Origin of the sequence: Ruegeria sp. HU-ET01832 (assembly GCF_040371315.1) — a bacterium.
Lineage (GTDB): Bacteria > Pseudomonadota > Alphaproteobacteria > Rhodobacterales > Rhodobacteraceae > Ruegeria > Ruegeria lacuscaerulensis_A.
In genome coordinates this window covers 171,096-227,438 of the sequence record NZ_BAABWL010000005.1, presented here as the reverse complement: position 1 = coordinate 227,438, position 56,343 = coordinate 171,096, and the positions used below count along the sequence as shown (strand labels likewise).

General features: G+C 57.4%; 56 protein-coding genes and 1 tRNA gene (2 of these 57 running past the window's edge). 32 read left to right on the top strand and 25 right to left on the bottom strand.

Translation table 11 applies throughout. The features are described from left to right. The 6 genes from ABWV79_RS16175 to glmM form a co-directional block, all read left to right on the top strand. Positions 1-889, top strand: the final stretch of a protein-coding gene (locus ABWV79_RS16175) for a putative PEP-binding protein (RefSeq protein ID WP_353393202.1). 1,652 nt of this gene lie to the left of the window's left edge; only the last 889 of its 2,541 coding nucleotides appear in the window; its start codon lies off the left edge, out of view; the stop codon is at positions 887-889. A gap of 187 nt (positions 890-1,076) precedes the next feature. Continuing rightward, entirely contained in the window at positions 1,077-1,718 is a 642-nt protein-coding gene (locus tag ABWV79_RS16170; protein WP_170352802.1) for a cell wall hydrolase, read from the top strand. A gap of 73 nt (positions 1,719-1,791) precedes the next feature. Next, entirely contained in the window at positions 1,792-3,162 is a 1,371-nt protein-coding gene (locus ABWV79_RS16165; RefSeq protein WP_353393200.1) for a multicopper oxidase family protein, read from the top strand. Positions 3,163-3,263: 101 nt separating this feature from the next. Continuing rightward, the gene (locus ABWV79_RS16160; RefSeq protein ID WP_353393198.1) at positions 3,264-4,184 is read left to right on the top strand and encodes a dihydroneopterin aldolase; all 921 of its coding nucleotides are present in this window, start codon (positions 3,264-3,266) and stop codon (positions 4,182-4,184) included. After that, on the top strand, positions 4,181-5,179 hold the full coding sequence (gene folP, locus ABWV79_RS16155) for a dihydropteroate synthase (protein ID WP_353393196.1): 999 nt from the start codon (positions 4,181-4,183) through the stop codon (positions 5,177-5,179). Before ABWV79_RS16160 ends, folP begins: the two co-directional genes overlap by 4 nt. A gap of 35 nt (positions 5,180-5,214) precedes the next feature. After that, positions 5,215-6,558, top strand: a complete 1,344-nt coding sequence (gene glmM, locus ABWV79_RS16150) for a phosphoglucosamine mutase (RefSeq protein WP_353393194.1) — start codon at positions 5,215-5,217, stop codon at positions 6,556-6,558. Here glmM and ABWV79_RS16145 read toward each other — a convergent pair. Next, positions 6,555-7,457 (bottom strand): DMT family transporter, encoded by a 903-nt coding sequence (locus ABWV79_RS16145; RefSeq protein WP_353393192.1) that lies wholly within the window; start codon positions 7,455-7,457, stop codon positions 6,555-6,557. The genes glmM and ABWV79_RS16145 overlap by 4 nt on opposite strands. Before the next feature lie 66 nt (positions 7,458-7,523). Further along, positions 7,524-8,546, bottom strand: coding sequence for a ketol-acid reductoisomerase (gene ilvC / locus ABWV79_RS16140; protein ID WP_170352808.1), 1,023 nt, complete (start codon positions 8,544-8,546; stop codon positions 7,524-7,526). Positions 8,547-8,679: 133 nt separating this feature from the next. Between ilvC and ABWV79_RS16135 the strand changes: the two genes are divergently transcribed. Together ABWV79_RS16135 and ABWV79_RS16130 are read left to right on the top strand one after the other, a co-directional pair. Next, the gene (locus ABWV79_RS16135) at positions 8,680-9,135 is read left to right on the top strand and encodes an Lrp/AsnC family transcriptional regulator (RefSeq protein ID WP_170352809.1); all 456 of its coding nucleotides are present in this window, start codon (positions 8,680-8,682) and stop codon (positions 9,133-9,135) included. After that, the gene (locus ABWV79_RS16130; RefSeq protein ID WP_170352810.1) at positions 9,132-9,590 is read left to right on the top strand and encodes an Lrp/AsnC family transcriptional regulator; all 459 of its coding nucleotides are present in this window, start codon (positions 9,132-9,134) and stop codon (positions 9,588-9,590) included. Before ABWV79_RS16135 ends, ABWV79_RS16130 begins: the two co-directional genes overlap by 4 nt. On the opposite strand, the gene hutC is transcribed toward ABWV79_RS16130, so the two are convergent. Next, positions 9,591-10,292: a histidine utilization transcriptional repressor HutC gene (hutC, locus tag ABWV79_RS16125; RefSeq protein WP_170352811.1), complete on the bottom strand. Its 702-nt coding sequence runs from the start codon at positions 10,290-10,292 to the stop codon at positions 9,591-9,593. A gap of 230 nt (positions 10,293-10,522) precedes the next feature. Between hutC and ABWV79_RS16120 the strand changes: the two genes are divergently transcribed. Continuing rightward, positions 10,523-11,650 carry an aminotransferase class V-fold PLP-dependent enzyme gene (locus tag ABWV79_RS16120; protein ID WP_353393189.1) on the top strand — a complete coding sequence of 376 codons (1,128 nt, stop codon included), beginning with the start codon at positions 10,523-10,525 and terminating at the stop codon, positions 11,648-11,650. Between the two features lie 7 nt (positions 11,651-11,657). Here the strand turns inward: ABWV79_RS16120 and ABWV79_RS16115 are convergent, their stop codons facing one another. From ABWV79_RS16115 to ABWV79_RS16105, 3 genes are all read right to left on the bottom strand, one after another. Next, positions 11,658-12,854, bottom strand: coding sequence for a UbiH/UbiF family hydroxylase (locus ABWV79_RS16115; protein ID WP_353393187.1), 1,197 nt, complete (start codon positions 12,852-12,854; stop codon positions 11,658-11,660). Between the two features lie 73 nt (positions 12,855-12,927). Next, on the bottom strand, positions 12,928-13,176 hold the full coding sequence (locus tag ABWV79_RS16110; RefSeq protein ID WP_170352814.1) for a hypothetical protein: 249 nt from the start codon (positions 13,174-13,176) through the stop codon (positions 12,928-12,930). Positions 13,177-13,263: 87 nt separating this feature from the next. Continuing rightward, a complete protein-coding gene (locus ABWV79_RS16105; RefSeq protein WP_353393446.1) occupies positions 13,264-13,908 on the bottom strand; it encodes a pyrimidine 5'-nucleotidase in 645 nt (214 codons plus the stop codon). 101 nt (positions 13,909-14,009) lie between these two features. Here ABWV79_RS16105 and ABWV79_RS16100 point away from each other — a divergent pair, with 101 nt between their 5' ends. Further along, positions 14,010-14,657 (top strand): GntR family transcriptional regulator, encoded by a 648-nt coding sequence (locus ABWV79_RS16100; protein ID WP_170352816.1) that lies wholly within the window; start codon positions 14,010-14,012, stop codon positions 14,655-14,657. Positions 14,658-14,660: 3 nt separating this feature from the next. Here ABWV79_RS16100 and ABWV79_RS16095 read toward each other — a convergent pair whose 3' ends face one another. Both ABWV79_RS16095 and carA read right to left on the bottom strand, forming a co-directional pair. Continuing rightward, positions 14,661-16,535, bottom strand: coding sequence for a glycosyltransferase (locus ABWV79_RS16095; protein ID WP_353393184.1), 1,875 nt, complete (start codon positions 16,533-16,535; stop codon positions 14,661-14,663). An 80-nt stretch (positions 16,536-16,615) separates the two neighbouring features. Then, positions 16,616-17,782 (bottom strand): glutamine-hydrolyzing carbamoyl-phosphate synthase small subunit, encoded by a 1,167-nt coding sequence (gene carA / locus ABWV79_RS16090; RefSeq protein WP_353393182.1) that lies wholly within the window; start codon positions 17,780-17,782, stop codon positions 16,616-16,618. Positions 17,783-17,965: 183 nt separating this feature from the next. On the opposite strand from carA, the gene ABWV79_RS16085 reads away from it, so the two are divergent. Continuing rightward, positions 17,966-18,451 (top strand): GatB/YqeY domain-containing protein, encoded by a 486-nt coding sequence (locus ABWV79_RS16085; protein ID WP_170352819.1) that lies wholly within the window; start codon positions 17,966-17,968, stop codon positions 18,449-18,451. 23 nt (positions 18,452-18,474) lie between these two features. On the opposite strand, the gene ABWV79_RS16080 is transcribed toward ABWV79_RS16085, so the two are convergent. The 3 genes from ABWV79_RS16080 to ctaD all read right to left on the bottom strand — a co-directional run bounded on the left by ABWV79_RS16080 (position 18,475) and on the right by ctaD (position 21,410). Next, on the bottom strand, positions 18,475-18,966 hold the full coding sequence (locus tag ABWV79_RS16080) for a DUF2244 domain-containing protein (protein WP_353393444.1): 492 nt from the start codon (positions 18,964-18,966) through the stop codon (positions 18,475-18,477). A gap of 44 nt (positions 18,967-19,010) precedes the next feature. Then, positions 19,011-19,610, bottom strand: coding sequence for a 2-hydroxychromene-2-carboxylate isomerase (locus ABWV79_RS16075; RefSeq protein ID WP_170352821.1), 600 nt, complete (start codon positions 19,608-19,610; stop codon positions 19,011-19,013). Between the two features lie 141 nt (positions 19,611-19,751). Continuing rightward, a complete protein-coding gene (gene ctaD, locus ABWV79_RS16070; RefSeq protein ID WP_170352822.1) occupies positions 19,752-21,410 on the bottom strand; it encodes a cytochrome c oxidase subunit I in 1,659 nt (552 codons plus the stop codon). Between the two features lie 288 nt (positions 21,411-21,698). On the opposite strand from ctaD, the gene ABWV79_RS16065 reads away from it, so the two are divergent. Then, positions 21,699-22,121: an HIT family protein gene (locus ABWV79_RS16065; protein WP_170352823.1), complete on the top strand. Its 423-nt coding sequence runs from the start codon at positions 21,699-21,701 to the stop codon at positions 22,119-22,121. 338 nt (positions 22,122-22,459) lie between these two features. Here ABWV79_RS16065 and lipB read toward each other — a convergent pair whose 3' ends face one another. Continuing rightward, positions 22,460-23,122, bottom strand: a complete 663-nt coding sequence (gene lipB / locus ABWV79_RS16060; protein WP_353393179.1) for a lipoyl(octanoyl) transferase LipB — start codon at positions 23,120-23,122, stop codon at positions 22,460-22,462. 39 nt (positions 23,123-23,161) lie between these two features. Further along, complete coding sequence (locus ABWV79_RS16055; RefSeq protein WP_353393177.1) at positions 23,162-23,821, bottom strand: DsbA family oxidoreductase; 660 nt, start codon at positions 23,819-23,821, stop codon at positions 23,162-23,164. A gap of 146 nt (positions 23,822-23,967) precedes the next feature. On the opposite strand from ABWV79_RS16055, the gene ABWV79_RS16050 reads away from it, so the two are divergent. The 6 genes from ABWV79_RS16050 (at position 23,968) to ABWV79_RS16025 (ending at position 30,257) form a co-directional block, all read left to right on the top strand. Continuing rightward, positions 23,968-24,054, top strand: a tRNA-Leu gene (locus tag ABWV79_RS16050). Positions 24,055-24,205: 151 nt separating this feature from the next. Next, on the top strand, positions 24,206-25,189 hold the full coding sequence (locus ABWV79_RS16045; RefSeq protein WP_353393175.1) for a glycosyltransferase family 2 protein: 984 nt from the start codon (positions 24,206-24,208) through the stop codon (positions 25,187-25,189). Between the two features lie 5 nt (positions 25,190-25,194). After that, positions 25,195-26,136: a hypothetical protein gene (locus tag ABWV79_RS16040; protein ID WP_353393173.1), complete on the top strand. Its 942-nt coding sequence runs from the start codon at positions 25,195-25,197 to the stop codon at positions 26,134-26,136. After that, positions 26,133-28,139, top strand: a complete 2,007-nt coding sequence (locus ABWV79_RS16035) for a tetratricopeptide repeat protein (protein WP_353393171.1) — start codon at positions 26,133-26,135, stop codon at positions 28,137-28,139. The genes ABWV79_RS16040 and ABWV79_RS16035 overlap by 4 nt, the downstream gene beginning before the upstream one ends. A 104-nt stretch (positions 28,140-28,243) precedes the next feature. Beyond that, entirely contained in the window at positions 28,244-29,242 is a 999-nt protein-coding gene (locus tag ABWV79_RS16030; RefSeq protein ID WP_353393169.1) for a glycosyltransferase family 2 protein, read from the top strand. Between the two features lie 31 nt (positions 29,243-29,273). Beyond that, positions 29,274-30,257, top strand: a complete 984-nt coding sequence (locus ABWV79_RS16025) for a hypothetical protein (protein WP_353393167.1) — start codon at positions 29,274-29,276, stop codon at positions 30,255-30,257. A gap of 7 nt (positions 30,258-30,264) precedes the next feature. On the opposite strand, the gene ABWV79_RS16020 is transcribed toward ABWV79_RS16025, so the two are convergent. Then, the gene (locus tag ABWV79_RS16020) at positions 30,265-30,567 is read right to left on the bottom strand and encodes a DUF6476 family protein (protein ID WP_353393165.1); all 303 of its coding nucleotides are present in this window, start codon (positions 30,565-30,567) and stop codon (positions 30,265-30,267) included. Here ABWV79_RS16020 and ABWV79_RS16015 point away from each other — a divergent pair. Beyond that, entirely contained in the window at positions 30,566-31,600 is a 1,035-nt protein-coding gene (locus ABWV79_RS16015) for an RluA family pseudouridine synthase (RefSeq protein WP_353393163.1), read from the top strand. The genes ABWV79_RS16020 and ABWV79_RS16015 overlap by 2 nt on opposite strands. A 146-nt stretch (positions 31,601-31,746) precedes the next feature. Beyond that, on the top strand, positions 31,747-32,643 hold the full coding sequence (rpoH, locus tag ABWV79_RS16010; RefSeq protein WP_170750687.1) for an RNA polymerase sigma factor RpoH: 897 nt from the start codon (positions 31,747-31,749) through the stop codon (positions 32,641-32,643). A 44-nt stretch (positions 32,644-32,687) separates the two neighbouring features. Here the strand turns inward: rpoH and ABWV79_RS16005 are convergent, their stop codons facing one another. Then, positions 32,688-33,869, bottom strand: a complete 1,182-nt coding sequence (locus tag ABWV79_RS16005) for a dipeptidase (RefSeq protein ID WP_353393161.1) — start codon at positions 33,867-33,869, stop codon at positions 32,688-32,690. Positions 33,870-34,009: 140 nt separating this feature from the next. Between ABWV79_RS16005 and ABWV79_RS16000 the strand changes: the two genes are divergently transcribed. The 3 genes from ABWV79_RS16000 to ABWV79_RS15990 are packed head-to-tail and all read left to right on the top strand — an operon-like array spanning position 34,010 to position 36,203. After that, positions 34,010-34,984 (top strand): Gfo/Idh/MocA family protein, encoded by a 975-nt coding sequence (locus ABWV79_RS16000; protein ID WP_353393160.1) that lies wholly within the window; start codon positions 34,010-34,012, stop codon positions 34,982-34,984. A 58-nt stretch (positions 34,985-35,042) separates the two neighbouring features. Then, a complete protein-coding gene (locus ABWV79_RS15995) occupies positions 35,043-35,312 on the top strand; it encodes a DksA/TraR family C4-type zinc finger protein (RefSeq protein ID WP_170352835.1) in 270 nt (89 codons plus the stop codon). Between the two features lie 3 nt (positions 35,313-35,315). Then, positions 35,316-36,203, top strand: coding sequence for a DMT family transporter (locus ABWV79_RS15990; RefSeq protein ID WP_170756392.1), 888 nt, complete (start codon positions 35,316-35,318; stop codon positions 36,201-36,203). On the opposite strand, the gene ABWV79_RS15985 is transcribed toward ABWV79_RS15990, so the two are convergent. The 3 genes from ABWV79_RS15985 to ABWV79_RS15975 all read right to left on the bottom strand — a co-directional run bounded on the left by ABWV79_RS15985 (position 36,204) and on the right by ABWV79_RS15975 (position 39,347). Next, on the bottom strand, positions 36,204-38,024 hold the full coding sequence (locus ABWV79_RS15985; protein WP_353393157.1) for a M3 family oligoendopeptidase: 1,821 nt from the start codon (positions 38,022-38,024) through the stop codon (positions 36,204-36,206). It lies immediately after the preceding gene. Positions 38,025-38,091: 67 nt separating this feature from the next. Next, entirely contained in the window at positions 38,092-39,057 is a 966-nt protein-coding gene (locus tag ABWV79_RS15980) for an alpha/beta fold hydrolase (protein WP_353393155.1), read from the bottom strand. Further along, positions 39,057-39,347 carry an SCP2 sterol-binding domain-containing protein gene (locus tag ABWV79_RS15975; RefSeq protein ID WP_353393153.1) on the bottom strand — a complete coding sequence of 97 codons (291 nt, stop codon included), beginning with the start codon at positions 39,345-39,347 and terminating at the stop codon, positions 39,057-39,059. The genes ABWV79_RS15980 and ABWV79_RS15975 overlap by 1 nt, the downstream gene beginning before the upstream one ends. A gap of 31 nt (positions 39,348-39,378) precedes the next feature. Between ABWV79_RS15975 and ABWV79_RS15970 the strand changes: the two genes are divergently transcribed. From ABWV79_RS15970 to ABWV79_RS15945, 6 genes are all read left to right on the top strand, one after another. Further along, on the top strand, positions 39,379-39,987 hold the full coding sequence (locus ABWV79_RS15970) for a tetratricopeptide repeat protein (RefSeq protein WP_353393151.1): 609 nt from the start codon (positions 39,379-39,381) through the stop codon (positions 39,985-39,987). 16 nt (positions 39,988-40,003) lie between these two features. Continuing rightward, positions 40,004-42,814, top strand: a complete 2,811-nt coding sequence (locus tag ABWV79_RS15965) for a helicase-related protein (protein WP_353393149.1) — start codon at positions 40,004-40,006, stop codon at positions 42,812-42,814. A gap of 6 nt (positions 42,815-42,820) precedes the next feature. After that, positions 42,821-43,186: an RNA-binding S4 domain-containing protein gene (locus ABWV79_RS15960; protein WP_353393147.1), complete on the top strand. Its 366-nt coding sequence runs from the start codon at positions 42,821-42,823 to the stop codon at positions 43,184-43,186. Positions 43,187-43,252: 66 nt separating this feature from the next. Next, entirely contained in the window at positions 43,253-43,591 is a 339-nt protein-coding gene (gene fdxA / locus ABWV79_RS15955) for a ferredoxin FdxA (protein WP_170352843.1), read from the top strand. Between the two features lie 283 nt (positions 43,592-43,874). Continuing rightward, positions 43,875-44,384 carry a CarD family transcriptional regulator gene (locus ABWV79_RS15950; RefSeq protein WP_353393145.1) on the top strand — a complete coding sequence of 170 codons (510 nt, stop codon included), beginning with the start codon at positions 43,875-43,877 and terminating at the stop codon, positions 44,382-44,384. 114 nt (positions 44,385-44,498) lie between these two features. Then, positions 44,499-45,269 (top strand): ion channel, encoded by a 771-nt coding sequence (locus tag ABWV79_RS15945; RefSeq protein ID WP_170352845.1) that lies wholly within the window; start codon positions 44,499-44,501, stop codon positions 45,267-45,269. Here ABWV79_RS15945 and cobS read toward each other — a convergent pair. Beyond that, positions 45,266-46,030, bottom strand: a complete 765-nt coding sequence (cobS, locus tag ABWV79_RS15940) for an adenosylcobinamide-GDP ribazoletransferase (protein ID WP_353393143.1) — start codon at positions 46,028-46,030, stop codon at positions 45,266-45,268. The two genes, ABWV79_RS15945 and cobS, sit on opposite strands and share 4 nt — an antisense overlap. 79 nt (positions 46,031-46,109) lie before the next feature. Here cobS and cobT point away from each other — a divergent pair, with 79 nt between their 5' ends. After that, the gene (gene cobT, locus ABWV79_RS15935; RefSeq protein ID WP_353393141.1) at positions 46,110-47,123 is read left to right on the top strand and encodes a nicotinate-nucleotide--dimethylbenzimidazole phosphoribosyltransferase; all 1,014 of its coding nucleotides are present in this window, start codon (positions 46,110-46,112) and stop codon (positions 47,121-47,123) included. Positions 47,124-47,145: 22 nt separating this feature from the next. On the opposite strand, the gene ABWV79_RS15930 is transcribed toward cobT, so the two are convergent. Next, positions 47,146-49,026: a monovalent cation:proton antiporter-2 (CPA2) family protein gene (locus tag ABWV79_RS15930; protein ID WP_170352848.1), complete on the bottom strand. Its 1,881-nt coding sequence runs from the start codon at positions 49,024-49,026 to the stop codon at positions 47,146-47,148. Between the two features lie 15 nt (positions 49,027-49,041). Next, positions 49,042-49,497 carry an Lrp/AsnC family transcriptional regulator gene (locus ABWV79_RS15925; RefSeq protein WP_170352849.1) on the bottom strand — a complete coding sequence of 152 codons (456 nt, stop codon included), beginning with the start codon at positions 49,495-49,497 and terminating at the stop codon, positions 49,042-49,044. 146 nt (positions 49,498-49,643) lie between these two features. Between ABWV79_RS15925 and hppD the strand changes: the two genes are divergently transcribed. After that, a complete protein-coding gene (gene hppD, locus ABWV79_RS15920) occupies positions 49,644-50,741 on the top strand; it encodes a 4-hydroxyphenylpyruvate dioxygenase (protein WP_353393139.1) in 1,098 nt (365 codons plus the stop codon). 48 nt (positions 50,742-50,789) lie between these two features. On the opposite strand, the gene ABWV79_RS15915 is transcribed toward hppD, so the two are convergent. Continuing rightward, complete coding sequence (locus ABWV79_RS15915; RefSeq protein WP_353393137.1) at positions 50,790-52,688, bottom strand: hypothetical protein; 1,899 nt, start codon at positions 52,686-52,688, stop codon at positions 50,790-50,792. A 165-nt stretch (positions 52,689-52,853) separates the two neighbouring features. Here ABWV79_RS15915 and ABWV79_RS15910 point away from each other — a divergent pair, with 165 nt between their 5' ends. Continuing rightward, a complete protein-coding gene (locus ABWV79_RS15910) occupies positions 52,854-53,549 on the top strand; it encodes an SIMPL domain-containing protein (protein ID WP_353393135.1) in 696 nt (231 codons plus the stop codon). Positions 53,550-53,552: 3 nt separating this feature from the next. On the opposite strand, the gene ABWV79_RS15905 is transcribed toward ABWV79_RS15910, so the two are convergent. From ABWV79_RS15905 to ABWV79_RS15895, 3 genes are all read right to left on the bottom strand, one after another. Further along, complete coding sequence (locus ABWV79_RS15905) at positions 53,553-54,263, bottom strand: GNAT family N-acetyltransferase (protein ID WP_353393133.1); 711 nt, start codon at positions 54,261-54,263, stop codon at positions 53,553-53,555. Positions 54,264-54,266: 3 nt separating this feature from the next. Further along, on the bottom strand, positions 54,267-55,559 hold the full coding sequence (locus tag ABWV79_RS15900) for an O-acetylhomoserine aminocarboxypropyltransferase/cysteine synthase family protein (RefSeq protein WP_353393131.1): 1,293 nt from the start codon (positions 55,557-55,559) through the stop codon (positions 54,267-54,269). 72 nt (positions 55,560-55,631) lie between these two features. Next, positions 55,632-56,343, bottom strand: the 3' portion of a protein-coding gene (locus ABWV79_RS15895; protein ID WP_353393129.1) for a GT-B fold glycosyltransferase domain-containing protein. Its footprint extends 284 nt past the window's final position; only the last 712 of its 996 coding nucleotides appear in the window; its start codon lies off the right edge, out of view; it ends in the stop codon at positions 55,632-55,634.

The window sequence follows — 56,343 nt, the reverse complement described above, 5'->3', positions numbered from 1 at the left end:
GCAAACCTCATCGGGTCGCGAGGCGGTTCTGGAACGTCTATTGCCGATGCAGCGCGAGGATTTTGTCGAACTGTTCCGGATTATGGAAGGGCAGCCCGTCTGCATCCGCCTGTTTGACCCGCCTTTGCATGAATTCCTGCCCACCACACGCGGCGGTCAACGCGAATTAGCCGAAGCGCTGGACCTCCCGGTCTCGGACGTTGAACGTCGCGTAGCGGCGATGACGGAATACAACCCCATGTTGGGGCTGCGCGGTGTCCGCTTGGGTGTCACTGTGCCCGAGATTTATGACATGCAGGCCCGCGCGATCTTTGAAGCGACGATCGAAGCCAGCAAAAACGGCGAACCTGTCGTGCCCGAGGTGATGATCCCGCTGGTTTCCGCGAAACGCGAAGTGGAGCTGGTCAAATCGCGGATCGACTCTGTTGCGGCTTCGGTTGCGGCCGAGCGCGGGCAGGAATTCGAATACAGGTTGGGTGTGATGGTCGAAACACCGCGCGCCTGCCTGCGCGCAGATGAGATCGCGCCACAGACCTCGTTCTTGAGTTTCGGAACCAACGATCTGACCCAGATGACCTACGGGCTGTCGCGGGATGACGCGGGGCGGTTTATGTCCGCCTATGTCCGACAAGGTGTCTTTGCCGAAGATCCGTTCCATGTATTGGATGCGGACGGTGTTGGGGAACTGCTCAAGCTCGGGGCCGAGAGGGGGCGGCAATCGCAACCTAACGTGACCTTGTCTGTGTGCGGTGAACATGGTGGAAACCCCGAATCAATCGCCGTTTGTCGAGATCTGGGGTTCGACTATGTCTCATGTTCTCCCTTCAGGGTGCCTGTGGCTCGGCTGGCTGCCGCTCAACTGGCGATTTCGTCCAGACTTGGGGGTTGACAGCCTTCTGAAACCCTAAGAATAGTAGGAAACAACAAGCTTCGCCGTGGGTTATTTTTGACGTAACGGCGATTTTCCACTTGCTTTTTCGACAAAACTGGACGTTTCCGATTCAATTCGGTATGAGCCTCGTCGCGCCCGCCGGGGGAGGGTTTGGCGCATCATGTGCCTATGCGAGGTTATCTGAATGCTACGTTACATAATGGCTGTTGCCACGATGGCAGCAACCGTGCTGCCAAGTGTTTCCGTCGCTGAGAGGGAAGCCACCGATACTGCAAAGCGTGAACTTGTGGCCCGGACTGAACTGCCCGGTCAAAACTTCCGCGAATACCTGAATTTGTTCAAGCCCCGAAAGGCGGCTGAACCACAAAAAATATCCTACTCAAAGAACTGGCTGGACCAACAGCCCAAGGCCACTGGGGACGAGCACTTCAAGTGCCTGGCCGAAGCACTGTACTTCGAGGCGCGTGGCGAAAGTGTGCGCGGTCAGTTTGCCGTGGCCGAGGTCATCCTGAACCGAGTCGACAGCGGACGTTTTCCCGATACGCTGTGCGGAGTGATCAAGCAGGGGACAGGTAAGAAATACCAGTGCCAGTTCACCTATACCTGTGATGGCCGCAAGGAAGTAATCCGCGAGAAAAGAGCCTATGAACGTGTTTCGAAAGTCGCACGTGCGGCCATCGACGGTGACGTGCCTGCGTTGACCGAAGGTGCCACTCACTACCACACAACAGCCGTTCGGCCCTCTTGGGCGCGTGTCTATACGGAAACCGCACGGATCGGCGTGCACATTTTCTACCGGCACAAACATCGCACGGCGAGTAACTAACTGACGCACCCGCGCTGGAAGCTGAATGGCGCGGGGCGTTTTTTGATCTATGTTGCGCGCCAGGAGGCCCGCAATGCTGTTAAATCGTCGACAATTCCTGGGCGCGTCTGCCGCGCTATCTGTATTTCCCAAAGTGGGTCTGGCCGCTTATCCCGAGCTGGTGGCGCGAGAGGTGGTGCAGCAGATCGCACCGGCTGAATATCCTGAAACACCGGTTTGGAGCTTTGGCGGGACTGTACCGGGTACAGAAATCCGTGTGCCGCAGGGTGGGCGTGTGCAGCGCCAGCTTTCGAATGCTCTGCCTCAGGCCACGTCGGTTCACTGGCACGGCATTCGGATTGACAACGCGATGGACGGTGTGCCGGGCCTGACGCAGGACGTCATCGAGCCCGGATCCACGTTCGACTATGATTTCGCCGTGCCTGACGCCGGGACGTATTGGTATCATTCCCATAACCGTACAATCGAACAGGTGGCGCGTGGACTTTATGGCCCGCTGATCATCGAGGAATCCGATAAACCCGACGTGGATCGTGATCTGACGCTGATGCTGGATGACTGGCGGCTGGACGCTGAAACGGCCCAGATCACCAATGATTTCGACAACGGGCATGATCTCAGCCATGCCGGACGATTGGGCAATATCGTTACGGTCAACGGTCAGTTCGACCCTTCGTATAAAGTCAGAGCTTCCGAGCGTCTGCGCCTGCGCCTGATCAATGCATCCAACGCCCGAATATTTGATCTGGGCATAGATGGGCTGACCGGTTGGATCGTGGCGCTAGACGGGATGCCGCTGGAAACTCCGCTGGAGATAACCGATCGTTTCCCACTGGGTCCGGCGCAACGGGCAGACATGATCGTGGACGTGCGTGCCTCCGCGTCCGAGACCGCCAGCCTTGTGAGTTTTGAGCGGGACGGGGGCTTTGGCCTTGTGCGTTTTGATGTATCTGGCCCAGGTGAAGCAGTGCGAACCGGTATCGCGGCGCTACCGCCAAATCCGCTGCCCGAAGTGTCGGTCGAGGGTACGCCTTTGCATCGGATGTCGATGCAAGGCGGCGCGATGCGTTGGTTAAGTTCAGCCAAACTGGGCGAGACCGAGTTGTCAGGGCAAGAACTGGCGCAGCTGGGTCGTTTCTGGGCGCTGAACGGGTATGCCGAGCGCCCCAAGGATCCGTTTTTGGACGCGCGATTGGGCGAAACGCATCGGATTGAGTTTGCCAACGAAACAGCCTTTCCTCATGCTATGCACATGCACGGTCATCACTTTCGCATCGTTCTGTCGGATGGCAGCCTTGGTCCGTGGCGCGATACGGTTCTTTTGGGGCGCGGGCAATCGCGCCAGGTTGTTCTGGTTGCAGACAATCCGGGCAGCTGGTTGTTGCATTGTCACATGCTGGGTCATGCCGCATCGGGTATGCTGAGTTGGTTCCGCGTGACCTGACGACGCATTCGATGGCTGGAAAGGCGTTTGTTGCGGTGCTATACGCGCCCGCAACGTCTAATTTGGGCAGATCAGTCCCAAAGCCCGAAAAGGTCCGACCCATGAGTTCTGAAATCCGCCTTGCCTTCGCGCATCCTTCGGAGCGTTCCGAGGCTACCGCGACCCGAGGTCCCTTGGATCGCATTTCGTTGCGGGATCATATTGTCGAGGTCGAGATCGGTGCCTTTCAGGCTGAACGCGGCACAACGCAGCGGGTTTGTTTTAACATTGTGGTTGAGGTGCGGCCACTGACAGACCCGATTGACGATGATGTTGACCGCATCTTGTCTTACGATCGTGTGACCGAGGCGATCGCCTTTGAACTGGCTGCTGAAAGGTTGAACCTTCTGGAAACACTGGCCGACCGGGTGGCAGAACGTATTTTGCTAGAGCCACAGGCTGTAAGGGCTTTTGTTCGCATCGAAAAACTGGATCGGGGTCCCGGTGCTCTGGGTGTCGAGATTGTGCGCGGTAAGGACGCAGTGCACCATGATGTGGTCGAAGAAGAACGCCCGCATCCCCGTCTGGTCTTTCTATCGAATGAGGCGATTGCGTCGGGCAACCTGACTGGATGGATCGATCAGTTGGAAAATCGTCAGCGCCCGCTGATCCTGTGTGTGGGTGCAGCTGACATGGCTGTTCCGCAAACGGGACATGCGATGACTCAACGCCGGATTGACTTGCTGGCGATCGAGCAAAACGCCTGGGTTCTGGCTGCACGGGATCACCGCTGCGTTGTCGTCTCGACCCGGACGGAATTGGATTGGGCGATGAAAAACGGGCAGATTTGCGTCTGGGCGCCGTCCAAGATCGTTCTGGATGCGGTTGATGGCCCTTCGGCTGCGCCATCGGACGCCGTGGCGCTGGCGGCTTGGTTTGCAGCGACGTTCGAAGCCAGCGAGATGATGGTCATCGGCGGTGCGTTGCCGGGCGATCCTGAAACACCACTGCGAGCAATCTCTGTGGAGCAGGCGCAACTGTGACAACCTATTACCGTCCGCTGGTCCAGAACGGCGCGCGGCGTCCCGATGGCGCCGTGTCTTTGGCGGGGCAAGCGCTTTGGTTTACCCATGCGGAACGGCTGAGTCGCTCGGAATGCTCTTCCATTGTCGCGGCACAAGACATGCCCGACGATATCCGGGAATCTCTGTCCCATCCTCGCGCGCCGATAGCGGGGTTGGACATGAATCGGGTTCAGATCATGGGTATCCTCAATGCGACACCGGATAGTTTCTCGGACGGTGGGATGCATAACTCAGTCCAGTCTGCATGCCATGCGGCCGAACAGATGGTCGCGCAGGATGCGACGATCCTGGATATTGGTGGCGAATCTACCCGGCCCGGGGCTGCTTTCGTCCCGGAAGATGAAGAGATCGCCCGGACGGAGCCTCTGATCCAAGCGATCCGAGAACAAACGCAGGCGCTGATTTCGATAGACACGCGCAAAGCAAGCGTTGCCAAAGCGGCGTGGCGGGCAGGGGCGGGGCTGATCAACGATGTCTCGGGCTTTACCTTCGATCCAGATCTGGCCCCGTTTTGTGCGCAAGTTGGCGCGCCGGTCTGTGTCATGCATATGCAGGGCGATCCCGCCACGATGCAGGATGAACCACGCTATGATGACGTGCTGCTCGACGTGTATGATTTTTTGGACCAGCAGGTACAGAACCTAGAAGTCCTCGGGCTGCGTCGAGACCACATCATCGTCGATCCCGGCATTGGTTTTGGTAAGACTGAGGCCCATAACCTGACGCTGCTGCGCAATCTCAGCCTGTTTCACGGGTTGGGCTGTCCGATACTGCTGGGCGTATCGCGCAAGGGGTTCATCGGGCAGATCGGCAAAGAGACGCGCAAGGACGCCCGTGCGCCGGGTTCGATTGCAGTCGGGTTGGCCGGTCTGGCACAAGGGGTGCAGATCCTGCGGGTTCACGACGTGGCTGAGACCGCTCAGGCCTTGCGTCTGTGGGCTGCCGTCCGGTAATCCGGTCGCAGGCAAGAAACGACGGAGACATATCAATGCGCAAGCTGTTCGGAACCGATGGGGTGCGGGGCACTGCCAATACTCATCCGATCACGGCCGAAATGGCCCTGCGCATTGGCGCAGCCGTAGGTCGGTATTTCCGTCGTGACCAGTCTGGCGCACATCGCGTCGTGATCGGCAAGGACACGCGTCTGTCAGGCTATATGCTGGAAAACGCGCTAACGGCGGGGCTGACTTCGACTGGTATGAACGTTTTGCTGCTGGGGCCGGTTCCGACCCCTGCGGTCGGGTTGATGACCCGGTCGATGCGGGCGGATCTGGGCGTGATGATCTCGGCCAGCCATAACCCGGCCGAAGACAACGGGATCAAGTTTTTTGGCCCCGATGGGTTCAAGCTATCGGATCAGGCCGAGATTGAGATCGAGCGTCTGATCGAAGAAGGTGTCAAACCCGCGCAAGCCCAGAACATTGGCCGTGCGCGCCGCGTTGATGATGCCCGCTTTCGATATGGTGAGCGGGTAAAGTCCTCTCTGTCCCGCGATCTACGGCTGGACGGTCTCAAAGTGGTGGTCGACTGCGCAAATGGTGCGGCACACCGAACAGCCCCGGAAGTGTTGTGGGAATTGGGGGCGGACGTCATCCCTGTCGGGATTGCGCCAAACGGAAAGAACATCAACCTGAATTGCGGCTCGACCAATCCCCAGTTGGCGGCCGAGACTGTGGTGGCCCATGGCGCGGATGTTGGCATCTGTCTGGACGGCGATGCGGACCGTGTGGTGATGGTTGACGAACATGGCAAGGTGGCCGACGGCGATCAGTTGATGGCGCTGCTTGCTGGCAGCTGGTCAAAGGCGGGACGCTTGCAGGGTGGAGCGCTGGTCGCGACGGTTATGTCCAATCTGGGGCTGGAGCGGCGCTTGACCGCGTTGGGTCTGCGCCTTGAACGAACGGCGGTTGGCGACCGCTATGTTGTTGAGAGGATGCGTGAAGGCGGCTTCAACTTGGGCGGAGAACAATCGGGCCACATCGTCATGAGCGACTATGCCACCACGGGCGACGGGTTGATGGCCGGGCTGCATTTCTTGGCCGAGATGGTGCATTCCAGCCGTAAAGCTTCGGAATTGGCCGTACAGTTCGAGACGGTTCCGCAGCTGCTGAAGAATGTGCGCTATGGTGAAGGTCAAACTCCGCTGGAAGTCGCCAGCGTGCAGGCTGCCATTGCTGATGCCGAGGCGCGGCTCAACGGACAGGGCCGTTTGCTGATCCGTAAATCGGGGACGGAACCCTTGATCCGTGTGATGGCCGAGTGCGAGGATGACGCGCTTCTGGCGCAGGTCGTCGACGGCATCGTGGCCGAGGTCGAGGCTGTGGCTGGTTAACGCCCGATCAGCATCCGGCGCAGGCTGAACCATTGGCTGATGGCCAACCCGGTGAGGATCATGGCCAGCGCTATGAAGAATCTCAGTGGCAACGCCTCGGACAGAATCCACGCACCAAAGACCATCGACCAGATGGGCACCTGATAGTTGACCAGCGTCAGGAACACTGACCCCGCGCTGCGGATGATGGACACGCGTAAAAGGGTGGCGAAGGCGGTGGGTAGCAGACCAAGCGCGATGATTGCCAGGCCAGGGCGCGTGCCCTGCCATTGTGGGACGCCCTCGGTCAGTAGCATGACGGGCAACAATAAAACCGCCCCGACCATCAGCGACAACGCCGCCAACGCGACCGGATCAATCGGTGGACAACGTCGGGTGAAGATCGACGCGCAGGAATAGCAGAGTGCTGCCCCGATACAGGCCAGTTGCGCCAGTGGTTCAGCCCCTTGTCCGATCTGCGCCAGACCGGGGCCGATCAGCACCAAAGCCCCGGAAAAACCCAGCGATACGCCCAGAAATCTGCGCAGATTTAACGGCTCGTCCGAGAAGAAATGCGCCAGTGGCAGTACCATTAGCGGGATCGCTGCCATCGACAGCCCTGCAAAGGCCGAAGGTACATATTGCTGCCCCCAACTCAGCAGCAGAAAGGGCAACGCGGTCGATAACAGACCGACGATCGCAATAAAGAACCACAGCTTGGCATCGCCCGCAGGCAATCTGCGACCAGTCACAGCCATCATTGCCAACAAAGTGACTGCCCCCAAAGTGGTCCGTGCGGTTGCAACCGTGACGGGGCCGTACCCTTCCAACGCCATAGCCACGACCATGAAGGTGCCACCCCATATCAGGCCAAGTGCGATGACGCCGCTCCAGTCGCGGGATGTGGGTTGATCGACCATGCGCGGCCTCCGATTGGGACAAAAAAGGCGACCCGAAGGCCGCCCTTTCGCGTGATCCCGTGGGGATCAGTTCTTTTCTTTGTCGACCATTTTGCCGGCCGAGATCCAGGGCATCATGGCGCGCAGTTTTGCACCGGTTTCCTCGATCATGTGCTCGTCATTGGCGCGGCGCGACGCTTTGATGGTCGGCTGGCCAACGGCGTTTTCCAGCATGAAGTCGCGAACGAATTTACCCTGTTGGATGTCGTTCAGAACTTCTTTCATACGCGCTTTGGTCTCGTCGTATTTCAGGATACGCGGGCCGGTGACGTACTGGCCGTACTCAGCCGTGTTCGAGATCGAGTAATCCATGTTCGCGATGCCGCCTTCATAGATCAGGTCCACGATCAGCTTCACTTCGTGCAGACACTCGAAATAGGCCATCTCAGGCGCGTAACCGGCTTCGACCAGAGTTTCAAAGCCGCAGCGGATTAGTTCGACCAGACCACCGCACAGAACGGCCTGCTCACCGAACAGGTCGGTTTCGCATTCTTCGCGGAAGTTGGTCTCGATGATGCCCGAACGACCGCCGCCGATGGCCGAGCAATAGGACAGACCGATTTCCAGCGCCTTGCCGGTTTCGTCTTTGTCGACAGCTACCAGACAGGGCACGCCGCCGCCTTTGACGTATTCGCCGCGCACGGTGTGGCCGGGGCCTTTGGGGGCCATCATGATGACGTCGACGCCTTCTTTCGGCTCAATCAGGCCAAAGTGGACGTTCAGGCCGTGGGCGAACGCGATGGCCGCGCCGGGCTTGATGTTGTCATGCACGTATTTCTTGTAGGTTTCGGCCTGCAGTTCATCGGGCATGGTGAACATGATCAGGTCACACCAGGCGGCGGCTTCGGCGATACCCATAACGGTGAGACCTTCAGCTTCGGCTTTCTTGGCCGAGGCCGAGCCTTCGCGCAGCGCCACAACAAGGTTCTTCGCACCCGAGTCGCGCAGGTTCAGCGCGTGGGCGTGACCTTGCGAGCCGTAGCCCAGGATTGCCACTTTCTTGTCTTTGATCAGGTTGATGTCGCAATCGCGATCGTAATAGACGCGCATGTCGCCGGTCCTTTCTGTTTTCGATTGCGGATGGTTCTACTGGCTTGCGATGGGGGATGCGATGGCATTCTTCTTGAAATTCGCGCACTCAGATGAGAATTTATTCGTAATCAGTCAGATAATGGAAAAAATCATGCTCGACGATATTGACCGGCGTCTTCTGCGTCACTTGCAGGCGGACCCCAGTCTGGCGACTTCGGAATTGGCCGAGCGAAGCCGGATCAGCGCCAGCCTCTGCTGGCGACGTCTGGAAAAAATGCACGAGGCTGGGATAATTCAAGGGCAAGAGGCCGTGATCGACTGGGCCGCGCTTGGATATGCAGTTGAAGTGTCTTTGCGGGTTACTCTGGACAAGACGCAATCCCGCGCCTTTGATGAATTCACTGCGGCAGCGCGAGGTGTGGCAGAGGTCATCGAGATACAGACCTTTCTGGGGCGCGTCGATGTACGGCTCTCGGTTCTGGCACGGGACATGTCGCATTACCAGCAGGTCTATCGGGAACAGATTCTGACGCTGCCGCACATCGCGGATATCGAAGCGCTGATGCATATAGCGCGCGTCAAAAGTGATCTGGTGTTGCCGGTATGATTGAACTGGACGAACTTGACCGCAAAATCCTACGGGCACTGGTGCAGGATGCCGGTCAGAGCGCCGGAGCCCTGGGGCGAAAGCTGGGTCTTTCTCAACCAGCGACGTGGCGCCGCATTAGACGACTGGAGCAGGCCGGTGTGATCAAGGGGCGTCGGCTACGCCTGAACGCCGAAGCCCTTGGGTTCGGGGTTACGGTTTTTCTTGGGGTAAAGCTGGCTCGGAAAGGGCAAATCAGCTTGGAAGACTTCGAACGTGCCGTCAGCGCCATCCCCGAAGTGCAAACGGTCGAGCATGTGCTGGGGCTTTACGACTATCGCCTTAGAGTTGTCGCGCGCGATCTTGCCGATTTCGAACGCGTGCTGCGTCGCCGTATCATGACTCTGCCGGGCGCCGGGGATGTCGAGGCCAACGTTCTGCTCAGCGAAGAAAGGTTGCCGGGTCCGATTGGCTGATCAGTATTTGGTACGGATGCAATAGCCGGGATGATGCGTCATGCGCGCAAAAGTCATCGGTTGACCATCTCGCCATGTCGTACGCTCAAGCTGTATCATTGACGCCCCGGTCGTGGTCCCCATGAATTCGGCAAGGCGACCATCCGCCGAGACGGCGCAAAAGGCGACCTCGGCCTCGGTAAACGGGGCGGCCTTCAACAGCCATTCATGCGGGCCATGCTCATTCAGGTCTGCAAACTCGACCTCTGGTACCGCGGCGATATTGATCCAGCGTTCCTCTAGCTGAAAGGGACGGTTGTCGGCGTAATGCATACAGATCACGTGCAGAACGCGTGCATCGTGAGCCACGCTCATTTGCGATGCCAGCCAACCCGGGCTATCGACCACGTTTCGTTCTACCAGCGAATACCTGTAAGTGGAGTTTTGTCTTTCGACCGTTTGGCGGGCCAGTGAAAACTCCAGTTTGGCATGTTTGCTGGGTTCTTTCTTAACCCGCGTTCCGCTTTTGCGCTTGCGCTCCACAAAGCCTTGATCGGCCAGTTCTCGCAACGCGCGGTTGACGGTCGCGCGCGCGCAGTTGAATTCCTCGGCAAGCTGCGTTTCGGTGGGCAGCAACGCTCCCTGCGGCCAGATGCGGGTTTCGATCCTCCGCTTCACCTCGTCCCGAACAACTTGAAAACTGATCCGCTTAGGCGCCGTCACGTTAGGAAATACCTTTCTTCCGTAAAGTGAATGTATCTGGTCAGAAACACGTATGAGTGTAAAGAGCTGGTGACACTAATTGGCGTCATTTATTGATCTATTGCCACCCGAAAAAGTAAATTTTTTGTTGAAGTTACTGGGTTCCCTTGGGTCAATTTTGAAGGTTACATTGCCGCTGATCCGAACTGGCCCAACTGATTGGTCAGCTGGCTTATTTGAAAGGAACACTCATGGCAGCGCTTTTGGACACAGTTGACCCAGATGGGTTTGAAGAGTTTTCAGTGGTATTCACCGATCGTTCGCTGAACCATATGTCGGCTAAGTTTCAACGGGTCATGCTGGATATTTCTGACATGCTGAGGAACGTCTACAATGCAGATGGTGTGGCTGTCATACCCGGCGGCGGCACCTATGGGATGGAGGCTGTCGCGCGGCAGTTTGCCCGCAACGCCAATGTGGTCGTCGTACGTAACGGCTGGTTCTCGTATCGCTGGAGCCAGATCATCGAGGCCGGAGGGTTGACGGCCTCGGCCACCGTGCTCAAGGCGCGGCAAACCGGGAATTCCAGCCCATCCCCTTTCGCACCTGCACCGATAGACGAGGTTGTGGCGACCATTCGTGATCAACGCCCGGATGTGGTTTTTGCCCCGCATGTGGAAACCTCGGCGGGGGTTATTCTGCCGGACGATTATGTGAAGGCTATGGCTGAGGCGGCGCATGAGGTCGGTGCTTTGATGGTGCTTGATTGCATCGCTTCTGGGTGTGCTTGGGTCGATATGAAAGCGACGGGCGTGGATGTATTGATCTCGGCTCCGCAAAAAGGATGGAGCGCGTCGCCTTGTGCGGGTCTGGTCATGCTGTCAGAGCGCGCCGAGGCGCGACTGGAGGAAACAAGCTCTGACAGTTTTGCCGTGGACCTCAAGAAATGGCGGCAGATCATGCAAGCGTACGAGGCGGGCGGGCACGCCTATCACGCCACCATGCCCACCGATGCGCTGAAGGAATTCCGCGACACTATGGTCGAGACCCGCGACTATGGGTTTGAAAAACTGCGCGAGGCTCAATGGGCACTAGGAAATGGTGTTCGGGCAATGTTGAAGGACAAGGGCATTGTCTCGGTCGCGGCTGATGGGTTCGGAGCGCCGGGCGTTGTTGTCAGCTACACTGACGATGCCGAAGTGCAGAACGGCAAGAAATTTGCGGCTTTGGGGATGCAGATTGCGGCGGGCGTGCCCCTGCAGTGTGATGAGCCCGAGGGGTTCAGTACTTTCCGTCTGGGCTTGTTCGGGCTGGACAAGCTCTATGACGTGGATGGCACGATCGCGCGTTTGAAGCGGGTGCTGGATCAGGTGATCTAGGTGCTGATCAGCGCACACCCAGGCCCATCTGCATAAGCGTCTTGCGCACCGGCGGCAGAGAATAAAGCGCATTCAGTCCCATGGCCCGCGCATCACGCAGCGGCCGTGCCTCGATCATCGAAGTGCGGTTAAGTAGATCAATGCCTTTAACACGCATCTCTATCTCGGCGTGGCGGGACTTGTGATAGGCGTCCAGCATCTGCGCGTCGCCCAGCCCCTCAGGGCGGGCTGTCGCGAGATCCAGCAGGCTGCGCAGATCACCCAGTGACATGTTCAATCCTTGCGCGCCGATGGGCGGCACCACATGGGCGGCCTCGGCCATCAGGGCGATGCGTTCGCCCGACAGACGCTCGGCCGATTGGCTGATGATCGGCCAGATCGTCCGGCGCGAAGCCAGTTTCAACGGTCCGAACAATCCGCACGAACGCTCGGTCATCAGCGCCTCGAACGCGTCGGGATCAGAGTTCAGCAATTCAACTGCGCGCGGCCCGCGCTCCATCCACACAATCGCTGAGGAAGGCTGACCCTGCCAGTCGGGCAGGGGGACCAGCGTGAACGGCCCGCCCGAGCGGTGGATCTCGGTCGAGACATTTTCGTGCGGGACTGGATGCGTGACGGCAAAGGCCAGCGCCTTTTGGCCATAGCGGGTGGTGTGGACACCGATCCCCGCCGCCTCGCGCATGGGGGAGCTGCGCCCGTCTGCGGCGACCACCAGCTTGCATCGGATGCGGCTGCCGTCGCTGAGGCCCACGCGCGCCTCATTGGTGCGAGTGAACAGGCTGAACGTGCCGGTGCCGGGGCGAAAATCTACATTGGGCAACTCGGCCAAACGCGCCACCATCTCGCGCCGCAACAGCCAGTTGGGCAGGTTCCAGCCAAACGGCTGGTCCGAGATATCGGTGGCGTTGAAATCACGCACGACGCGGGGTTCAGGAACGTCCCCGCCCGCGTCCACGATGCGCATGATCTGCAGCGGGGCGGCATGGGCATCCAACCGTGCCCACAGCCCGCATTGATCCAAAAGACCGTGCGCCGGTTGCAGAAAGGCCGTGGTCCGCATGTCGGAGCCATCCACATCGCGTTCCGTCACCGGAGGGGTGGGGTCGACGCAGATCACGTCGAACCCGGCTGTTCCGAACGCCGCCGCAGCGGTCAACCCGGCGATTCCACCGCCGGAAATCAGGATGTCACAGCTATCTGTCATGGGCTTGGCCTCCGTTTGGGCAGAACCTAGTGCGGTTCCACGTGGGGTGCCAAGTGACATCCTGTCTCGTGTCTTACCCGCGTGAAATCAGGATGAGGATCAGGAACATCACCGGCACCATCATCACGGCAGGGATGTAGAGACCCGGCAGGCCGAATAGCAGGATGGAACACCCCCACATGCTGAAGATCGCCAGGGCTGTATAACCCCAATCGTCGCCGTCGCTCTGGGCGACGTCCTTGGCCATCCAGCCAAACAGGGGAATAGCAAACAACAGGCGCTGCCAGATGGGCAGGCGCCGAGGGGCCTCGATCGCGCTCATGGGTTTCTCCGATTCTGTTCGTCGCTGAGGCGCATATAGGGGCGATGCTGCACCCGCGAAATCCACAGATGGTCGCAGTGTGACAGCCTATCGCAGGCGGGCCAGAAATGACGTCAGGTCGTCGGTGTGGTGGTGGATGTGATCGGCCCTGTGCGGCTCGGGCGCGACGTGGACAGTGCGCATTCCCATCGCGTGCGGCGCGGCCAGATTGCGTGGGTCATCTTCGAACATGGCGGCTTGCTTGGCGTCGATTCCGTCTTGGGCAAAAATCGCCTCGAACGCGGCCTGTTCGGGTTTGGGGCGATAGCCCGCGTGTTCGACCCCGTAGATCGCATCGAACAATCCGCTGAGGCCGCGCGCTGCCAAAACGCGCTCGGCATAAGGTGCGCTACCGTTGGTATAGACGATCCGGCGGCCGGGCAGGGACCGAATGTGATCAGCCAGCTCGGCGTCGGGGTCCATATGGCTTAGGTCAACTTGATGAACCGCGTGCAGATAAGGGTCGGGGTCCAGATCATGCTCGGCCATCAACCCGGCCAGCGTGGTGCCATATGCGCGCCAGTAGTGCGACCGCAGCCGATCCGCCTCAGCCCGGTCGACGCCGATGGCCTGCACCACGTAGTCGGTCATCAGCACCTCGATCTGATCGAACAGGCGCATGTGAGGCGGGTAAAGCGTATTGTCCAGATCGAACACCCATTGGGTGACGTGGGAAAAGGCGGGTTTGACCATGGGGTTGGGTTTAGGGCGTGGCGAGTTGGTTTTCAATGCCGCACTTGATCCGAAGGGCCGGAGGCGGATAGACATGTCCGAACCAGGAGATGAACCACCCGATGCCACAATCCAGACAGCCGTCCAAAGACGCCTATAGCCTGATACTCGAAGCGATTGATGTGGGCGTTTACAAGCCTGGCGACCGGCTGGTCGAAAGCGAGCTTGCCGAACGGTTTGGCGTGTCGCGCACCCCCATCCGTGAGGCATTGCAGCGGCTAGAGACGCAATCGCTATTGGAACGGGACGGGCGTTCGCTGATCGTAGCTTCGCTGGACCATAACCAGATGGCTGAACTTTATGTGGTGCGACGCGAGTTGGAAGGGCTGGCCGCAAGCCTGGCCGCCAAGCATGCGACCGAAGAGGAAATCCGGGTACTACAGGATATGGTCGCCGCCGATGATGCGCTGGTCGATGACCCCACCGCGCTGTCGCGCGCCAACCGTCGGTTTCATGAGCAGATCCATTTGGCCTCGCATAACCGCTATCTGGTGCAGCAGTTGGACCTGGTGCATCGCACTATGGCGTTGATGGCAACGACCTCGCTGGCTGTTCGCGGGCGCGGAGAGATTGCCCAAAGTGAACACAAGGCAATCGTCGAGGCTATCGCTGCACGCGACGAAGAGGCTGCCGCACGCGCGTTGAAAGAACATATCTCGGTCGCCTTCATGACTCGTCTGAAACAGGATGCCGTTCGGCGCGAAGCCTAAGCATCAGGGCAGTTTCACGTCTTCTCCGGCCTGTCCGTGCTGTGTTTTGTCCCAGAAGAAAGGGTTGCTGACCAACTCCCACAGGGCTTTGTAGGCCGCCAGAACGCCCAGCGGAAAATACAGGGGCATGGTGGGAACCCAGGGCAGCAGAAAACGTCTTTCCTTGGCTGCTACAGCCAGAATTCCGACGACCAGATTGGTGATCTCGGCGGCGACGAAAAGACAAATAAGACCGAAAATGACATTGTTTGACAGGATCTGATCCAGCGGGCCGGGCTGACCCAGGGTTGTCAGCCAGAACAACCACAGGACCGGGGCCAGTAGAAACTGTCCGACTGTACCCAGAAAGAACGCCTGCACGCCCAGAAACCGTTTTAACCCCAGATCATTAAGCAGGCGCAACGGCGCGCGCATGTGCACAAGATAAGTGACCATGAACCCCTTGAGCCAACGCGACCTTTGCTTGACCCAGGGCCAGGCGCGGAAATTCGCTTCTTCAAACGTGGTGGTGTCGACCATCTCGGTCCGGTATCCAGCGCGGCTGAGCCTTACCCCAAGGTCGGCATCCTCGGTGACGTTATGCGCGTCCCACCCACCCAGTTCGACCAGCTTGTCGCGTCGAAAGAAAAAGGTTGTGCCCCCCAACGGAACGACCAGACCCATACGGGCAATCCCTGGCAATATGACGCGGAACCAACTGCTGTATTCGATCGTAAAACAGCGCGAGCGCCAGTTTGTTCTGGGATTGTAATAATCCAGGACGCCCTGAAGGCAGACTACGTCCTCGTCCACGCGCGCGAATGTGGAAACGACGCGTTCAAGTTGATCGGGCTGCGGTGCATCTTCGGCATCCCAAACCCCCAAGATATCACCTCTGCAAAAATCCAGCGCGTAGTTCATGGCGCGAGGCTTTGTCGTCAGCCCGTTCAACGCGGGGACTTCAACTATCCGGATCCAACTGGGCAGGTCGACACTGGAAAGCGCAGTACGCGTGACCTCGTCGGGTTCCTCTAGCACAAGAATGACGTCCAGCAGCGCTTTGGGATAGGTCAGACGATGCAACCGTCTGATCAGAGCGTTCGCGATTTCGCGCTCCTTGTACAGAGGGACTAGGATCGATACACAAGGCCGTTTGCCAACTGACGTATGTTTGTCGTCAATGTCGTGGTCGTTTTGAGGTTTCGTTAGAAAGGCTATCAATCCCGCGACGCGAAGCACCATGAACAAGATTAGCGAGAGCGTCGCTAAGGTGACTAGAAGTGCTAATCCACTAGCGGGGAAGACTGTGAACAGGAACGCAATGGTGATCACGCCGACAACAGGCCTCATCCGCGCGTTTAACGTCCATGAACGGCAGCTTTGTTCAGCGGGGACACGAACCTCTGCGGCTTGTGCAAGGTGGCATGAATGTACACGAGCGATTTCCCGGTCAATGTGTTCGGTCGGCGCTAGGACAGGTATTACGGTGTAATCTGTGTTTTTGAATGCGGCGCGTACCGTATCAAAATGGTCGGGCCGAGATGTCGCTATCAAAAGGATCGGACCAACGTGTTTCCATGGGACGACATTGTTCTGTAGCCAGAAATCCACGGGTTTCAGGCGGCACGCGTCACTTTCCGCGGGAAAAAGATCCAAATCCGCGATTTGCAGCCCGGACTGTTCCGCCAGTGCATGTAGGACATCCTGCCTGTCCACCCAACCTTCGCCAACCAGTATTTCGCCCAGTGGAGCGTTCTGCCGGGTCTGAAGGTGCAACGCTTTTTCCAACTGATTGTGGGTAATCAACCCACGATCCAACAGGCAGGCGCCCAAGGGTTTCCTGACCTTTGGCGGTATCGGTCTTGCCCGCGCAAAATGCTGCCCGTTCAGTGCGACCATGAAAAAACCCTGACACGTTTGACCGCTGTCAGGGTTCATCTATTAAGGTTAACAACCGGTTAACCTTGTTCAATGCAATCTTATGCTTGCGCTTTTTTGTCCGCCATTGCCGTGGCGAAGCGTTCGAACAGGTAAAAGCTGTCCTGCGGCCCAGGCGAGGCTTCGGGGTGGTATTGCACCGAGTAGACAGGCCGGTTGGTCATGCGGATACCACAGTTGGAGCCGTCGAACAGCGAGCGATGCGTTTCAACCACGCCCTCTGGCAGTGTCTGCGCGTCGACAGCAAAGCCGTGGTTCATCGAGGTAATCTCGACCTTGCCGGTTTCCAAATCCTTGACCGGGTGGTTTGCGCCGTGGTGGCCGTGGTTCATTTTGACCGTTTCACCGCCCAGTGCGAGGGCCAGCATCTGGTGACCCAGGCAAATGCCGAAAACAGGCAGATCTGTGGTGTCCAGAACCTCTTTGATCATTGGTACGGCATATTCGCCCGTCGCTGCCGGATCGCCTGGGCCATTGGACAGGAACACACCGTCAGGATTGTGGGCCAGTACTTCGGCAGCAGTGGCTGTAGCGGGCAAAACAGTCACGTCACAACCGGCCGAGGCCAGACACCGCAGGATGTTGCGCTTGGCACCAAAATCCAGCGCTACGACCTTATGGGCAGGCGCTTCTTGCCGTGTGTAGCCATCGGGCCAAGCCCAACGCATTTCGTCCCAACGATAGCTTTGGGCGCAGGTGACATCTTTGGCCAAGTCCATGCCTTCCAGCCCGGCAAAGCCACGGGCAGCAGAGACTAGTGCTTCAATATCGAAATTGCCGTCGGGATCATGCGCCAACGCAACATGAGGGGCGCCTTGCTGCCGGATTGCGCGGGTCAGGCGGCGGGTATCTACGCCACCGATTGCGATGCGTCCACGGCGCGCCAACCATGTCTTCAACTCTTCCGCCGAACGCCAGTTCGATGGTTCGGTCGGATCCCATTTTACCACCATGCCAGCGGCGACAGGATCGCCGGTTTCGTCATCCTCGGGGTTCACGCCGACATTGCCGATATGCGGGAAGGTGAAGGTTACGACCTGACCTGCGTAAGATGGGTCGGTCATGATCTCCTGATACCCGGTCATGGCTGTGTTAAAGCACAGCTCAGCCACGGTTTGACCTGTGGCACCGAAACCCATCCCGTAGAACAGTGTTCCGTCGGCCAAAGCCAGACATGCGGTGGGCTTGGACTGGGCGTTCTGGGCCATGGCGCGACTCTCCTGCAAGGTAAACCGGCGCATACCTAAGAGGGTTAAGCGCTTGGGTCAAGCCTGTTCAAATTTTGGGCTATATATAAAAATCAATAACTTAGCGATATTCACCCCCTGTTGTATCACGCTTTTTGTTTCGATATGGTCGGGGTTCCTTTTCCATGGGGATGGACAGATCATATGGATATGCGATCACGGGTGAACTCTGCCCTGAAGCAAGCAATGAAAGACAAGGAGGCCGAGCGTCTGTCGACGCTGCGGCTTATCAATGCTGCAATCAAGGACCGCGATATTGCATCGCGCGCCTCGGACAACGAAGAGGTCAAGGGCTGCGGTGATGCCGAGGTTCTTGAAATCCTTGGGAAAATGACCAAGCAGCGCAAGGAAAGCGCCCGTGCCTATGAAGAGGGTGGGCGGCTAGACCTGGCTGAACGTGAACTGCGTGAGGTTGAGGTCATCGAAGAATTCCTGCCCAAGCAGTTGGATGATGATGAGGTCTCTCAGGCGATTCAGACGGCGATCACGACCACAGGTGCTGGCTCGATCCGGGACATGGGTAAGGTGATGGGCGAGCTCAAGACGCGTTACACCGGCCAGATGGATTTCGGAAAGGTCGGACCGATGGTCAAAGACCATCTTTGTGCGGCATCAAGCAACGGCTGCTGATCTTTTTCTGGCATAAGCAACAATTACTGCGCGACAGGTTCGCGCAGTTTTTGCGTCAGATCACCGTACAACGCTATGCGCTCTTCTTCTGAGAGAAACGCGCCGATTTCCACTTCTCTACCGTCGCCTGTCAGGGTTACGTAGTTCGGAACCGGGCCGCCGTGTTTGTGCATCTCTGGTCGGGCCCAATACCGGTTGCAAACCCATTCCTGCTGGCCGGTGCGGGGGTTGTGGTGCACAAGACGCGCCTGAGTTCCCGTCAGAGTGAACACTTCGAACACACTGCGAGATCTGTAGTTCGCCTGAATAGCCAGCCAAAGCCCCAAAACCGTCATCAATAGGAACGGCAACAAGCCCCACAGCACCGCTGAACCAAGCACAGCCATCAGCGGAAGCAGTCCGAATATAAAAAGCGAAAACACGACTCGGATCGCCCAGCGAGGCGGCAGAGAGTTATGCGGCCAAAGTCGAAGCTCTTGTTCGGTATTTGAGGTTTGATTCCACTGGTAAGGCATAGATTGAAAATAGCGCGACAGCTTTTGGTGTCGACGGAAAATGCTCAGGTCACGTGCCCGACGCGGGCCCATGACAAAGCGTCGTCCAGGCGATCATCACCCCAGAAAACCTCACCGCGGACAACGAGGCTTGGGGCACCGAAAATGCCGAGCCTAAGGGCCTGATCCGTTTCAACCTCTAGCGCGGACACGATGTCCGGACTGCGCGCACGGGCCAGAACGATGCGAGGATCCTGCTGGCATCTGTGCAGGGCTTCGGTCATTGCGGCTTCGCTGCCAGCTTCGATGCCGTCCTCGAACCAGATACGGTAGATGTTCTGTGCAAAGGACTTACCCCAACCATCACGCATTCCCAGCAACGTAACCTGATTGGCCAGCGCCAGATCGGACACGGGATAGGGCGCGGGCAGGTTGGCATGCAAACGATACTTGGCTGCACGACGCTCGATATCGCGCCACATATAGGCGGATTTTGCAGGTTTCCCGGCGAAGGGGATGTTCTTCTGTTCGGACATAATGGCGCGTACATTGAATGGACGCCAATTGACTGTTGTGTTGTTTTCAACGCACCAGTCATCCATCCGCATGATGGTTAGAAAGCTATATGTACTGCCTATCGAAAACCAGAAATCAATCTTGGACATTGGATTCCTCCGGACCTGTTGGATAAGGAGTTGCCCCTAGAATAGCCTGTCGTGCAGGTTCTGGCGAATATTCTGAAAACGAGGGAATGCAAAATGAAAAGCCCCGCCAATTTGGCGGGGCTTTCTTTAGATCTTATGGGATCAGTGGGCGTGGCCCTTGTCCCAGTCTTCCTGCTTCGGCAGCTGCTCGAACGTGTGTTCGGGCGGCGGGGTGGGCAGGGTCCATTCCAGCGTATCCGCATATTCGTTCCACGGGTTGTTCCGCGTTTCCTTAGCGCCACGGAACAGGGCGTAGAACACGATGCCGAAGAACAGCAGGAACGAGGCGAACGAGATGAACGCACCAATCGACGATACAAAGTTCCACTGGGCGAATGCCTCGGGATAGTCGATATAGCGACGCGGCATGCCCTGACGACCCAGGAAGTGCTGCGGGAAGAACGTCAGATTAGCGCCGATGAAGAACATCCAGAAGTGGATCTTGCCCCAAAACTCGGAATACTGACGACCGGTCATCTTGCTGAAGTAGAAGTACACGCCTGCAAAGATCGCGAACACGGCCCCCAGCGACATCACGTAGTGGAAGTGAGCAACCACGTAGTAGGTGTCGTGATAGGCGCGGTCGATACCGGCCTGCGACAGAACCACACCAGTCACACCGCCGACGGTGAACAGGAACAGGAAGCCAAACGCGAACAGCATCGGTGTCTTGAACTCGATGGAACCGCCCCACATGGTCGCAATCCACGAGAAGACCTTAACGCCTGTCGGAACCGCGATGACCATCGTGGCCAACATGAAGTAGGCCTGCTGACGCAGCGACATGCCGACGGTGTACATGTGGTGCGCCCACACGACAAAGCCCAGAACACCGATCGCGATAATCGCCCAGACCATCGGCAGATAGCCGAAGATCGGTTTGCGCGCGAAGGTCGCAATCACGTGGCTGATGATGCCGAAACCGGGCAGGATCACGATATACACCTCCGGGTGGCCGAAGAACCACAGAATGTGCTGATACAGGATCGGATCGCCGCCACCGGCCGGATCAAAGAAGGTGAAGCCAAAGTTGCGGTCCATCAGCAGCATGGTGATCGCGCCTGCCAGAACCGGCAGGGACAACAGAATCAGCCACGAGGTGACGAAGATCGACCAGCTGAACAGCGGCACCTTGAATAGGGTCATGCCCGGAGCACGCATGTTCAGGAAGGTGGTGATCATGTTGATCGCGCCGAGGATCGAGGAGGCGCCCGATACGTGTACGGCAAAGATCGCAAGGTCCATGGACATGCCGCCTTCGGTCGTGGACAGCGGCGGGTAAAGAACCCAGCCAACACCGGAACCGAGCTGATCGTTACCACCGGGGCTGAGCAGCGAAGCCACACCCAGCGATGTACCGGCGACGTACAGCCAGAAGGACAGGTTGTTCATCCGCGGGAACGCCATATCAGGCGCGCCGATCTGCAACGGCATGAAATAGTTGCCAAATCCGCCGAACAGGGCCGGGATGACTACGAAGAACATCATCAGAACACCATGGTAGGTGATCATCACGTTCCACAGGTGACCATTCGGGGTGCACGGATCAGCCATGAACCCTTCGAGGCACATATACTGCACACCGGGGTGCATCAGCTCGAGCCGCATATAGACAGTCATCAAAACCGAAATCAAACCGGCCAAAGCCGAGAAGATCAGGTAAAGAATACCGATATCCTTGTGGTTGGTCGACATGAACCAGCGCTGGAAAAAGCTGCGCTCGTCTTCATGATCATGACCATGAATGGCTGCGTCTGCCATTAGGTGCCTCCTGTTACAATTCTACCGCGCAGCCGAAAGTCTCCGACGCGCGGGATTCCTGCTGGTTTTAGATTGCGAATGGGGTGCCTTCAATGGTCGAGTTTGATCTGGATCAAGAATAATTGTCGCGGGTCGCGGGGCCACTCGCTTATTTTCGACCAAAATCAGCTGATAGCTGGGTATCGCGTCAGGATTTTCAAGGGCTCGGCCTTGGGTTTCAATTCGTCGCTTGACCCCGGCTGGGGGGCACAGCAGAACTGGTGTCGATATCGCGCTTGGAGAACAAACATGACCGCCTACGATACCGACAACATCTTCGCCAAGATCTTGCGTGGGGAAATCCCTTCGACACGTGTGTACGAGGATGACGAGAGTTTGGCGTTCATGGATATTATGCCTCGGTCTGACGGGCATTTGCTGGTGATCCCAAAAACTCCGTGCCGCAATCTTCTTGACGCGACGCCTCAGCAGCTGGCGGCAGTCATCGCAACAGTTCAAAAGCTATCGAAAGCTGTGATGAACGCATTTGAGGCTGATGGCGTCACCGTACAGCAGTTCAACGAAGCCGCCGGAGGGCAGGAAGTCTTTCACCTGCATTTCCACGTTCTGCCACGTCACGAAGCCGTGCCGTTGCGTGCGCCGGGAAAAATGGGGGATTTCGATCTGATCGCTCAGCATGCCGAAAAGATCAAAGCCGCATTGGGTCAATAAATCGACCGAGCAACTACAAGCGTCTGACCGTAGAACAAAACCGTCACTGGAATAGAATTGCCGTTCCGATTTGGGGTCGGAACGGCAGACTCGTTAACAAGAACTTTTCCGATGCACTGGGGGCTTCCGGTGCTGACCGGTTAACACACCACTCACTCTAGAACGGTGAATACATCTTACTCTTGAAACGGTCTCGTGTATTCATTTGAGTGGTTTTTGGGTAAATTTTAGCTTTTGCACCGGGCTACGCCCTAAAGATCAAACCTCTTTTGGAAACAGTGACGCTGTCACGAAACGAATTGTTCGTGATCTCCCCGAGTGTTGCGCGATTCGGGTCTCTATGGGATTGGCGCGATCGGCTCGAACACGCGAGCAAAGGTTTTTTGCAGCGCAATGTCCACGTCAGCTGTTGTAACGGGCAGCCCTAGATCGACCAGCGAGGTGACGCCGTGTTCACTGATGCCGCAGGGAACGATGCCTGAGAAGTGTTCGAGGTCGGGTTCGACGTTAATCGAAATACCGTGAAAGCTAACCCATTTGCGCAGGCGCAACCCAATGGCGGCAACCTTATCTTCGGCAGGTTGACCAGTCGGGGTCAGCGGTTTGTCATCCCGACGCACCCAGACACCAACACGCCCGTCGCGGATTTCACCGGTGACATTAAACTCGGCCAAGGACGCGATAACCCATTCCTCAAGTTGCTTTACAAAGCGCCGCACGTCCTTGCCGCGCTTGTTCAGGTCAAGCATCACATAAGCAACCCGTTGGCCAGGGCCATGATAGGTATATTCGCCGCCCCGCTTTGCCTCGTAGACAGGGAACCGGTCGGGATCGGTCAGATCACTTGCTTTGGCCGAGGTGCCAGCCGTGTAAAGCGGCGGGTGTTCCAGAAGCCAGATACACTCATCCGCGTCGCCGGCTGCGATAGCCGCAACGCGCTTTTCCATAAAGGACAAAGCTTCGTCATAGTCGGTCAAACCGTCTGTGATCTTCCATTTCATGAGGGCCTCATACCCCGCAGACGAAGCGTTGAAAAGAGGTCAGGCGGCCTCGGTCAGGCACCGCTGTAGTACTTGGGAATAGGTCTCGGAGCCCTGAGCGCCTGTTAGCAAGTATTTGCCCCCAAAGACCATGGATGGCACGCCCGAGATTCCACGACTGGTCCAAAACTGCTGCTTTTCGCGTACCGGCCCTACATGCGCACCCGATGCAAGCGCTGCCTGTGCTGCGTCACGATCCAACCCTGCAGCTTGCACCGCATTCAGCAGTACCTCGGTGTCTGATACATCCAGGCCATCCGTGAAATAAGTTTTGAACAGCGTTAGTTTCAGCGGGTGTTGTTTGCCCTGTGACTCAGCCCAATCCAACAGTTGGTGGGCTGCGAATGTGTTAACGATCCGGCTGTCGTCGTTGAAGTTAAAGGTAAAGCCAAGTTCGCCCCCGATTTGAACCAAGCGCTCGCGGGCCTGTTGGCTTTGTTCCGCCGTCGAGCCGTATTTCTCTGTTATGTGCTCGCGCAGGTTTTGGCCCTCGGGTGGCATATTCGGGTTTAACTCGAACGGGTGCCACCGGAGGCGTGCCAGAACGTTTTCCTGCTGTAACGCGATGTCCAATTGCCGAAATCCCACGATGCACCAGGGGCAGACCACATCTGATACGATATCCACCTGAATGACGGGGCGTGGGTCTGGTGTGGTCATGTCGGAGGGCTCCTGTTCAGGGCGGTAAGCAAAGAATTCACCGGTACAGATATGAGCAGAAAAAAGGAATTCAATCCGGCGTGTTTTTGAGTCTTCACATCCCGTTCCGCAACGTCTATACGCCCCTCTACCAAGTCACATACATTGCGGTCGTGGCGGAATTGGTAGACGCGCAGCGTTGAGGTCGCTGTGGGGTAACACCCGTGGAAGTTCGAGTCTTCTCGACCGCACCATCTCCCACTCAGATGTAAGTCGTTTCTTAAGGAAATCTTGTGTAGAGATGCACCAGTTCGGACCGGACTGTTCAAACCTCTATTTCCTGTCTCGCCCGTGCGGTTAGGGATGTGTATGAGTCGGAGGCAAGACCATTCGGGAAAGGTGCAGATGTCTCAGGCCATTACCGTCTTCACGACAATGAAAAACGAAGGCCCCTATATGTTAGAGTGGGTGGCCTTCCATAAATCCCTTGGGGTGGAACACTTTGTGATCTTCACCAACGCTTGTGAAGATGGCACGGACGACATCGCGCGCAGGCTTCAGGATATGGGAATTGCCACACACGTTCCCAACGAAGTGAAAGAAGGCGGGAATCCTCAGCATCAGATGTTGCGACGTGCACGGCGGCAACCCAAAGTCAAAGCGGCTGATTGGCTGTTATGCCTCGACGTGGACGAGTTCTGGAACATCAGATGCGGTGACAATGGATTCGGGGCTTTGATCGCCGAGGTTGAGGACCGGGCTGGTCAGCCCGTCGATGCTATTTCGTTTGCCTGGAAGCTATTCGGCAGTTCAGGGAATATCAGCTTCGAAGATAAACCGGTGACCGAGGCGTTCTCGATGGCGGATCAGCCTTATCCGTACCATTCGGGTCGGGCGTATGGCCTGAAAACCCTGTTTCGAAACAATGGAAAATTCACGCGTTTCGGGCCGCACCGCCCAAAAGGGTTCGAAGACGAAGCGGCGGCCGACATTGCGTGGTCGGATGCTGGCGGCAAACTGTTTTCAGCAGATAAGGTAGGGTGGCGGGCCTGGCGGGGGTTTGACCATTCGCTTGGGCGTTTGCACCATTATTCGGTTCGGTCTTTGGACGGGTTCCTGATCAAGCGTGATCGGGGAAGAACCAACCATATCCGCGTGGACCAAGGGCAATCCTATTGGACGGACATGAATGCCAATAAAGAGGTCGACCAATCGATCCTGCCTGCCGCTCGCAAGGCTGCTCCGGTTCTTGAGCAACTGAAAGCGGATCCTGAATTGAACAGGCTGCACCAACAGGCCTGCGACTGGCATCGGGCCAAGATCGCGGAAATCAAGCTGCGCCCCGACTGGGTCGAGTTTCGCGGCTGGCTGGCTGAGAACCTGATCTGATAGCCATGGCGGACGATCTTTCAAAAGAACAGCTTCAACCCGAGCATCCCGAGCGTAAGACGGGGTATGAGCGGATCCTTACAGATCCGCCGCCACCGTGGTTTGTCGAGCTTTACCCGGGTGGCGACGGAACGGGGTTCATGCAGAAACTCGACCGTCATTCGATCCTGTTTCACCAACGCTCGGCGTCACAACTGGTGATCAGCTTTGACAATATTGCTAACGCCAACGACCTGTCTTTTGCGCGCGAACCCTGGGGTTGGAAGTTCTTCCGGGATGAAGGGTGGTCGCATATGGGTGTTTTTGCGCGCTCTAAGGCGTGGTACCGCGATCCTGAAATCATCTCATATTTTCAGGGTAAGGCGGCTGAGGGGTTCTTTGGCAGGTTCGACAAGGTTGTCTTTGCCGGGGCGTCAATGGGCGGGTTCGGGGCGCTGACCTTCTCCGCTCTGGTACCCGGTGCGACGGTTATTGCCTTCAATCCTCAGACCTCGTTGGATGAACGTCTTGTGCCTTGGGAAACCCGATACCGGTTTGGTCAGGTTCAGGATTGGGATTTGCCACTGGGGGATGCTGCACAAACGGTATTAAGTGCAGGTCGGGCCTACGTTTTCTATGATCCGTTCTTTGACCTTGACCGACGGCAGGTCGAACGGCTGCAGGGCGACAATGTTTTTCTGTTAAAAACGTGGTTTTCAAACCATTTTGCCGCGCCGATGTTGCGCAAGCTGGATATCCTGAAACCTGTTATGCTGGGGGCGATGGATGGATCGTTAGAGCCCGCGGCTTTTTACAAGATGATGCGCGCGCGTCGCAGGCTTCCAATGTTTATGCGGGGCATCGAGGGTATGGCGGGCGACCGTCATGACATGTTGGTTCGGCAAGCGCGTCAGCGGTTTCGCAGGCTTCGCCGGGCTGCAATGGCTGCGGCAGACGACGCATCATGAGTGCTGCGCGTGGTGTCTTCATCGGTCAGCGCCGCGACCGTATGGGTGCGCGCTTACTGATGATGCTGACCTGTATCCGCCTGGCCGAGGATTATGGTACCGACTACCGTGTCAACTGGTTCCCGCAGGGGGCGGACGCGCCAGAGTTGGACCACCCGCACGAGCTGTTCACGCAACAATGGATGGATGTTCATTTTGCAAACGCCGACGACTTTGACGCGCTGAGCAAAGACGCCAAGCCGATCTGGGCATTTCAAGGCGATGCAACCCCGGACAAGTTGATCGCGCATCTCGACGCAGGCCGCTCGGTGCTTGTGGAAGAAGGGTTTGAGGTGCTCGCCTTCCCGTGGGAGGATATCGAAGCGATCCGCCCGCGCTATCGTGACTTCATTCACCGGATTGGCTTCACGGATGAACTCCGTTTGATTATGAACCGCGCAGATGAGCGGTTATCGGGGCAGGGGGTTTCAGCCTATCATATCCGGCGTGGTGATATCTTGAATGGCCTACCGTGGAAGCACACAACCTGGCCTGCCAAGATCGAACCCGAGGAGTTCTATGAGGCGCATCTTGAAAAAGCGGCTGGTCGTGCGGCGATCATGTTCTCGGACCAGCCAGAACTGATCACGCGGTTTCAAAGGCGGTTTCCGAACCTGTTGCAAATGTCGAATATCGCGGACGTCTCGGGCATGACACGGGCACAGCGCGACTTTCTGGAGCTTTACACGATGTCGCGCGCAGATCAGGTGGTCGCACCCGTAATCAGCGCCTTTTCAATGGCGGCAGCGCGCATTTCAGGGCGACAGCGCAAGGTGTTTCGCGACGTCCTGACCGAGGACGAGATGTCCGAAGCCTATGAGGCTGCGATCACCCGATTGAACGGCCCCTTGGACAAGTTTTTGAACCCGTCCGAGGCGGCGCATATCTATTCCAAAGTGTTATTCCACTTTAATCGCCTGAATGCCGAAGATCGTACCGAAGAGGCGACCAGCTTGGGTGATAAGCTGTTACACGCAGGCGCCGATAACGCATTCCTACCGCTTTTGCAGGCCCTGAACCTGTTCTACCAAGGACAATGGGATGCCGCTTTAGGACTTGTGGACGCTGTCTTGCAGGATCCAAATGTGTGGCCCGAAGACCATGCCGTTCTGTGCGCTCTCAAGGCTGCTGCGTTGGGCGAAAAACGCAAGCGCTGGCAGGCGGCGCAAGCGTTCAGCCAGGGATTTTGGGCAAAGCCGATCCGGCCCGACGTTTTGGTGTTTGGGTCGAGGGTGGTGTACCGGGATCACATTTCACTTCGGCTGTTCCCTCCGACCGATTGGGAGTTGCAGAAGGTTATTCGCAGGCCATGGTTCAACTTCAACGCTCACGTTGCACAACGAAAAGTCCTCGTACGGCTGCCATGTAACTTCGATTTCCTGCTTATGGACTGGTGGGATTTGTCGCTGGACCAGAAAGCCCGCAGATTGTTCAGCAGCACACCGCGGTTGCAGCGCCTTGTGGATGGTCTTGCCCGCATGACGGATTTTCCGAACACAGATGTCCGAGTGCAGAGCTTTCAAACCGTGCTGAGCGTGCATACAGGGGAAATCACCGCAACCAAAGCGGTCGACTTGATGCGTCGCGTTGTTGCCGAAGCGCCCGAGAACCCTTTGTATCACAAACGACTGGCCGGGCTCTTTGAAGCCGAAGGAGACGCGACCAACGCACGTCTCGCAATGGCAGATGCATTAGCTTGTGATCCAGGTAACCCGTTTCTTGTCTTTGCGATGGGGCGCTGCCTTGAACGGATTGGTGCAACAGAACAGGGGCATAAACAGATTATTCAAGCCGCGGACATGGACAAGAACACGGCAGCTATTCAGGGCGAAGCCGGGCGCATTCTTCTGCAAAGGGGCGAAAGGAAAGCGGCCCGGCTTTATTTGCGGGCTGCGAAAGACTTGTGTCCGACATATCAACGCTTTTCCAACCAACTGCAGCGCGCAGGAGGAGGAGCATCTTGATTTTGCTTGGTTACACTCGGAATTGAACGTAGGAAGTTTGAAAGATCAAGAATGATATGTTCAGCCAGAACAAGGTATCGACAGGGCGATTGGGGCACCCAGGAATGAGCGACGAAGAATCACGGTTTATCAGCATCACCCCCATGAAAAACGAGGGGCCTTTCGTGCTGGAATGGGTGGCGCATAATCGGGCGATTGGCGTTGATCAGATCGTCGTGATGACCAATGATTGCACCGACGGTACAGATGCTTTGTTACAGAGGCTTTATGAGATGGGTGTGGTGACCCATGTCGACAACAACTCTCGTCGCCGGACAAGCCCGCAAAAGCGCGCTTATAACGCGTTTCTTAAGATGGAGATTGCACGCCCGCAGGACTGGGTGATCGTGATCGACGCGGATGAACATATCAACGTCAAGACGGGCGACAACACTCTGCGTGCGCTGACACAGGCTATTCCGGATGCCAAAACGATTTCGATGACGTGGCGGTTGTTCGGAAATGCGGGAATTGTCCGATATGAGGATCGGTTCCTGTCCGACCAGTTCCGCAAAGCCGCGCCCGAAAGGATTATTCGCCCGCCACAGGCATGGGGCTTCAAGACGATGTTCCAGCGCGGGCTATGGGACGCGCTGGGCGTCCACCGGCCGAAACGCGCGACCGTCGAAACGATGGAAGAGTGTCACTGGTACAACGGTTCTGGCCAGAAAATGCCCGAGCATTACTATGACAAAAGCTGGCGTTCGACACGCGCGTCTGTTGGGTATGAATATGTTCAACTCAACCATTATGCCCTTAAGTCCTGTGAAAGTTATCTGGTCAAAAAGATGCGCGGGCGGGCGCACCACTTGGGCGAGAGTCTGGGTCTGGAATATTGGAACATGATGAACCAGAACGCGACGACCTGCACATCCATTGACGCTGTTCTGGAGCGTAAGCGCGCGCTGTATTACGAGATGCTGGCTGACCCGGAAATCGCGCGATTGCACCACATGTCTTGTGATCTCCACAGGCAGCAGATCGCGCAGCTATGCGAGCAGCCTGAAATGCAAGAGTTGATGCAGCAAATGACGTCTGTCTCGGCCGAGAATACCGCCTCATGATGCAGTTGTATCCTGACGTCGGAGACATATGATGCTGTGGCTGCATTTGGGTATGCCCAAAACCGGAACAACAGCGCTGCAGGGTTTCTTGCGCGGCAACCAGCCCGTTCTTGATCAGATCGGCTTGCGTTACATGGAAACCGGCCGACGCAGGCTGGACGGTAATCCTCGACTTGCGATCAGCCATAACATCATCGCGTTCCACATGAACCAAAGCGATCAGCCAATGGATCCTTTCCGGGCAGGGATGACCTCGGAATTTGATGCGCATTCAGGGCAAACCTGTGTCGTGTCATCTGAGATGTTCTATTCCTGCGATTTCGAGAAGCTGGCGCAGGTATTTGCTGAAATTCCGGCGCGCGACCTGCGAATTGCATTTTACTGCCGCCGGTACTCGGATTTTTTCGAAGCCGATTACAAACAACGCGCCAAGAACGGACGCTTACCCATTGTCGGTACTGATTACATCCGTTCCCAATTGTCCCGAATTGAAGCGGAGCCTGCAGCCTTTAGCTTCACGTCACGGGTTGAGCAAATCCGAAAGGCGTTTCCGGGCGTGACGATTGTTCCCTCGGTGTATGAGCGCGAGCAGATGACCAATGGCCATGTCGTGGACGATTTTCTGTCGCGGATCGGAACGCCATTGCCAGAAGGATATGTTACAGGGTCACCATCCAACCCGTCGCAATCGCGTGCCGCAAGCGAGGCCTTTGGGGTTGTCACGCGGGCGCTGGGGCGCAAGAAAAGTCGCCAGCTCAGACGATTGATATCCGAAGACCCCGTCATGGTGCGGCGCCACGACGTTTTGGAGCCGGACGAACGGGAATGGTTGGATACCCTTATGGCAAAGCAGGATGTTGCGTTTCAGCAGGAGTTCTTTCCCGATGCGCCGCAGGTGTTCGCACCGAAACAGCTTAACGAGAGTGAGCTTGAGTTCCGCCGGGACACTCCGCAGGAACATCAGGCGTTCAGCAAAGCGTCCGAAATCGTCTTTCGAATGGCGCTGGAGAGCTGATCGCGACCTAATCCAGCTTGATTTCCTGACGCTGGCGTCCGGTCGTCTTGTCAAAAATCAGAATGCGGTGGTCGTTTGTAACGACGGCGTACCAGTTGCTGCCTATTGTCAAAGCTTGGGCCTTGGCACCATCGGGCAAGGCGATCTCGTCAGGAAGGGTGGGGGTTCTGTCCGTTAGCCGGATGACAATCAGCGCGAATGTCACTAGAACGCCGCCAATCATCACCGCGGTCAGCAGCATGACCATCCGCCGCAGCAGTCGAATCTGCGGCGTTTCCAGCGGTTCTTGAGGTTCGGAAGGGACAGTCATGAGCACTCGCCAGATTGAATTTTACATCGCGGACGATCCGCCGCCTCGTCTTGATAAGGCGCTTTCGCGTGATGTTCCACCCGAGGAAAACCTGTCTCGCACCCGTTTGGGCAAATTGATCGAAGAGGGCGCTGTCCGGATCAACGGGTCCGAGGTGCGCGACCCCAAGGCCAAGGTGTCCGCCGAGGCAGTTGTGGTGATCACAGTAGCCGAAGCCGAAGACAGCCATATCGGCCCCGAGGATATCCCGCTGGACGTCGTTTACGAAGACGCCGATTTGATTGTTGTGAACAAGCCCGCAGGCATGGTGGTGCATCCGGCCCCGGGATCGCCCAGCGGAACTTTGGTAAACGCGCTGCTGCATCATTGTGGCGATGACTTGTCCGGTGTCGGGGGGGTAAAGCGCCCGGGGATCGTACACCGGATAGATAAGGAAACCAGCGGCTTGCTGGTTGTTGCTAAATCGGATGCTGCACATCATGGGTTGGCGACCCAGTTCGAAGCCCACAGCGTCGAGCGTTATTATCGTGCGGTGTGTTACGGTGTACCCGACGCAAACGACCCGCGCTTGCGTGGCGTAAAGGGCGTGAGTTTCGAGCCCGGCAATGTCATGCGTCTGACCACGCAACTGGCGCGACACAAAACCGACCGTCAGAAACAGGCCGTTCTGTTCCACGGAGGCCGCCATGCGGTGACGCGGGCGCGGCTGGTTGAAACTTTTGGCGCTCCGGCGGGTTTGGCGTTGATTGAGTGCTGGTTGGAAACGGGTCGTACGCACCAGATTCGCGTGCACATGGCCCATGCGGGCCACGGTCTGCTTGGCGATCCGGTCTATGGCGGTAAGCGAAAACTGGCCGCTAAGGCGTTCAGCGCGGAAACCGCAGAGCTTGTTCGTGCATTCCCACGTCAAGCACTGCACGCCGCTGTTCTGGGTTTCGAACACCCGGTTTCGGGCGAAAACCTGCGGTTTGAAGCGGATCTGCCCGCCGATATGGAAAATCTGATTGAACAGCTGCGCAAGCCGTTGTCATAATGCGCAAACACTTGTGAGTAACACGTTCTTATCTTTCCTTTATCAATCGTTAATCCCAAACTGTTAACGGTACCTCTTGAACGTATGGGGATGACCTCCCATATCCTATGTTAACAACTTAAACATTTGTCGGAGGGACATGAATTATGGCAAATTACGCAAATCTCCCCGCGCCGACGCCGGAAGGCGGACTTAACCGCTATATGCAGGAAATTCGTAAGTTTCCCCTGCTTGAGCCAGAAGAAGAGTACATGCTCGCCAAGCGCTGGGTTGAAGAGCAAGATACTGAATCGGCTCATAAAATGGTCACGTCGCATTTGCGTCTGGCGGCCAAGATTGCCATGGGCTATCGCGGCTATGGTCTGCCGCAGGCCGAGGTGATTTCCGAGGCCAATGTCGGCCTGATGCAGGCCGTCAAACGGTTCGACCCGGAAAAAGGGTTCCGTCTGGCGACCTATGCGATGTGGTGGATTCGCGCCTCGATTCAGGAATACATCTTGCGGTCGTGGTCGCTGGTGAAACTGGGCACGACCTCGGCGCAGAAAAAGCTGTTTTTCAACCTGCGCAAGGCCAAGGCGCGTATCGGCGCGTTGGAAGAGGGTGACTTGCGCCCCGAGAATGTCGCTCAGATCGCCAATGATCTTGGTGTGACCGAAGAGGAAGTCATCAGCATGAACCGCCGGATGTCCGGTGGCGATGCCTCGCTGAACGCGACCGTCGGGTCCGAAGGCGAAGGCACCATGCAGTGGCAGGACTGGCTTGAGGATGAAGACGCTGATCAGGCAGGCGACTATGAGGCGCGCGACGAGCTGGACGCTCGGCGTGAACTGCTGGCGGCCGCGCTGGAGGTTCTGAACGACCGCGAGAAGGACATTCTGACCCAGCGCCGCCTGATGGATCAGCCTGTGACGCTGGAAGAACTGAGCACGCAGTATAACGTCAGCCGCGAACGCATTCGCCAGATCGAGGTACGAGCGTTCGAAAAACTGCAGAAGAAAATGCGCGATCTCGCGCGTGAGAAGGGAATGCTGGGCCAGATGTAATCAGGCCGGTGTGATTAAAAGCCCGCCTGCCTCGGCGGGCTTTTTTATTGGGCCAACTGCTGGCGAAACACGCGAACCATGTTCTCGCCCATCACCTTGCGGATTTGCGCCTCGGTCAGACCTTCGCTCAACAGGCCCGAGGTCAGCGCCGCAAGTTCAGACGTGTCAAACGCGGTCTCGACCGACCCGTCGTAATCCGACCCAAGCGAGACGTGATCTTCCCCAACAGTATCGACTGCCGCCTTGATCATCTTGGCCACGCCTGCAGGGGTGATATCTCCGCAGGTTACGTCGGCCCAGTATCCCATGCCGATTACGCCTCCGGTGGCCGCGATCTCTTGCATCAGATCATCGGGAAAGTTCCGTTTGACGGCGCAGAAGCCGTGTAGCCCGCCATGGCTGACTATCAGTGGAACGTCCGTCATCGCGATCACATCCCGTGCGACCAGAGGGCTGGAATGGGCGAGGTCGATGACGACGGGCATTTCGGCCAATTGGGCAACAACGTCGCGACCGAATTCCGTCAGTCCGGTGTTCGCCTGTCCGTGCAAGGATGCGCCCAATTCATTGTCAAAGAAGTGCTGAAGGCCAAACACCCGATGACCGGCGTCAAACAGGGCATCCAGATTGGTCAGATCCCCCTCAAGCGCGTGGGCCCCTTCGATGCCGAGGATACCCCCAACAACGGCTTGGCCGCTCGCACGTGCGGCCAGCACGTCCTCCAGATCACTGCGGGATTTGACAACTTTCAGTTTTCCACCCGAGGTTGCCTCGAACTGATGCAGCTTTTCAGCTTGATAGACTGCGCGCTGCATGAGGCTGTCCCAGGTTCGAAGCGGCCAAAGCTGCCCGATCGCCAGGAGGGTGATATTGTCGAACGCATCGGCCGAGTTGGCCTCATAGTTCTGGCCAGCAGGGGATTTCGTTACCGCGGTGAAGACCTGCAGGGCAACGTTTCCTTCGATCAGTCGGGGGATGTCCACCTGTCCTCGCGTACCGCGTTCGGTCAGGTCGCGACTCCATAGCAGGGGGTCAGCGTGCAGGTCGCCCACGATCAAACTTTCGTGTAACGCGGCGGCTGCATCTGTCACTGGGTACGGCGCGTGGTCGATGACGTTGTTGCGTTTGCCTTCGATATAGGGCGGCAAAAAAACAAAGAAAATCAACAACCCAGCGGCCATTGCTGCTCCTGTCAGCCCTCCGACCCACTTAAGAAATCTGCGCATTCCCGGTTCCTTTCAGTATGCGATGTCAGCTTACGTTCGTTTGAAGCAGATAAAAGCCTGACTTCGCGTCCAGACATTGCTAGAACAGCAGAGATTTTGCCGTTAGCGATAACGACGTTGCGAGAATGTGGGAGGGATCAATGCAAAAACCTGTTCAATGGGGTGTACTGGGCGCCGCGAATTTCGCGCGTCGGTTCATGGCACCGGCCATTCATGCAGCGGATGGGGCGCGGTTTGCCGGATTGGCGACGTCCAGCCCGGAAAAGGCCGAACCTTTTCAGGCGTTTTGCCCGGACCTGACCGTTTACGACAGTTATGATGCGATGCTGGCTGATCCGCAGATCGAGGCGGTTTATATTCCATTGCCGAACCACATGCATGTAGATTGGTCTTTGAAGGCGCTGGACGCTGGCAAACATGTGTTGTGCGAAAAACCGATGACCATGCAGGCACATGAGTTTGACGCCTTGATCGCTAAACGGGATGAAACCGGGTTGCTGGCGGCCGAGGCTTATATGATCGTGCATCATCCACAGTGGCAGTTCGCGCGCAAGCTGATCGCAGATGGCGCTATTGGTAAGCTCGTGCATGTGACGGGGGCGTTCAGTTTTGACAATCGTGCGGAAACCGAAAACATCCGCAATCGTGCGGAAACCGGTGGCGGAGGGCTGCGCGACATCGGCGTCTATGTGATTGGCAGCGCACGGTTCGCTACCGGGCAGGAACCGGTGTCGGTGCAATCTGCAATCCGGTGGGAGAACGGTATTGATGCCTTCACCGAAATTCGTGCTCAGTTCCCTGATTTTACATATTCCAGTTACGTTTCGATCCGTATGCATCCCCATCAAGAGATGGTCTTCCACGGCGAGGGCGGCGTTATTCGCCTGACGGCACCGTTCAACGCGCGGGTCTTTGGCGAAGCACGCGTCGAACTGCATCGTCCGGGGCTTGAGGTTCAGGTCACACGGTTCCCCGGTGATGATCACTATAAACTGCAGGTCGAGGCATTCTGTCGTTCAGTGCGTGAAGGGGCGGATTATCCTTGCTCACTTGAGTTTTCACGAGGGACGCAAGAGGTGATTGACCGCGTGTTCGAAGGTGCAGTGCCGCTCTGACTTGCCACACATGGGCCCCGTGACTTAATCTGGTCGCCACCCAAACAGGAGGCGACCAATGGCTGGCGGCTGGGCGCGTGACGGCGCGGTGAGTGAACAGATCGAGGCGTCGATATCCGACGAACTGGCCCGGATGCAGGCGCAAAAGCGCCCTCAGGGCGAAAGCCTGACCCATTGCGCAGAATGCGAAGAGCCGATCCCCGAGAAACGCAGACTTGCCTTGCCGGGGGTGAAACTCTGTCTGGATTGCCAGCAGGATAGGGACGGTGCGTTTAAAGCGCGGTCCGGGATCAATCGGCGCGGGTCCAAGGACAGTCAGTTGAAATAGTCCATGCCTGAGCCCATGCCAAAACAGCCCCTGTTGCAGAATGGATTGGTTCTTGGGTTCCTGGCTGCGTTCTTGTGGGGTACGCATAGCGTCATCGTGCGCTATCTGACCAGCGATCTGGGCGGGTTGCAAATCGCGGTCTCGCGCCTGTTCATCGCGGCGTTGGCGATCTGTTGCATGTTGCGTCTGATGCGGGTTTCCGTCTCGATCAGGTTGAGTGACTGGAATTTCCGTCTGGCCGTATTGTCGACCGTTGTGAACTATATCCTGTTCCACATCGGGCTTGAACATACCGGCGCGGCCAATGCGATGGTTTTGGAGAACACAGCGCCCTTTTTCGTGCTGGTTTTCCTTTATTTCTTTGCGGATACACCGGTCACGCGAACCGATGTTCTGGCCACAGTTTTGGCAATTCTGGGCGTTTTTCTGACCGTTTTCCGGGACTTTCAAGGAGGTGGAGAGCCCTTATTCGGGGATCTTCTTGAAATCGGTGCCGGGCTAAGCTGGGCGGTCTTCCTGATCTCAAGCAGTCGAGCGATGCGCAATTCGAAATCGACCGGCGAGCGGCTGAACTTCCTGTTCGGCATCTTCTTGTGTTCTGGGGTTCTTCTGCTGCCGCTTGCCGCGTTTTCGATGCAGGTTCCAACGGTGAATGACGTCGTGTTCCTGATCCTGCTGGGCGTGCTGCCGACCGCCTGCGCCTATTACCTGTGGTACGAGGCTGCTGCGCGGGTTTCGACCTTGACCGCAACCTTGATGTTTGCGGCCTCGGTCGTGTTCACCTTTATCAATTCGGCACTGTTTCTGGGGGCCGCAATCACGCCGATTGCGGCCCTTGGGGGTGTGCTGATCGTGCTGGCCGTGTTTCTGACCACCAAAAACCAGAAATGATCAGCCCTCCATCGCTTCCAATTCGTCGATAAAGCCCGAGATCATCGACAGGCCCTTATCCCAGAACTTGGGATCGCTCGCGTCCAACCCGAACGGGGCCAGCAGTTCCTTGTGGTGCATCGAACCACCGGCGCGCAGCATGTCGAAATACTTGTCCTCGAACCCATCGGACCCGCTTGCGTAGACGGAATAGAGGGCGTTCACCAAGCCGTCGCCAAACGCATAGGCGTAGACGTAGAAGGGTGAGTGGACGAAGTGTGGGATATAGGCCCAGAATGTCTCATACCCGTCCATGAATTCGAACGCGGGGCCAAGGCTTTCGGCCTGAACGCTCATCCACAAGGCGTTTATGTCGTCGGGCGTTAGCTCGCCTTCGCGGCGGGCGGCGTGGAGTTTGCATTCGAAATCATAGAACGCAATCTGGCGGACGACCGTGTTGATCATGTCCTCGACCTTACCTGCCAGCAGTACTTTGCGCTGTTCGGGGGTTTCGGCCTGATCCAGCATCTTGCGGAAGGTCAACATCTCACCAAAGACCGAGGCCGTTTCGGCCAGTGTCAGCGGAGTAGAGGACAGCATCTCGCCCTGACCGGCGGCCAGTACTTGGTGGACACCATGACCCAGCTCGTGCGCCAGGGTCATCACGTCGCGCGGTTTGCCCAGATAGTTGAGCATCACGTAGGGGTGCACGTCGGTCACGGTCGGATGCGCAAATGCACCTGGCGCTTTGCCCGGCTTCACCGCGGCATCAATCCAGCCTTTGCTGAAGAAGGGGGCGGCGATATCGCCCATGCGCGGGTCAAACGCGTTATAGGCATCCATCACGGTCTTTTCGGCCTCGTCCCAGCCAACGATGCGCGTGTCTTCCATCGGCAAGGGCGCGTTGCGGTCCCAGACCTGCATCACGTCCAGCCCCAGCCATTTGCGCTTGAGCTCGTAATAGCGGTGACTCAGTTTAGGATAGGCGGCGACCACAGCTTCGCGCAGAGCCTCAACCACTTCGGGTTCCACGTCGTTTGACAGGTGGCGACCGGTTTGAGCGGTTGGCATATTGCGCCAGCGGTCTACGATTTCTTTCTCTTTGGCCTGTGTGTTGTGAACACGGGCAAAGGTTTTGACGTTGTCCTGAAACACCCGCGCCAATTCGCGGGCGGCGGTCTCGCGTTTGGTCCGGTCCTGCTCGGTCAGCAGGTTCAGGGTGCCTTCGATGTTCAGCTCTTCGCCTTCGATGTCAAAGGTCAGACCGGCGATGGTTTCGTCAAACAGACGTTCCCATGCATCGCCGACAACACCCAGATCGTGCAGGAATTTTTCCAGCTCATCAGACAGTTGATAGGGCTTCATCGCGCGGATGCGGCGAAAGACGGGTTCGTACCGGCCCAAATCCGCGTTGGCGTCGAACCGGGCTTTCAGCGCGTCATCGTCGATACGATTGATCTCAAGCGTGAAGAACACCAGCGGCGTGGTGAAGATGGTGATCTTTTCCTGCATATCCGACAGGAACTTGGCGCGGTCCGCATCGGTGGTCAGCTGGTAGTACCGCAGACCGGCGAAGGACATGATCCGACCGGCAATGGCGTTGATCTTTTCGTTACGCAGGACGCATTGCAGCAGTCCATCGGCATCCAGATCGGCCAGCTTGCCCTCGTAGTCTGCGGCAAAGGACGCACATTCGCCTTCCAGCCAGTCCAGATCGCGCGACAATTCCGGTGCCTCTTCCGAGCTGTACAGGTCCGTCAGGTCCCATTCCGGCAGGTTGCCAAGATTGTCGGACCCGCCGACTGCGTTTGCGTCACGGACGGGGAAGGGAAGGTCGCGCATGGATCACCTCGAAATAACAGCTTTCGCCAACATCTAGGCGTGCCGGGCAGGGATCACAAGCGGGGTGTTAGTCAGACAGGGCAGGTTCACGTTCGGCAGCCATGAAATGCGCCGCCAACTGGTCGAAAACGGGGCCGCGGACCTCAGGCGCTTCCATCAAAACCTCGTGTTCCCCGTCGGGGATTTCCTCCAGCGTACCGCTGGGCCAGTTTGCCATGCGGGCGCGGATCGCCTTGCGGTCGACGATCTGTTCATGGGTTCCAAGGAAAGTCAGGCACGGAATGGTGGGGGCGGTCTGCTCCATCAACCAGGCGCATTCGTCCAGCGCCTCGCGCAGCCAGATTGTCGAGGGTGCGCCAAGCGTCAACTCGGGGTGGGCGTTCAGCTGATCCTTCATCATCTGGTACATCGCCGGATCGCGTGTCAGCACGTTGCCTTCAAACGGTTGCGACAGGACGTAGCTTTCCAAAGATGTCGTGGGCGGGGTTTTCTCACCCAGCCCGAACCGAGGGCCCCAATAGGCGGTCAAACGGCTCAGCGGTTTCATCAGCGGCGTGAAGAAAATCCCCCACATCGGTCCCGTGAAGGCGCAGGTGGCAAACTTGTCAGTTTCAAGTACAGCCCGCAGGCCAATGGCACCGCCCATCGAGTGACCGATGACGTGCCACGGTTTGGGTAGATCCAGCTCTGTGGCCAGCGCAAAAGCGGCCTGAGCATCCATCTGATAATCCGGTATCGTATCGACATGTCCGACACGCGGGTCGTCCAGAGGGCGATCGGCCAGCCCCTGACCACGCCAGTCGATCGCCAGAAATGCAAATCCACGCCCGACAAACTCAGTCGCGGCATTGCCGTACTTCTCAATATATTCTGTACGGCCAGGAAACATGAACACTGTCCCGACCGCATCACCCTGTGGCAGCCAGTGAGCCACTCGGATGCGAACCCTGTCAGAGGTCGTCAGCCAATGGGCCTGTCCACCGGCGGGTGCGCCGGCCACGTCTTCGAACAAAGGGGCCGACGACATTTCCATCAGGCCAGCGCCGATGCCAGTTGCATGGCGACACCCATGTCACCATCGACGGTCAGCTTGCCGGTCATGAAAGCACCGGTCGGGTTCAGCTCACCGCTAAGGATTTGTTCGAACGTGTCGACATCAGCGTTCATGGTGACGTCAGCATCTTCGTCGCTGACACGCGCGCCGCTGCCGTCCAGAACAATCGAACCCACACCTTCAATGGCAAACTTGGCGGATGCGCCAAAGCCGCTGTCGGCCAGTTTTTCGTTCAGCGCCGCTGCGGCTTTTTCCAGAGTGTCGCTCATGGTTCTCCTCACTTTGATTTGAGCACAGGGAATGGACATCCTCCTGCGCTACGCTACACTGACCGTTGTTATGAGCATTGCAAGCACCAATCTCAAAGGTATCGTCGCGGCAACCGCGCTGCTAGTCACGTTTTCCATCCCTTGTCTTGCACAGCAGGCAGATTCACGGGATGAAGCCGAGCTATTGCAGCAACTGGCGCAATCAACACCCGATCAAGCGATTGGCATTGATCGTCAACTCAAGTCTCTGTGGTCGTTATCGGGTTCAGCCTCGGCTGATCTGTTGCTGGAACGGGGACGTGAGGCGCTGGATGACGGTGATACAAAGGCGGCTATCGAACATCTGACGGCGCTGACCGATCATGCGCCTGACTTTGCAGAAGGGTGGCACGTACGCGCGTCGGCATTTTTTGGGGTTGAACGGTTTGGCTTGGCAGCCGCTGATCTGGAATATGCGCTGACACTTAACCCGAACCATTACGAAGCGATTTACGGTCTTGGCCTGATCTTTGAGATTATTGGCCAACCGGACAAAGCGCTGGCTATCTACGAGCGTGCATTGGCTATACATCCCCATCATGAAGAAGTAACCAATGCGGTGAATCGACTGAAGCCTCAGGTCGAGGGCTCGTCCCTCTAAGGGGCAGGGGGCAAGAGTGAGCGGGTCATCCCGAATCGTGGCCGTACTGGGCCCAACCAATACAGGCAAAACTCATTACGCGATCGAGCGGATGCTGGGCCACCGGACAGGTGTTATCGGCCTGCCGCTGCGTCTGCTGGCGCGCGAGGTTTATGACAAGATCGTCGCCATTCGCGGGCCGTCCGTCGTGGCGCTTGTTACGGGCGAAGAACGGATCGTGCCGCCGCGCACCCAATACTGGGTCTGCACGGTCGAGGCGATGCCCGAAGGCATGGGTGCCGATTTCGTGGCAATCGACGAAATCCAGCTCTGTACCGACCCCGAGCGCGGCCATGTTTTCACCGACCGTCTGCTGCGGTCTCGCGGTACAAGCGAGACGCTGTTCCTAGGCTCGGACACCATGCGTGGTCCCATATCAGCGCTGGTGCCCGAGGCACAGTTTGTGCGGCGCGAACGGATGTCTCAACTGGTCTATGCCGGGTCGAAAAAGATCAGCCGGATGCCTCCACGCAGCGCCATCGTCGGGTTCTCGGTTGATAACGTCTATGCCATCGCGGAACTGCTGCGTCGTCAAAAGGGCGGGGCGGCCGTGGTCATGGGTGCGCTCAGCCCGCGCACCCGGAATGCGCAGGTGGACCTGTATCAGAATGGCGAAGTTGATTATCTGGTCGCAACCGACGCCATCGGTATGGGCTTGAATCTGGACGTGAATCACGTGGCGTTTTCTTCGCTGACCAAGTTTGACGGTCGGCGGATGCGGCCCTTGGCCCCAAACGAACTGGCCCAGATCGCAGGCCGGGCCGGGCGTGGGATGTCGGATGGCACGTTTGGCGTCACGGGCGAGGCCCCGCCGTTGGACGAAGGCACGGCACAAGCGATCATGGACAGCCGCTTCACGCCGATGAAAAAGCTGAACTGGCGGAATGCTGCCTTGCGGTTCGGATCCATCGAGGCGCTGATCGACTCGCTAGAAATCAGTCCCGACAACGAAAACCTGCTCAAAGCACGGCCCGCCGACGATCTGAACGTGCTGAAATCGCTGTCACAAGTGACCGAGGTCATGGCCCGCGCCAGCGATCCTCAATCCGTGCGCTTGCTGTGGGATGTGTGCCGAATCCCCGATTTTCGCGGCATCAGCCATTCGGAACATGCCAGCCTGCTCGAGGTGATCTACGGGCATCTGCACGAACGCCAGTCGATCCCTGATGACTTCATGGCGCGGCAAATCCGCCGGATTGATCGGACGGACGGAGATATTGATGCGCTCTCCAAACGGCTAGCATATATTCGCACCTGGACATATGTTGCGCAACGAAACGGATGGGTGCGTGACGAATCCCATTGGCGTGAGGAAACGCGCACTGTAGAAGACAGGCTGTCAGATGCATTACATGACCGTCTGACCCAACGATTTGTGGACCGGCGCACATCCGTTTTGCTGCGGCGGCTCAAACAGAAGGAGGCCCTTTTGGCCGAAGTAAATGACAAGGGTGAAGTGACCGTCGAAGGCGAATTCGTCGGTCGTTTGGAAGGGTTCCGGTTTAGCCCGGACAAGGCTGCGCAGGGGACCGAGGCGAAAGCTTTGAAATCGGCGTCCTTGCAGGCCCTCGCGCCGCAATTCCATCTGCGCGCCGACCGCTTTTACAACGCGCCCGATACCGAAATTGATTTCACCGAACAAGGTGGCCTTATGTGGGGCGAATATGCCGTCGGCAAGCTGGTAGCCGGGGCAGAACCGCTCAAGCCCATGGTCGAGGTCTTCGTGGATGAAGCCGCAGGCCCCGACGTCGAACAAAAAGTGCAGCGCCGCTTGCAGCACTTCATCGACCGCAAGGTGGCTGCGCTGTTTGAACCGCTGCTGAACTTGTCACGGGACGAGGAGCTGAGCGGTCTGGCCAAGGGGTTTGCCTTCCGCATGGTCGAGGCATTGGGCATTCTGCCTCGCGCGCAGGTCGCGCATGACGTGAAGGATCTGGATCAGGACGCCCGCGGCGCGCTGCGCAAGCACGGCATCCGGTTCGGGCAGTTCACTATCTTCATGCCGCTGCTGCTGAAACCTGCGCCGACGCGCCTTCGTCTTGTTCTGTGGGCGCTTGCGGGTGGTTTGCAGGAATTTCCCGAAGCGCCACCTCCGGGTCTGGTCACGGTGCCCGTCGCCAAGGACGCGCCGCGGGGCTATGACACAATGTGCGGTTACCGCGATGCCGGTGAGCGTTCGATCCGCATCGACATGCTGGAACGTCTGGCCGACATGCTGCGCTCCGAGGACAGTCGTGGTGGGTTCGAAGCCAAGCCCGACATGCTCTCGATCACCGGTATGACTCTGGAACAATTCGCCGACCTGATGCAAGGCTTGGGTTACAAGGCCGAGCGTGGCGAGCGTGAAAAGGTCAAAGCCGCTCCTGCTGAACAACCTGCGGCAGAAGCGTCCGAGCAACCTGTGACTGAGGAAACCCCGGCAGACGCAGGTGCGACAGATGAGGCCGCCGCACCTGCCGAGGCGGCAGCCGAGGCCACCGAAAGTACCGAGGCGGCAGCCGAGGCTCCGGTCGCAGAACCCGCAAGTGATGAGCCCGAGGTTGAGGTGTTCTACACCTTCACGTGGGGCCGTCAGCGTCAGCAAAATCGTGGCCCGCGCCGCGAACAGGGGCAGGGCAAGGGCAAGCCGCGTGGCAAACCTCAGGACAACCGCCGCCCGCAGGGCAAAAAGGGTGGCAAGCCGCAAGGCGCGAAATCCTTCTCGGCCCGTCCGCCCAAGAAAGAGAAAGCCATTGACCCCGACAACCCCTTCGCCGCTGCGTTGATGGGGCTGAAGGACAGCAACTAAACGCGCATGTCCGAGGCCAAGCTGCGGATCGACAAATGGCTATGGCAGGCGCGGTTCTTCAAGACCCGCAGCCTGTCGGCCAAACAGGTAAGCGGCGGCCATGTGCGCGTAAACGGCAACCGGGTGTTGAAACCGGCGACAGCCATCAGCCCCGGAGACGTTCTGACCTTTCCGCAGGCCCGCATCGTGCGCGTTGTGCGGGTGGAAAAACTGGGCGAACGGCGCGGCCCGGCCCCCGAGGCACAAACGCTGTATACGGATTTGACCGAAAAGCAGGACAAGCCGCCGCGAAATCCAAGCTTTGAAGGAAAAGGTCGTCCAACCAAGAAAGATCGGCGCGCGCTTGATCTTTCTCGCAATCTCGATAGCTGATCCTATCTTGAAGCTGACGCCATACTGATTTAGCTAGACGTCCAAAGCGCAAACGGGAATCCGAACATGACCTACGTTGTCACTGAAAACTGCATTGGCTGCAAATACACCGACTGTGTCGAAGTGTGCCCGGTGGATTGTTTCTATGAAGGTGAAAACACGCTGGTCATTCATCCGGACGAATGCATTGACTGTGGCGTTTGCGAACCCGAATGCCCCGCCGACGCCATCCGCCCCGACACCGAGCCGGGCATGGACCAATGGGTCGAGTTCAACCGGAAATACTCGGAAATGTGGCCAGTTATCATTACCAAAAAAGACCCGCTGCCCGAAGCCGAAGAACGCGACGGTGAAGAGGGTAAAATGGAGAAGTATTTCTCGGAAGCACCGGGTGAAGGCGGCTAAGCGATTCGCCGCCTAAACTCTTTAGTTTAAGAGCAAGAAATCCTCTTAAGATTCTGTTTTTAATCAAATTTAGTGCTTTGACTATCCACGCTGCTTTCGTGTGTCGCATTTTTGTGATATACTTGGTAGCTGAATGATGACTGAGCTGGGGATGACTCCGTAAGTATGTACGCTTTGGAGTTTTGATTTTTAGACAAACAAACCGCCTGACCGGGCCAGAGTGGCGCGGGTTGGGGCGTATTGTTGTCTGTTGTCCAGCTCATTTAACCAAGGATGAACCTGTATGTCTAAGTCGAAAAAGCTTGAGTTCCGCCCGAACGATTATGTTGTCTACCCAGCCCATGGCGTAGGACAGATCATCTCGATCGAGGAGCAGGAAGTCGCGGGATATTCGCTCGAGCTGTTCGTGATTTCTTTTGAAAAAGACAAGATGACCTTGCGCGTTCCGACCAACAAGGCATCGGAATCTGGTCTTCGGTCGCTGAGCTCACCGGACGTCATCAGTCAGGCGATGAAAACCTTGAAAGGTAAGGCCAAGGTCAAGCGCGCAATGTGGTCGCGTCGGGCGCAGGAATATGAACAGAAAATCAACTCAGGCGACCTGATCTCGATCGCCGAAGTTGTCCGCGATCTGCACCGCACCGATGATCAGCGCGAACAAAGCTATTCCGAACGTCAGCTGTACGAGGCTGCGCTTGAGCGTCTGACCCGTGAAGTTGCCGCCGTTTCAGGGGCAGGCGAGGTGTCTGCGGCCAAACAGGTGGACGAAGTCCTGACATCGCGCGCCGCCTAATCGACCGGCTACAGATTTCGATGGGCCGCCTGTATCACAGGCGGCCTTTTCCGTTTGACGGGCTTGGTGAACTGAGGAAAATCCGCTAATTTCCGTTTTGGTAGAGGCGGATAGATGGCAAGGATAAAGAAAACTCTCAGGTATCTGTATATCGGCCACGATCCGGTGTCGGTCTGGTTCCGATATTGTCTGATCCTGTTCGACGCCGGAACTATCGTTTTCTTTATTGCCACGGCGCATATTCCTCATGGTCCCGGAATTTCAGCCGCCAGCATGATCGTGGGCTTTTTGATCCTGTTGGATTTTTCTGCCCGTCTGTGGATCGCAAAGAAACCCTGGCAGCTTTTCCTCAAGGTTTACACACTGGCGGATGTGGTAGTCATTCTGTCTTTGATGCTTGACCCCCTGATCACTGGTAATCTGGCGTTTTTGCGTATTCTCAGGGCGTTGCGCTTGATTCATTCGTATCACTTGCTGCGAGACCTGCGCCGCGACAGCTCGTTTTTCCGCACACATGAAGATGCGGTGATCGCGGCCATCAACCTTTTGGTTTTTGTGTTCGTGACCTCGACAGCTGTTTTGGTATTCTTCATCCCTGAGAACAGCCAGACAGCCTATATCGACGCGCTATATTTCACGATGGCGACGCTGACCACCACTGGTTTCGGGGACATCACATTGGCCACTCCGGGTGGTAAACTCTTTTCAGTTTTCATTATGGTGGTCGGTGTTGCGCTATTTGTGCGTCTCGCGCAGGCAATTTTCATGCCGCAGAAGGTGCGCTACAAATGCCCGAGTTGCGGCCTATTCCGTCACGACCCCGATGCAGTTCATTGCAAACACTGCGGCGAGGTGCTGCGGATTGAGACAGGTGGCTCGTCCTAAAGCAAAGTAACCAATGTCAGCAGCATAGCGATTTCAGAGATTTGCTGAGCCGCGCCCAGTACGTCGCCTGTCTGACCGCCGATCTTGGACCTTGCGACCATTGCCAGAGCCAAAACTGCCAGCGCGCTCAACAGAACGGCCGCTAAAGCGGAAATCCCGATCAGAACCGCGCAAATCCCGAACGCCAATCCGACGCCGCCTGCGACAATAGATATCTTTGGGGCGCCAACCGATTGGCTCAGCCCCGACCCTCGTGCATTTGGTAAGCTGGCCATAACAGGAGGCATCATCGCGCGCGACCAGACGCTTGCGGCCAAAATTGCCGAGAAATACTGGGCCGCGATCAGCGTCTCGATCAAGGTGACGCGTAAGAAAAGTGACAGGATCAACGCCAGAACGCCATACGTGCCAATGTGGCTGTCCTTCATGATCTCCAGCCGACGTTCGGGGGTGAAGCCGCCCCAAAACCCGTCAACTGTATCTGCCAGGCCATCCTCGTGCATGGCGCCAGTGGACAGAATTAGTGCGGTTACCACCAAAATGGCACTGGCTGTGGCGTTCAGTCCGATCGACATCGCAGCCCAACCGACACAGCAGGCCAAAGCGCCAAGAATAGCTCCGACGAAAGGAAAGGCCCATGCAGCGCTGGCCTGTCGCGCAAATACCTGCGAAGGCAGTTTGGGGACGGGCAAACGCGTCAACAAGACCAAAGCCAGCGGAATATCCCACAAGGAAATGGGCACCGTGTCGTTTTTTGCCATTTCCACGCCTTTCAGGGTCTTGTTGGATGGATAGCTTCGGTTAAACACACAGGACCACTCTGTTGCAACGAGGCTTTGGATGCTGCCTGAACTTAAAGACCTAAATTCCTTTCGAGATGCCCTTCTTCGTGCGCCGGGCCCTGATCAGGACGCTGTGAACGGAGCCGCAGACCGAAACGGGCAACTGACCAAGCCACCCGGCGCATTGGGGCGGCTTGAGGATCTGGCCATCTGGTATGCGGGTTGGCGCGGGGATGCGCGGCCACAGATTTCGGCACCGCAGGTGATTGTTTTCGCCGGAAACCATGGCGTAACGGCGCAGGGTGTGTCTGCATTTCCACCGGAAGTCACCGTTCAGATGGTGATGAACTTTGAGCATGGCGGAGCGGCCATCAACCAGCTTGCTAAGTCGGCTGGCGCGACCATGGATGTACATGCGCTTGAGTTGGACCGTCCAACAGCGGATTTCACCGCGGGTCCTGCGATGTCTGAGGTCGAGGTGTTGGCCGCGCTTCGCACGGGGTGGGACGCGGTAGACGCAACCGCCGATCTGTTGGTGGTTGGCGAGATGGGAATTGGCAACACCACCCCGGCTGCCGCAATTGCCTGCGCCTTGTTTGGCGGTGACGCTGCGGACTGGACGGGCCGGGGCACCGGTGTAGACGACGCTGGTCTTGCGAATAAAACCCGTGTTGTGTCCGAGGGCGTTGCGCTGCATGGCGGCACGGGTGATGGGATCGAAATTCTGCGCTGTCTCGGCGGACGCGAGATCGCCGCCATGGCTGGAGCGATCGCGGCAGCGCGGGTACTGCGCATCCCGGTCATCTTGGATGGTTTCATCTGCTCGGCCGCCGCTGCGTGTTTGGCGGATGTCGCCGACGGCGCGTTGGATCATTCCGTCGCTGGACATCAAAGTGCCGAAGGTGCCCATGGCGCGGTTTTGGCAAAGCTGGGCAAACAGCCGCTGCTGAACCTTGGTTTGCGACTAGGCGAGGGATCGGGCGGCGCTCTGGCGATCAATATTCTCAAAAGCGCAATGGCCTGTCATTCTGGCATGGCAACTTTTGCCGAGGCGGGCGTGTCAGACGGTTGATCTTATGGCCTGACCCTTTGGGTCAGGCTGACTTTTTGGCGTGTTTTTCGGCCAGTTCCAACAGCTCGGTTTCGAGATCTTTTTCGAACTGGCGGGCCCGTTCGATGTATTTCTTGTTCTCGGCTGTCGGCATTCCGGGAATCCAAAGCTCGGCCAACTCGCGTACCGACATCCTGTCGTGATGATAGAAGGTCTGTTCGGCCTGCGCGGCCTCGTATTCGCTCAGGCCGATGTTTTCCAGAACATACCGACCGGCGCGCAGTGATCCGTCAAACATCTCGCGCACGATATCATTGGCGCCAGCCTGATACAGTTCATAGACATGGGTTCTGTCCCGGGCGCGGGCGATAATGTGCAAATCGGGTCGCTGACGACGTGCGAACCCCACCAGACGAGTAACCTGTTTGGGATCGTCCATCGCGGCCACCAAAACAGCAGCTTTTTCCAGGCCAGCGGCGCGCAGCAATTCAGGACGGGTAGGGTCGCCCAGAAACCCTTTGACGCCGAACCGACGCATCAGTTGGACCGTCTCAATGTCGTGGTCCAGAACGACCGTCTTGGTTCCACTGGCCTGAACCAACCGGTTGACGATCTGACCGAAACGGCCAATCCCGGCAATGATCACAGGGCCTTTTTCATCTATCTCATCGGGTTCGGGTGTCGGAGCGCCGTCGCTCATCCGGCGCGACAACAGATCATAGATGATGAACAGAAGCGGCGTGATCAACATGGTCAAAGCGATGATCATCAGCAGCTTTTGTGACAAATCGGGCGGGATGACGTTCTGCTGGGTCGAAAAGGCAAGTAGAACAAACCCGAACTCGCCCGCTTGCGCCAGCCCCAGCGTGAACAGCCAATGATCGCGACCACGTAATTTAAACGCGCGGCCGACCAGAAACAGAATGATCCCTTTGACGAGGATGACTAAAAGGGCCAACCCGATCAGATCAAACGGATCATTGAAGAAGTAGGCGACGTCAATTCCGGCCCCGACGGTGATGAAGAACAGGCCAAGAAACAGACCCTTAAAGGGTTCCAGATCGCTTTCCATCTCATGCCGGAATTCCGAGCTGGCCAGTACTACCCCCGCCAGAAACGCACCTAGGGCCGGGGAAAGGCCAACCAACGTCATCAAAAAGGAAATCCCGACAACGATCATCAATGCCAATGCCGTATACATCTCACGTAGGCGCGTAGCATGGATAAAGCGGAATAGGGGGCGGGTCAGGTAGACACCAGCCAGAATAACAAAGGCAATGGCACCGATAGTGACCAATGTGACGGCCCAGCCCGGCAGGCCTTCGACCAGTGACAAGCTGTGATGCGCCTTGTCGTGAAGGTCCGTTGCGGCCCTGTTTATGGAACCGTCATTCTGAATTTGCGGAATCGCTGGCAGGGCCAGCAACGGTAGCAGCGCAAGGATCGGGATCACTGCAATGTCTTGCGTCAAAAGCACCGAGAAAGTCGCGCGCCCTCCGTTCGTTTGCATCAAGCCTTTTTCGGACAAGGTTTGCAAAACGATCGCTGTTGAGGACAAAGACAAGGTCAAACCGACTGCCAGTGCCACGGACCACGGATGATTGGCGTAGATGGCAACGCCCGCGATCACTCCGGTAGACAGCAAAACCTGAAGGCCACCCAATCCCAGCAAGCGCTCGCGCATGTCCCACAAAGCGCGGGGTTCCAGTTCCAGCCCGATCAGGAACAGCATCATGACCACGCCGAACTCGGCCACATGCTGCAGGCTTTCGGTTTCGGCGCCGACCAGTCCAAACATGGGCCCGATGACGATCCCTGCAGCTAGGTATCCCAGGACCGAACCAAGCCCCAGGCGCGCCGACAGCGGCACAGCGATCACGGCGGCAGCCAGATAGATCGAAGCCTGGTAAAGGAAATCGTCCATATTATCCTCTTTGGGTCAGGTAGGCAGGGGCGCGTCGCGCTTGAGTTGGTCCATAACGATCTGGCTTTGCACACGTGCTACCGCAGGATGCGGCAGTATCACCTGATGAAGCAAGCGATTGAGGGCGGATAGATCGTCGCAATAGACATGAAGCAGGTAATCTGCCTCACCTGTCATCGTCCAAGCGCTGGTGATTTCGGGCCGGGTGTCGACCATGCGGGCAAAGCTTTCGGATTGTTCCGGACCGTGAGTGCCGAGATGGACCTGAACAAAGCCTTGTACCTGCAGCCCCAGCTTCAGCGGGTCCAGACGCGCGGCGTAGCCGGTGATGTATCCTTCAGCCTCCAGCCTTTGACGACGGCGGCCGGCTTGACTGGGCGACAGGTTCAGCATCTCACCCAGCTGATGCGCCGTCAGATGCGCATTTGTCTGAAGTGCTGATAAGAGTCGCGTATCGGTGGAATCCAGCATATGCGGACTTCTTTCGTAAAAATCTGTTTTGGTGCGGACATCGCGCGTTTCCACCTAGTTTACTCGAAAACAATGCGCAGAAACAGCGCCGAATAAGGCGTATTTTGGAATCAGCAAAGAAATTCCTGTTTTCACGGAGACGCGCCATGGGACCCTTCCCACATAACGCCCCGAAATCTGTCATCAGCAACGAAAACCCCGCCGGAACCGACGGTTTCGAATTTGTCGAATTTGCCCATCCCAACCCGCAAGAGCTGCGTGATCTTTTCACCAAGATGGGCTTTGAGTTGGTCGGTCAATATAAGACGAAGCCATCGGTGGAACTTTGGCAGCAAGGCGATGTGACTTACATCCTCAATGCGGATGCGGACAGTTTTGCAGCTAAGTTTGTTGCAGAACATGGCCCCTGTGCACCGGCGATGGGGTGGCGCGTCGTGGATGCGCAAAAAGCCTATGAACACGCGGTCAGCAAGGGCGCCGAGCCCTATGATGCTGCGGACAAAACGATGGACGTACCTGCGATCAAAGGGATCGGCGGGTCTTTGATTTATTTCATCGACCAATATTATGAGACGTCTCCCTACAACCAAGAGTTCAAGTGGACCGAACAGTCCAAGCCACGGGGTGACGGGTTTTATTACCTCGATCACCTCACCCACAACGTCTACAAGGGAAATATGGACAAGTGGTTCAAGTTTTACGGCGATTTGTTCAACTTCCGTGAGATCCGCTTTTTCGATATTCAGGGTAAGTTCACAGGGCTTTACAGCCGTGCGCTGACATCGCCATGTGGCCGTATTCGCATCCCGATCAACGAAGATCGCGGCGAGACCGGGCAGATCGTCTCTTATCTGAAAAAGTACAAGGGTGAAGGCATCCAGCATATCGCCGTCGGCAGCGAGGACATCTATGCCTCGACGGATGCGATTGCCGAAAAGGGGTTGAAATTCATGCCCGGCCCAAACGAAGTGTATTACCATATGTCCAAAGACCGCGTGGTCGACCACGAAGAGCCACTGGATCGGATGATGAAACACGGCATTCTGATCGACGGCGAAGGCGTTCTGGACGGCGGCGAAACGCGGATATTGCTTCAGATTTTCTCAAAAACAGTGATTGGGCCGATATTCTTCGAGTTCATCCAGCGCAAAGGTGACGATGGATTTGGCGAGGGCAACTTTCAGGCGCTGTTCGAATCCATCGAGCGCGAGCAGATCGAAAGTGGTGAAATATCAGCGGCCTGAGCTGGTTATCTAATGCGTAAATTGGGCGGCGCATCACCTGTGCCGCCTTTAACTTCTGGGCATTTTCAGCGTAACGTTCTGACCGCGTTTTTGATATCGCAATTCGCTGTCACTGATCGCGACAACGTTGCCGCCATCCAGACGATCCCCAACCTTCAGCTTTTTGTAGCGCCCGCTGGGCAACCGCACCAACGCGCGACGGTTTGCCGGGGTGCCATACACGCCTATGAGATTCAGTTTTCGCAGGTTGATTGCGTTGTCGATCGTTGCCTGCCGTGCAACCGACGCCGATGACGGAATTTTCGGAGCCACCGCCCGCGGTTGGAAAGTGTCAGGTTCGTTGGTGCTGCGCTCTATCGCGGCGGTCGACCCAAGACTAACAGCGTTGGTGCTCGCAGGTCTGTTAACACCGGCAGGGCGCAGTTTCGGGCGTGGGACGCGAACAACTGCCAGCGCGGTTGGTGTTTCGTCTACCTGTGGGCTTTGTTGCAACGACGCCGGACGTAGCTTGGGCCGAAGAACCGCCAATTCGGCAAGAGTTCGTCCGCCAAGTTGCTGCCGTTCGAACCGTTCTATCAGATCGGATGGACGAGGGTTGGGCCGCAGCTCTGCCAGTCTGGTCGTTGGGTCTTCTTCAATTGGTTCCTGTTCGAAACGGACTGGTACTTCTGGCGGGACTTTTGACGGTCGGCCAAGGAAAACTAGAACACCGTCCGGATTCAGCGTGCCTTCTGCTGTTGCGCTCACAAGTCCGCGTTCGTCCAGATCAAACCGCGTCCCTGAAGCGCTGGGTTCTCTGGGTTGGGAGTATATGTCACCCATCGCAAACCCGGTCACCAATGGGGGAGCCACGGCATCGCGCGACAGGTCTGATCGATCGGTTGACGCTATAAATTGGGCATCAGGCGATTCCGACGCAGGACCAGACAGAGGCTCAACCGAGCCTATTTGCGCGCCAGCATGCAGCTGCTCTGGTTCGGGGGTTGTTTCAATCGGCTCGACTTCGGTGGGTGCAATCTTCAAAGCCTCAAGAATGGCGGCATCGGTCGGCGAAACCTTGGGCGCTTTGGGATCGGTGTCTTCAACTGAGGTTTCTGGTGCCGGTTCGACAGCGGTCAATTCCGTTGGCTTTTCAGCTGGCTCGGGTTCGACTGTGATTGGGGACAATTCCGGGGTTTCTGCTTCAGACACGGCGGTTTTGGGTGGTGTCTCCTGCGTTGCTTCTTCGACAAGTGCCGTTTCCGGTAGAGTGGCATCATCATCACCCGACCCAAGGAAAGCCCACATCAAAACGGCGGCGATACCCAGAGCAGCCGCGGCGCTGATCGGTATACCGTATCCTTCAAGACGGTTTGAAAGTGACACCTCATGGTGCTCTGCAGTCGCCGCTGCGCGGAATTCCATTGGCTTTTCTTCGGCCGCGATCGCGTGCACCGGAAGCGCCGAAACGGGAGTCTCTTCTGCGGGGGCCGTGTTTCTTGGTGCCAGGAATTCAGGCTCGGATGGGTAGTCCTGCTCGTCGGTGTTGGTCGTGACCTGGGTCGGAACAAAGCCGTAGTCGTTGGCGAATGCCATTGCCTCATCCAGCGTCTGCCGGGCGATCGCTGCCACATGTATCACCGCGCCGTCGGATGCGGTGTCGTATCTCAGGTCTTCAAGCGTATAGGGCGTCGCATCCGTTAACGCGGTCTGAACCAATAGGCTCTGTCCTGTGGCATCTTCATCGCCGGTTTCAAGGCTGAGGAACCGAACCTGATCGGCCGGTAGGACCAGCTTGCAATTTAGGTCATTTTCCAGCGCGAATCCTTTGTCGCGCAGTGCTTTGACCTGATCCGAAAAATCCGGGGCATCCAGCGAGACATCACCAACGCAGAACCAGTCACCATCTGAAAAGTGGTGCAAAGAAATTCCGGCAGTAGAAAAAGACAGCGCAAAAGCGGGTTTCATAATCCGGAAGAACCATAATTGTCATCGTCTAAGCAGACAGTCATTCTGTCCGCAGACTGACATTAAAGCAGGATCTTGCCGAGGGAAAGAAAAAGCCGGGTTTCCCCCTTGTTCGGCAGACCGTTGCCACCCCATGTTTATGATAAAGAGATCGGAGGGAAGACCTTGAAGAAATACGCTTTTTTAGCGGCTTTGATGGCTGCAACGGCGGCAGGTATGGCCCATGCGGAAGAACGTCGCATTACTGTCGACGCCCTTGGGACCGCTCTGGCGGTGCCCGATATGGCGACCATAACACTAGGAGTGACACATGAGGATGCCGAGGCCGCAAACGCGATGCAGGCGACGTCCGACGCGGTGTCGGCGATATTGGAGCGTCTGGAGCAGATGGGCATTGAAGCACGGGATGTCCAAACAAGGGATCTGTCGCTCTCGCCGGTTTGGTCGGGCCGAAATAACCCCAACGGCGACCGACCCGAGATTTCGGGCTTTTCGGCATCAAACCGAGTATTCGTACGGGTTCGTGACCTAACACAACTGGGTGCCGTAATGGATGCCGTCATCCAAGATGGCGCAAATGACTTCGGGGGGCTGAGCTTTGGTGTTCAGGACCCTAAACCGCTTGAGGTGCAAGCCCGCGCCAAGGCAGTGGCCGAAGCAACTGCCAAGGCAGAGCAACTGGCGCAGGCTGCCTCGCTGACTTTGGGGCCTGTGCAACAGATCAACGAGCATGTCGGAGGTATCCGCCCTGCCGCGCAGATGCGCGAATTCAAAGTTGCGGATTCGGCGGGGGTTCCGGTGGCAGGCGGTGAGATTTCAGTCTCGGTCAATGTCACGATGGAATTTGCGATATCCGAATAAATACTACTCAGCTGCTCGGGCCTGCAGTGCGTGACGCTGCTGGCCCGATTGGTCGAAGTTTTCTGGCGATAGCCATGTTTCGAACGCAGTCCGGATGCGTGGCCATTCACTATCCAGAATTGAATACCACGCGGTGTCCCGGTTGCGCCCCTTGTAGTGGGTTGCCTGGCGAAAAACACCTTCGAAGGCAAAGCCCAACCGCTCGGCCGCGCTGCGCGAGGGGGCGTTCAGGGCGTCGCATTTCCACTCATAGCGCCGATAGCCAAGCTCATCAAAGACGCGGCGCATCATCAGATACATGGCCTCGGTGGCCAGAGGGGTGCGCTGCAACAAGGGTGAGAAATGAATGTACCCGACCTCGATGACCCCGGCGTCGGGCTGAATGCGCAGATATGTGGCATGCCCAACTGGAGCTCCATCGCCGTCAAGCACCGTGTGAAACAACGGGTCTGCGCTGTTCTCCGCCCAAACCATCCAATCTGCGAAAGCCACTTCTGATGTTATTGGTTCTTCGGGCAGATAGGTCCAGTTTCGACCGTCCTTGTCTTCGGCAAACGCCCGGTACAGACCGGACGTATGCTGTTTCGCGTCCAAAGGCACCACTGAACAGAACCGACCCTGCATGCCCGTGCGAGCTGGCGTCGGGCGAGGAAACTCACCCGAGACCGGCATGCCCACGGGTTGGCCAAGTGCGTTCACCGTGTGCTGCGGCATGATTTAGGCAGTCGCCTTTGCCAAAGCCTGGTCCAGATCCGCGATCAGGTCATTGACGTCTTCGATCCCGATCGAAACGCGGACAACCCCCGGACCGGCCCCTGCGGCCTCTTGCTGTTCGGGTGTCAGCTGACGGTGCGTGGTCGAGGCCGAGTGGATGATCAGCGACCGCGCATCGCCAAGGTTCGCGACGTGGCTGAAGATTTCCAGCGCGTTCACAAGTTTGACGCAGGCGTCATAGCCGCCCTTTACAGCAAAGGTGAACAGGGCACCGGCACCCTTGGTGTATTGTGCCTTGACCCGGTCGTGATAGGGCGACGAGGGCAGGCCCGCATAGGTCACATAATCGACGCGGTCGTCCGCCTCGAGCCAGGCCGCGATCTTTTGTGCGTTTTCGACATGACGCTCCATCCGCAGCGACAGGGTCTCGATCCCCATCAGCGTGTAGTGGGCGGCTTGCGGGTTCATGGTCATGCCCAGATCGCGCAGACCGATTGCGATGCCGTGGAAGGTAAAGGCGAGCGGACCAAAGGTCTCGTGGAATTTCAACCCGTGATAGGCTGGCTCGGGCTCGCTGAGCGAGGGGAACTTTTCATTCGCTGACCAGTCGAATTTGCCCGAATCCACGATGCAGCCGCCGGTGACGGTGCCGTTCCCGGTCAGGTATTTGGTGGTCGAGTGCACCACCAGTGTCGCGCCCTGTTCGATGGGGCGGCACAGGTAAGGTGTTGCCGAAGTGTTGTCGACAATCAGCGGTACGCCGGCTTCGTCGGCGATGTCAGCCATCGCCCGAATATCGGTCACATAGCCGCCGGGGTTCGAAATGGATTCACAAAACACAGCACGGGTGTTGTCATCAATCGCGGCTTTTACCGCCTCGGGATCGTCCATGTCGACGAATTTAGCGGACCAGCCAAAGCGTTTGATGGTCTGGCTGAACTGAGTGACCGTGCCGCCGTAAAGGCGGGTCGAGGCAATGACGTTACAGCCCGGTCCCATCAGCGGGAACAGCGCCATGATCTGCGCGGCGTGACCCGAGGAACAACACACAGCCCCAACGCCGCCTTCCAGCGTGGCGACGCGTTCTTGCAGAACGGCCACGGTCGGGTTGGTCAGGCGGGAGTATATGAAGCCCACTTCTTGCAGGTTGAACAGCGCAGCGGCGTGATCGGCGTCGCGGAACACGTAAGCGGTGGTTTGGTAGATTGGCGTTTGGCGCGCACCTGTCGCCGGATCGGGACGTGCGCCCGCATGAATCTGAAGCGTGTCGAAACCGTAGCTTGGGCCGTCAGACATTCTGGAAATCTCCCGTTGGTTTTTTGGTTGCAGACTCTGTAGGCGATTGACGGGCTGCGCACAACAATCCTGTCAGCGCATCCATAGGCCCTTTGCCTTGATTTTGTTGCGTATAGCCTGCTCGCGTTGGGGCAGGTTGTCTCGGTCGAACATCTCGCGGATCTTGTGACCCTTTCGCTGAATGACCAGCTTGCGGATCGGCTCATACCCTTTGAGCACTTTTTTGATGCGGTTTGGCGCTACCACCGTCTCCAGCAGCTCGACCACATGGTCGCTTTCACGTGCGTAAAGCAGTGGGAACAGGCGATAGTGACAGCTCACGGTGCCATCCAACAGGCCGTGTGGCAGGGCGTCTCGCCCCCCGCCAAGAGAATGGATCACCAAGGGCAGAGCGATCTGGTCAAGCCAGGGGTCCAATGTCTGGCCAGCCAGCTCTGGGATATCTTCATCCCGGATAGTGCGCGCATAGTCACGGAACCTGTCGCCAAAGATGCGAGGGCAGGAATGGAAGAAATAGCCAGCGTTAAAGTACAAATACCGCCGCCAATAATCATGCGGTTGGCTTGTGTCGACCGAACTTTCGAAATCAAGACCGAACCTGTGATAAAGCGCCTTCCAGATACCATCATATCCGGGCCCATAAAGCGTTGGGCGTGGCCATGTCCCCTCGACTTTCAGCGATGCACCGGGGTGGGCAAAGTCGAAGGGAACGGTGTTCAAATCTCCGGTGATCAGCGTGTCACTGTCGAAGAACACAAACGGCTCGCCTTCTGGCAAAGCCGAC

Bases quoted from the DNA above. Each gene is read 5' to 3' on its own strand.
- ABWV79_RS16170 (WP_170352802.1), top strand. From the start codon at position 1,077: ATGCTACGTTACATAATGGCTGTTGCCACGATGGCAGCAACCGTGCTG.
- ABWV79_RS16165 (WP_353393200.1), top strand. From the start codon at position 1,792: ATGCTGTTAAATCGTCGACAATTCCTGGGCGCGTCTGCCGCGCTATCT.
- ABWV79_RS16160 (WP_353393198.1), top strand. From the start codon at position 3,264: ATGAGTTCTGAAATCCGCCTTGCCTTCGCGCATCCTTCGGAGCGTTCC.
- glmM (WP_353393194.1), top strand. From the start codon at position 5,215: ATGCGCAAGCTGTTCGGAACCGATGGGGTGCGGGGCACTGCCAATACT.
- ABWV79_RS16145 (WP_353393192.1), bottom strand. From the start codon at position 7,457: ATGGTCGATCAACCCACATCCCGCGACTGGAGCGGCGTCATCGCACTT.
- ilvC (WP_170352808.1), bottom strand. From the start codon at position 8,546: ATGCGCGTCTATTACGATCGCGATTGCGACATCAACCTGATCAAAGAC.
- ABWV79_RS16135 (WP_170352809.1), top strand. From the start codon at position 8,680: ATGCTCGACGATATTGACCGGCGTCTTCTGCGTCACTTGCAGGCGGAC.
- ABWV79_RS16130 (WP_170352810.1), top strand. From the start codon at position 9,132: ATGATTGAACTGGACGAACTTGACCGCAAAATCCTACGGGCACTGGTG.
- ABWV79_RS16120 (WP_353393189.1), top strand. From the start codon at position 10,523: ATGGCAGCGCTTTTGGACACAGTTGACCCAGATGGGTTTGAAGAGTTT.
- ABWV79_RS16115 (WP_353393187.1), bottom strand. From the start codon at position 12,854: ATGACAGATAGCTGTGACATCCTGATTTCCGGCGGTGGAATCGCCGGG.
- ABWV79_RS16110 (WP_170352814.1), bottom strand. From the start codon at position 13,176: ATGAGCGCGATCGAGGCCCCTCGGCGCCTGCCCATCTGGCAGCGCCTG.
- ABWV79_RS16105 (WP_353393446.1), bottom strand. From the start codon at position 13,908: ATGGTCAAACCCGCCTTTTCCCACGTCACCCAATGGGTGTTCGATCTG.
- ABWV79_RS16100 (WP_170352816.1), top strand. From the start codon at position 14,010: ATGCCACAATCCAGACAGCCGTCCAAAGACGCCTATAGCCTGATACTC.
- ABWV79_RS16095 (WP_353393184.1), bottom strand. From the start codon at position 16,535: ATGGTCGCACTGAACGGGCAGCATTTTGCGCGGGCAAGACCGATACCG.
- carA (WP_353393182.1), bottom strand. From the start codon at position 17,782: ATGGCCCAGAACGCCCAGTCCAAGCCCACCGCATGTCTGGCTTTGGCC.
- ABWV79_RS16085 (WP_170352819.1), top strand. From the start codon at position 17,966: ATGGATATGCGATCACGGGTGAACTCTGCCCTGAAGCAAGCAATGAAA.
- ABWV79_RS16080 (WP_353393444.1), bottom strand. From the start codon at position 18,966: ATGCCTTACCAGTGGAATCAAACCTCAAATACCGAACAAGAGCTTCGA.
- ABWV79_RS16075 (WP_170352821.1), bottom strand. From the start codon at position 19,610: ATGTCCAAGATTGATTTCTGGTTTTCGATAGGCAGTACATATAGCTTT.
- ctaD (WP_170352822.1), bottom strand. From the start codon at position 21,410: ATGGCAGACGCAGCCATTCATGGTCATGATCATGAAGACGAGCGCAGC.
- ABWV79_RS16065 (WP_170352823.1), top strand. From the start codon at position 21,699: ATGACCGCCTACGATACCGACAACATCTTCGCCAAGATCTTGCGTGGG.
- lipB (WP_353393179.1), bottom strand. From the start codon at position 23,122: ATGAAATGGAAGATCACAGACGGTTTGACCGACTATGACGAAGCTTTG.
- ABWV79_RS16055 (WP_353393177.1), bottom strand. From the start codon at position 23,821: ATGACCACACCAGACCCACGCCCCGTCATTCAGGTGGATATCGTATCA.
- ABWV79_RS16045 (WP_353393175.1), top strand. From the start codon at position 24,206: ATGTCTCAGGCCATTACCGTCTTCACGACAATGAAAAACGAAGGCCCC.
- ABWV79_RS16040 (WP_353393173.1), top strand. From the start codon at position 25,195: ATGGCGGACGATCTTTCAAAAGAACAGCTTCAACCCGAGCATCCCGAG.
- ABWV79_RS16035 (WP_353393171.1), top strand. From the start codon at position 26,133: ATGAGTGCTGCGCGTGGTGTCTTCATCGGTCAGCGCCGCGACCGTATG.
- ABWV79_RS16030 (WP_353393169.1), top strand. From the start codon at position 28,244: ATGAGCGACGAAGAATCACGGTTTATCAGCATCACCCCCATGAAAAAC.
- ABWV79_RS16025 (WP_353393167.1), top strand. From the start codon at position 29,274: ATGCTGTGGCTGCATTTGGGTATGCCCAAAACCGGAACAACAGCGCTG.
- ABWV79_RS16015 (WP_353393163.1), top strand. From the start codon at position 30,566: ATGAGCACTCGCCAGATTGAATTTTACATCGCGGACGATCCGCCGCCT.
- ABWV79_RS16020 (WP_353393165.1), bottom strand. From the start codon at position 30,567: ATGACTGTCCCTTCCGAACCTCAAGAACCGCTGGAAACGCCGCAGATT.
- rpoH (WP_170750687.1), top strand. From the start codon at position 31,747: ATGGCAAATTACGCAAATCTCCCCGCGCCGACGCCGGAAGGCGGACTT.
- ABWV79_RS16005 (WP_353393161.1), bottom strand. From the start codon at position 33,869: ATGCGCAGATTTCTTAAGTGGGTCGGAGGGCTGACAGGAGCAGCAATG.
- ABWV79_RS16000 (WP_353393160.1), top strand. From the start codon at position 34,010: ATGCAAAAACCTGTTCAATGGGGTGTACTGGGCGCCGCGAATTTCGCG.
- ABWV79_RS15995 (WP_170352835.1), top strand. From the start codon at position 35,043: ATGGCTGGCGGCTGGGCGCGTGACGGCGCGGTGAGTGAACAGATCGAG.
- ABWV79_RS15990 (WP_170756392.1), top strand. From the start codon at position 35,316: ATGCCTGAGCCCATGCCAAAACAGCCCCTGTTGCAGAATGGATTGGTT.
- ABWV79_RS15985 (WP_353393157.1), bottom strand. From the start codon at position 38,024: ATGCGCGACCTTCCCTTCCCCGTCCGTGACGCAAACGCAGTCGGCGGG.
- ABWV79_RS15980 (WP_353393155.1), bottom strand. From the start codon at position 39,057: ATGGAAATGTCGTCGGCCCCTTTGTTCGAAGACGTGGCCGGCGCACCC.
- ABWV79_RS15975 (WP_353393153.1), bottom strand. From the start codon at position 39,347: ATGAGCGACACTCTGGAAAAAGCCGCAGCGGCGCTGAACGAAAAACTG.
- ABWV79_RS15970 (WP_353393151.1), top strand. From the start codon at position 39,379: ATGGACATCCTCCTGCGCTACGCTACACTGACCGTTGTTATGAGCATT.
- ABWV79_RS15960 (WP_353393147.1), top strand. From the start codon at position 42,821: ATGTCCGAGGCCAAGCTGCGGATCGACAAATGGCTATGGCAGGCGCGG.
- fdxA (WP_170352843.1), top strand. From the start codon at position 43,253: ATGACCTACGTTGTCACTGAAAACTGCATTGGCTGCAAATACACCGAC.
- ABWV79_RS15950 (WP_353393145.1), top strand. From the start codon at position 43,875: ATGTCTAAGTCGAAAAAGCTTGAGTTCCGCCCGAACGATTATGTTGTC.
- ABWV79_RS15945 (WP_170352845.1), top strand. From the start codon at position 44,499: ATGGCAAGGATAAAGAAAACTCTCAGGTATCTGTATATCGGCCACGAT.
- cobS (WP_353393143.1), bottom strand. From the start codon at position 46,030: ATGGCAAAAAACGACACGGTGCCCATTTCCTTGTGGGATATTCCGCTG.
- cobT (WP_353393141.1), top strand. From the start codon at position 46,110: ATGCTGCCTGAACTTAAAGACCTAAATTCCTTTCGAGATGCCCTTCTT.
- ABWV79_RS15930 (WP_170352848.1), bottom strand. From the start codon at position 49,026: ATGGACGATTTCCTTTACCAGGCTTCGATCTATCTGGCTGCCGCCGTG.
- ABWV79_RS15925 (WP_170352849.1), bottom strand. From the start codon at position 49,497: ATGCTGGATTCCACCGATACGCGACTCTTATCAGCACTTCAGACAAAT.
- hppD (WP_353393139.1), top strand. From the start codon at position 49,644: ATGGGACCCTTCCCACATAACGCCCCGAAATCTGTCATCAGCAACGAA.
- ABWV79_RS15915 (WP_353393137.1), bottom strand. From the start codon at position 52,688: ATGAAACCCGCTTTTGCGCTGTCTTTTTCTACTGCCGGAATTTCTTTG.
- ABWV79_RS15905 (WP_353393133.1), bottom strand. From the start codon at position 54,263: ATGCCGCAGCACACGGTGAACGCACTTGGCCAACCCGTGGGCATGCCG.
- ABWV79_RS15900 (WP_353393131.1), bottom strand. From the start codon at position 55,559: ATGTCTGACGGCCCAAGCTACGGTTTCGACACGCTTCAGATTCATGCG.